General features: G+C 71.7%; 22 protein-coding genes and 1 pseudogene. 16 read left to right on the top strand and 7 right to left on the bottom strand.

Translation table 11 applies throughout. The features are described from left to right. Both AC3EUV_RS34155 and AC3EUV_RS34150 read left to right on the top strand, forming a co-directional pair. Positions 1–6,361 (top strand): type I polyketide synthase (locus AC3EUV_RS34155; RefSeq protein WP_488187990.1); only part of this gene is annotated, 6,361 nt, incomplete at its 5' end. 46 nt (positions 6,362–6,407) lie between these two features. Then, on the top strand, positions 6,408–17,381 hold the full coding sequence (locus AC3EUV_RS34150) for a type I polyketide synthase (RefSeq protein WP_435604596.1): 10,974 nt from the start codon (positions 6,408–6,410) through the stop codon (positions 17,379–17,381). Between the two features lie 144 nt (positions 17,382–17,525). On the opposite strand, the gene AC3EUV_RS34145 is transcribed toward AC3EUV_RS34150, so the two are convergent. Then, on the bottom strand, positions 17,526–18,668 hold the full coding sequence (locus AC3EUV_RS34145; protein WP_435604595.1) for a cytochrome P450: 1,143 nt from the start codon (positions 18,666–18,668) through the stop codon (positions 17,526–17,528). Between the two features lie 486 nt (positions 18,669–19,154). Between AC3EUV_RS34145 and AC3EUV_RS34140 the strand changes: the two genes are divergently transcribed. The 5 genes from AC3EUV_RS34140 to AC3EUV_RS34120 all read left to right on the top strand — a co-directional run bounded on the left by AC3EUV_RS34140 (position 19,155) and on the right by AC3EUV_RS34120 (position 24,953). Then, on the top strand, positions 19,155–20,402 hold the full coding sequence (locus tag AC3EUV_RS34140) for an activator-dependent family glycosyltransferase (RefSeq protein WP_432146303.1): 1,248 nt from the start codon (positions 19,155–19,157) through the stop codon (positions 20,400–20,402). Positions 20,403–20,469: 67 nt separating this feature from the next. After that, positions 20,470–21,537, top strand: coding sequence for a glucose-1-phosphate thymidylyltransferase (locus tag AC3EUV_RS34135; protein ID WP_435604594.1), 1,068 nt, complete (start codon positions 20,470–20,472; stop codon positions 21,535–21,537). Between the two features lie 137 nt (positions 21,538–21,674). Continuing rightward, positions 21,675–22,676, top strand: a complete 1,002-nt coding sequence (gene rfbB, locus AC3EUV_RS34130; RefSeq protein WP_432146305.1) for a dTDP-glucose 4,6-dehydratase — start codon at positions 21,675–21,677, stop codon at positions 22,674–22,676. Between the two features lie 17 nt (positions 22,677–22,693). Then, positions 22,694–23,716, top strand: a complete 1,023-nt coding sequence (locus AC3EUV_RS34125) for an NAD-dependent epimerase/dehydratase family protein (protein WP_435604593.1) — start codon at positions 22,694–22,696, stop codon at positions 23,714–23,716. Between the two features lie 10 nt (positions 23,717–23,726). Further along, entirely contained in the window at positions 23,727–24,953 is a 1,227-nt protein-coding gene (locus AC3EUV_RS34120) for a macrolide family glycosyltransferase (protein ID WP_435604592.1), read from the top strand. Positions 24,954–25,038: 85 nt separating this feature from the next. Here the strand turns inward: AC3EUV_RS34120 and rfbH are convergent, their stop codons facing one another. Further along, positions 25,039–26,340 carry a lipopolysaccharide biosynthesis protein RfbH gene (gene rfbH, locus AC3EUV_RS34115; RefSeq protein ID WP_435604591.1) on the bottom strand — a complete coding sequence of 434 codons (1,302 nt, stop codon included), beginning with the start codon at positions 26,338–26,340 and terminating at the stop codon, positions 25,039–25,041. A 486-nt stretch (positions 26,341–26,826) separates the two neighbouring features. Between rfbH and AC3EUV_RS34110 the strand changes: the two genes are divergently transcribed. The 5 genes from AC3EUV_RS34110 (at position 26,827) to AC3EUV_RS34090 (ending at position 34,587) form a co-directional block, all read left to right on the top strand. Continuing rightward, the gene (locus AC3EUV_RS34110; protein WP_435604590.1) at positions 26,827–30,132 is read left to right on the top strand and encodes an SDR family NAD(P)-dependent oxidoreductase; all 3,306 of its coding nucleotides are present in this window, start codon (positions 26,827–26,829) and stop codon (positions 30,130–30,132) included. Between the two features lie 36 nt (positions 30,133–30,168). Further along, on the top strand, positions 30,169–31,206 hold the full coding sequence (locus AC3EUV_RS34105; RefSeq protein ID WP_435604589.1) for a ketoacyl-ACP synthase III family protein: 1,038 nt from the start codon (positions 30,169–30,171) through the stop codon (positions 31,204–31,206). Positions 31,207–31,333: 127 nt separating this feature from the next. Further along, a complete protein-coding gene (locus AC3EUV_RS34100) occupies positions 31,334–31,753 on the top strand; it encodes a cold shock domain-containing protein (RefSeq protein ID WP_432146311.1) in 420 nt (139 codons plus the stop codon). Between the two features lie 155 nt (positions 31,754–31,908). Then, on the top strand, positions 31,909–33,273 hold the full coding sequence (locus AC3EUV_RS34095; protein ID WP_435604588.1) for a macrolide family glycosyltransferase: 1,365 nt from the start codon (positions 31,909–31,911) through the stop codon (positions 33,271–33,273). Between the two features lie 288 nt (positions 33,274–33,561). Further along, positions 33,562–34,587: a methyltransferase gene (locus AC3EUV_RS34090; protein WP_435604587.1), complete on the top strand. Its 1,026-nt coding sequence runs from the start codon at positions 33,562–33,564 to the stop codon at positions 34,585–34,587. A gap of 130 nt (positions 34,588–34,717) precedes the next feature. Here the strand turns inward: AC3EUV_RS34090 and AC3EUV_RS34085 are convergent, their stop codons facing one another. Genes AC3EUV_RS34085 through AC3EUV_RS34075 form a run of 3 tightly spaced genes read right to left on the bottom strand, consistent with a single transcriptional unit; the run spans position 34,718 to position 37,624 of the window. Further along, positions 34,718–35,635 carry an NAD-dependent epimerase/dehydratase family protein gene (locus tag AC3EUV_RS34085; protein ID WP_435604586.1) on the bottom strand — a complete coding sequence of 306 codons (918 nt, stop codon included), beginning with the start codon at positions 35,633–35,635 and terminating at the stop codon, positions 34,718–34,720. Positions 35,636–35,674: 39 nt separating this feature from the next. Next, positions 35,675–36,319 (bottom strand): dTDP-4-dehydrorhamnose 3,5-epimerase family protein, encoded by a 645-nt coding sequence (locus AC3EUV_RS34080; RefSeq protein WP_432146314.1) that lies wholly within the window; start codon positions 36,317–36,319, stop codon positions 35,675–35,677. Between the two features lie 6 nt (positions 36,320–36,325). Next, a complete protein-coding gene (locus AC3EUV_RS34075; protein ID WP_432146315.1) occupies positions 36,326–37,624 on the bottom strand; it encodes a class I SAM-dependent methyltransferase in 1,299 nt (432 codons plus the stop codon). A 345-nt stretch (positions 37,625–37,969) separates the two neighbouring features. Between AC3EUV_RS34075 and AC3EUV_RS34070 the strand changes: the two genes are divergently transcribed. Then, positions 37,970–38,698: a VC0807 family protein gene (locus tag AC3EUV_RS34070; RefSeq protein ID WP_432146316.1), complete on the top strand. Its 729-nt coding sequence runs from the start codon at positions 37,970–37,972 to the stop codon at positions 38,696–38,698. A gap of 68 nt (positions 38,699–38,766) precedes the next feature. On the opposite strand, the gene AC3EUV_RS34065 is transcribed toward AC3EUV_RS34070, so the two are convergent. Then, the gene (locus AC3EUV_RS34065; RefSeq protein ID WP_435604585.1) at positions 38,767–39,801 is read right to left on the bottom strand and encodes a ketoacyl-ACP synthase III family protein; all 1,035 of its coding nucleotides are present in this window, start codon (positions 39,799–39,801) and stop codon (positions 38,767–38,769) included. 39 nt (positions 39,802–39,840) lie between these two features. Further along, a complete protein-coding gene (locus tag AC3EUV_RS34060) occupies positions 39,841–47,028 on the bottom strand; it encodes a type I polyketide synthase (RefSeq protein ID WP_435604584.1) in 7,188 nt (2,395 codons plus the stop codon). A gap of 448 nt (positions 47,029–47,476) precedes the next feature. Between AC3EUV_RS34060 and AC3EUV_RS34055 the strand changes: the two genes are divergently transcribed. The 3 genes and pseudogenes from AC3EUV_RS34055 to AC3EUV_RS34045 all read left to right on the top strand — a co-directional run. After that, positions 47,477–48,247, top strand: coding sequence for a thioesterase II family protein (locus AC3EUV_RS34055; protein WP_432146319.1), 771 nt, complete (start codon positions 47,477–47,479; stop codon positions 48,245–48,247). A gap of 47 nt (positions 48,248–48,294) precedes the next feature. Then, entirely contained in the window at positions 48,295–49,200 is a 906-nt protein-coding gene (locus AC3EUV_RS34050; protein ID WP_432146320.1) for a menaquinone biosynthetic enzyme MqnA/MqnD family protein, read from the top strand. 46 nt (positions 49,201–49,246) lie between these two features. Further along, positions 49,247–49,485 (top strand): annotated as a pseudogene (locus tag AC3EUV_RS34045) (dehypoxanthine futalosine cyclase); the annotation flags it as partial.

The raw sequence follows: 49,485 nt of genomic DNA, 5'->3' as shown, positions 1-49,485 counted from the left end.
TGTGGATGTGGTGCTGGATTCCCTGGCGAGGGAGTTCGTGGATGCCTCGCTGCGGTTGCTGCCGCGGGGCGGCCGGTTCCTGGAGATGGGCAAGACCGACGTCCGCGATGCACAGGAGGTCGCGGCCACGCATGCGGATGTCCGGTATCGGGCGTTCGATCTGTGGGAGGCCGGCCCGGAGCGGATCGGGGAGATGCTGACCGCCCTCCTCGACCTCTTCGAGCAGGGTGTGCTGGAACCGCTGCCGGTGACGGCGTGGGATGTGCGCAAGGCTCCGGAGGCGTTCCGGTACCTGAGTCAGGCCCGGCATGTGGGCAAGGTGGTGCTGACGATGCCGGTTCCCCTCGACTCGGAGGGGACGGTCCTGGTCACGGGCGGTACGGGTGGTCTGGGCGCGCTGGTGGCCCGGCATCTGGTGGCCGAGCACGGAATGCGTCACCTCCTGTTGGCCAGCCGCCGCGGGCCCCAGGCCCCGGGCGCCGAGGCGCTGCGCGAGGAACTGGCGGCACTGGGCGCTGAGGTCACCGTCGCCGCCTGTGACACCGCGGATCGCGAGGCGCTGCGCGGGCTGCTCGGCTCCGTACCGCCGCGGCACCCGCTGACGGCGGTCGTGCACACGGCCGGGGTGCTCGACGACGGTGTGGTGTCCTCGCTGACGCCCGACCGGCTGGATGCCGTGCTCCTGCCGAAGGCGGACGCGGTGAGCACACTGCACGAGCTGACCCGGGGCGAGGACCTGGCCGCATTCGTCCTCTTCTCCTCCGTCGCCGGCATGTTCGGCAGCTCGGGGCAGGGGAACTACGCGGCGGCGAATGCCTTCCTGGATGCGTTCGCCCAGGCCAGGCACGGTGCGGGGCTGCCGGCCACCGCACTTGCGTGGGGCCCGTGGGCGCCCGGCGCGGGCATGACCGGCGAGCTGGCGGATGCCGATCTCCAGCGCATGGCGCGTGGTGGCATGGTGCCGTTCACGACCGAGCAGGGCATGGCGGCGTTCGACGCCGCGTTCCGTACCGCCGAAGCGGTGTATGCCCCTGTGCGGCTCGACCACACGATGCTGCGGGCACCGCACTCCGCGCCGCCGGCTCTGCTGCGTGGTCTGGTGACCGGGTCCGCCCGGCGCTCGGCTGCGTCGGCGGCCCCCGGTGATGCCTCGGAGAGCCTGCGGACCCGGCTGACTGCGCTGCCGGCCGCCGAGCGGGAGCCTGCGGTACTGGAGCTCGTCCGTGCGCAGGCGGCACTCGTGCTCGGGCACGCCGGCCCCGAAGCGGTCGAGTCCGCCCGGGACTTCCGGGGCCTGGGCATCGACTCGCTCACCGCTGTCGAGCTGCGCAACCGGCTGGGCGCGGCGACCGGTCTGCGGCTGCCGGCGACGCTCGTCTTCGACTACCCGTCGCCGGTGGCACTGGCCCGCCATGTGTGCACCGAACTGTTCGGAGACGATGCGGCGGCCGTAGCCCCGGTCGCCGCGGCCGGCCGGCCGGCGACCGGCGAGGAGCAGCTCGCCGTCGTCGCCATGAGCTGCCGGTTCCCGGGAGGGGTGCGCAGCCCCGAGGAGTTCTGGCGGCTGTTGTCCGGTGGTGTGGATGCGGTCTCCTCCATACCGGCCGACCGGGGCTGGCCGACGGACGGAGAGGCCGGCGGGTTCGAGGGCGGATTCCTCTACGACAGTGGTGACTTCGACGCCGACTTCTTCGGCATCTCGCCCCGCGAAGCAGTCACCATGGACCCGCAGCAGCGGCTTCTCCTCGAAATTTCGTGGGAGGCACTGGAGCGGGCCGGCATCGACCCGACGGCCCTGCGCGGCAGCCGGACCGGGGTGTTCGCGGGAACGAACTATCAGGGCTACGGCTCGGCCGCGCACACCCTGCCCGAGGGCTCCGAAGGGCAGTTGCTCACCGGTCACGCGACCAGCGTGACCTCCGGCCGTGTCTCCTATGCCCTGGGACTCGAAGGCCCCGCGGTGACGGTCGACACCGCCTGTTCGTCGTCCCTGGTGGCCCTGCATCTGGCCGCACAGGCACTCCGGCTCGGGGAGTGCGATCTCGCCCTGGCAGGCGGGGTGACCGTGATGCCTACTCCGGGTACCTTCGTGGAGTTCAGCCGGCAAGGGGGACTGGCGGGCGACGGTCGCTGCAAGGCGTTCTCCGACGACGCGGATGGCACCGGCTGGGGCGAAGGTGCGGGCATCGTCCTGGTCGAGCGGCTCTCCGACGCGCGGCGCAATGGCCACCCGGTGCTCGCCGTGCTCCGCGGCTCCGCGGTCAACCAGGACGGGGCGTCGAACGGCCTCACGGCCCCCAACGGGCCCTCCCAGCAGCGCGTCATCCGGTCCGCGCTCGCCAACGCCGGCCTTGAGGCCCACGAGGTGGACGCGGTCGAGGCGCACGGCACCGGGACCTCGCTGGGCGATCCCATCGAGGCACAGGCGCTCATCGCCACGTACGGACAGAACCGCGAGGCCGATCGGCCCCTGTGGCTCGGCTCGGTGAAGTCGAACATCGGTCACACTCAGTCCGCGGCCGGCATCGCCGGTGTGATCAAGATGGTGCTGTCGCTCCAGAAGGGCGTGCTGCCCCGAACGCTGCATGTCACCGAGCCCTCCTCGCACGTGGACTGGTCATCCGGTGAAGTGCGGCTGCTGACCCGGGCCGTGGAGTGGCCGCAGCGCGAACTGCCGCGCCGGGCCGCCGTGTCCTCGTTCGGGATCAGTGGCACCAATGCGCATGTGGTGCTCGAACAGGACGGGGCGACGGACAGCGGACCCACCGACGGCGACTCCACCGACAGCGGCCCCGAGCGCGCCGCGCGCGCCGAACACCACCGGCCCGACAGCCATCAAGGGCCCGTCGTGTGGCCGCTGTCCGCCCGCTCCGCCGCCGCACTCCGTGACCAGGCGAAGCGGCTGCGCGCGCACCTCGCAGACCGTCCTGGCCTGCTCGTGCACGATGTCGGATACTCGCTCGCCACCACCCGGGCCGCCTTCGACCACCGGGCGGCGCTGGTTGCCGAGGACCGGGACACGTTCCTGAACGGCCTCGCCGCGCTCGCCCGCGGTGAGGACTCGGCGGAGGTGGTGCGCGGGCAGGCGGGCACCGGTGGGAAGCTCGCCTTCCTGTTCAGCGGTCAGGGCGCCCAGCGCGCCGGCATGGGCCGGGAGCTCTACGAGCGGTTCCCCGCCTATGCGACGGCGTTCGACAAGGCCTGCGCGGAGTTCGACCGGCACCTCGAACGGCCGCTGCGTGACCTCGTCTTCGCGGATGAGGGATCGCCCGATGCCGCGCTGCTCGACCGCACCGCGTACACCCAGCCCGCGCTGTTCGCCGTGGAGACGGCACTCCATGCCCTCGTCGGATCGTGGGGCGTCAGGCCCGATGTCCTGATCGGCCACTCCATCGGAGAGCTGACTGCCGCGCACGTGGCCGGGGTGCTGACCCTTGAGGACGCCTGCGCCCTCGTCGCGGCCCGCGGCCGGTTGATGCAGGAACTGCCGGATGGCGGCGCCATGATCGCCGTACAGGCTGCCGAAGAAGAGGTGCGGCCCCTGCTGGAGGGCTTCGCGGACCGGGCGGGGATCGCCGCGGTGAACGGGCCTTCAGCCGTCGTCGTCTCCGGTGCGGAGGGCGCCGTCACCCACCTTGCCGGGCAGCTTGCCGAGCAGGGGCGAAAGACTAGGCGTTTGCGGGTCAGCCATGCGTTTCACTCACCACTGATGGAAGCGATGCTGACGGAGTTCGGTGAAGTCGCGCGGGGGGTGCGCTATGCACCACCGCGGATTCCCGTCATCTCCAACCTCACCGGGGAACCGGCCACCGAAGCCGACCTGACCTCGCCCGACTACTGGGTGCGGCAGGTGCGGGAGGCCGTGCGCTTCTGCGACGGCATCCGCCGGCTGGAGGCCGACGGAGTACGGACATACCTGGAGCTGGGTCCCGATGGCGCCCTTGCCGCCATGGCTTGGGAGAGCCTGCGGGAGCCCGATGAGGCCACCGCCGCGCTCCCCGTCCTGCGGCGCGAACGGCCCGAGGTGCGCAGCGCCCTGCTGGCCGCGGCGGGCCTCCAGGTGCGCGGCCTGGCGGAGTCGGCCGCCCTCTCCGGGGCCGGGGCACGCCGTGTCGAACTCCCCACCTATGCCTTCCAGCGCGTCCGGTACTGGCTGGATCCGGCCGTCACACCGGCCGGTGCCCACCCGGCGCCGACCGCGGACGAACAGTTCTGGGACGCGGTGGAACAGGCCGACCTGGGCGCCCTCGCCGAGCGGCTGCGGCTGACCGCGGATGCGCCGCTGAGTGAGGTGCTGCCCGCGCTGACCTCGTGGCGTCAGGCGCACCGCGAGCGCACCGCCGCCGACGGCTGGGAGTACCAGGTCACCTGGCGGCCCACCGCCGACACCGCCGTCCCCGTACTGTCCGGCACCTGGCTGCTGCCGCTGCCCGCGGGACGCGCCGACAGGGCCCGGGAGAAGGCGATTGCCGACGGACTCGTCGCCCATGGTGCGGCCCGGGTCATCCCGTTCGAGGTCGACTGCGGTGAGGTGGAACGCGCTGCACTCGAAGGCCAACTGGCCGTAGTGGAAGCAGAGTTCGGGCCCATTTCTGGTGTGTTGTCGTTGCTGGGCACCGATGAGGAACCGCACCGGGCGCAGCGCGCCACCCCCGGCGGACTCGCCGCGACCGTGGCGCTCGTCCAGGTCCTCGACGACCTGAGGGTCGGCGCGCCGCTGTGGTGCGCGACCACCGGGGCCGTCGCGGTACGGGACGGCGAGGCTGTGCCCTCTCCCGTACAGGCCGCCGTCTGGGGCTTCGGACGGGTCGCCGCGCTGGAGTATCCGCAGGGCTGGGGCGGACTGGTCGACCTGCCCGCGGAGCTGGACGAACGAGCCGTACAGCGGCTGTGCGCCGTGCTGGAGGCCGGGACCGGTGAGGACCAGCTTGCCCTGCGGGGCTCGGGTGTGTACGTACGGCGGCTGGTCCGGGCCCGGTCCCAGGACGCCGGCCCCGGCGGCGGCGAGCCCTCGACAGGTGGCGGCACCGTCCTCATCACCGGAGGCACCGGCGCGCTCGGCGCCCAGGTGGCCCGCCGGCTCGCCGACCGGGGCGCCCCGCATCTGGTGCTGGCGAGCCGGCGCGGAACACGGGCCGACGGTGCGGCCGAGCTGGCGGCCGAACTGACCGCCCGCGGCAGCCGGGTGACGGTCGTCGCCTGCGACACCGCCGACCGGGACGCGCTGGCTCAGCTGCTGGCCGAGCACCCCGTCGACGCGGTGTACCACGCCGCGGGCGTGCTCGACGACGGCCTGATCGCCGGGCTGGACGGACTGCGCCTGGACGCCGTACTGCGGCCCAAGATGGCCGCTGCGGCGCACCTGCACGAGCTGACGGACGAGCGCACCGCGCTGGTGCTGTTCTCCTCCTTCGCCGGCACGGCCGGGGCCACCGGCCAGGCCAACTACGCCGCCGCCAACGCCTATCTGGACGCCCTCGCCCGGCACCGGCAGGCTCTTGGCCGGCCGGCCACCTCGATCGCATGGGGCCCGTGGGCCGGCGGTGGCATGGCGGCCGGCAGCGCGGGTGACGAGCGGCTGACGGAGCGACTGGCCCGCAGCGGGATGCTCCCCCTCGACCCGCGCCTCGCCGCCGACGCACTGGAGCGGGCGGTGGCCCGCGGCGCCACCACGCTGACCGTGGCCGACGTGGACTGGTCGCGGTTTGCGCCCGGCTTCACCGCGGCGCGGCCCAGCGCCCTGCTGAGCGATCTGCCGGAGGCACACGCGGCGGCACAGGCGGCGGCATCGGTGCGCGATGCGGCGGGCGGCCCGCACGGCGGGCTTGACGCGCTGCGCGAGGAGCTTGCCGGGCGGAGCGCGGCGGATCAGGAACGCGTCCTCGCCAACCTGGTCCGTGACCACGTCGCCGCGGTCCTCGGGCACTCCTCCGCGGACGCGATCGACCCGCAGCGGGCCTTCAGCGAGCTGGGCTTCGACTCGCTGATGGCCGTCGAACTGCGTAACCGGCTCGGCCTCGCCACCGGAGCGCCGCTCCCCGCCACCTTGCTGTTCGACCACCCGACGGCCGCGGCCCTCGCCCGCCACCTGCGCACGCAGGTGGCCGCCGGGGACACCGCCGGGGCGCTGCCCGCGCTCGCCGAACTGGACCGGCTCGACGGTGTGCTGGGTGCGGTGCCGGCGGACGATCCGCAGCGCGCCAGGATCGCCTCCCGGTTGCAGACGCTGCTGGCGAAGTGGAACGACCCGCAGGACACCGAAGCGGAGACCGGCGACGGCACCGGGGTGAGCGACCGGATCAACTCCGCCACCGCTGACGAGATCTTCGACTTCATCGACAACGACCTCGGCATGTCATGACACTCCGACCGCGACAGTCCCGGACCCGCCACGTGGATGAGGACACATGAACGACGAGAAGCTCCTCCAGTACCTCAAGAAGGTCACCCGCGACCTTCACCAGACCCGGCAGCGCCTCCAAGAGGCCGAGGCCGGGGCCGGGAGCCGGGAGCCGGTGGCGATCGTGGCGATGAGCTGCCGCTTTCCCGGGGGTGTGGGTTCGCCTGAGGATTTCTGGCGGTTGTTGGCGGGTGAGGTGGATGCGATTGGTGAGTGGCCGGCGGACCGTGGCTGGGATGTGTCGGGGTTGTATGCCCCGGAGCCGGGGGAGGCTGGGCGGAGTTATAGCCGTGCGGGTGGGTTCCTCGCTGATGTGGCGGGGTTCGATGCGGCGTTCTTCGGGATTTCGCCGCGGGAGGCGGTGGCGATGGATCCGCAGCAGCGGTTGCTGCTGGAGACGTCGTGGGAGGCGTTGGAGCGGGCCGGGGTCGACCCGGTGTCGCTGCGCGGCAGTCGTACCGGGGTCTTTGCCGGCACCAACGGCCAGGACTACACCGGGCTGCTGTTCGGCTCCGCGGACGACCTCGACGGGCACATCGGCACCGGCAACACCGCGAGTGTCCTGTCCGGCCGTGTTTCCTATGCGCTGGGGCTCGAAGGGCCTGCGGTCACGGTGGATACGGCCTGTTCGTCGTCGCTGGTGGCGCTGCACCTCGCGGCGCAGGCGCTGCGTTCGGGGGAGTGTGATCTGGCGCTGGCGGGTGGTGTCACGGTGATGTCGACGCCGGGGGTGTTCCTGGAGTTCAGCCGGCAGCGCGGGCTTGCTGCCGATGGCCGTTGCAAGGCGTTCGCCGATGCCGCCGACGGCACCGCCTGGGGCGAGGGAGCCGGCATGCTCCTCGTCGAGCGGCTCTCCGACGCGCGGCGCAACGGCCACCCCGTCCTCGCCGTGCTCCGTGGCTCCGCGGTCAACCAGGACGGGGCCTCCAACGGCCTCACGGCCCCCAATGGCCCCTCCCAGCAGCGGGTCATCTGGCAGGCGCTGGCCGGCGCCGGTCTGGCCACGGCGGACGTCGACATGGTGGAGGCGCACGGGACCGGCACCACCCTCGGCGACCCCATCGAGGCGCAGGCGCTGCTGGCGACCTACGGCCAGGACCGGCCGGAGGACCGGCCGCTGTGGCTCGGTTCGGTGAAGTCCAACATCGGGCACACCCAGGCCGCCGCCGGCGTCGCCGGCGTCATCAAGGCCGTCCTCGCCCTCCGGAACGGGCTGATGCCACGAACCCTGCACATCGACCGGCCCTCACACCACGTCGACTGGTCGGCGGGCCGGGTGGCGCTGCTCACCGGGGCCGAAGCGTGGCCCGACCACGGGCATCCGCGGCGCGCAGGCGTCTCCTCGTTCGGCATCAGCGGCACCAACGCACATGTCATCCTCGAACAGGCCCCGGCGCCGGGCCCCGCCCCTGCCACTGACCGCACCGCCCCGGCAGCTGCCCCCTCCCGCCCCCTCGCCTTCCCCGTCTCCGCCAGGACGGCCGAAGCGCTGCGCACCCTCGGCGCCCGGCTGCGCGCACAGCTGTCCGAGCAGCCCGCACCGCCGCTGCCCGACCTCGCCCGGTCCCTCGCCACCACCCGCCCCGCCTTCGAGCACCGGGCCACCCTCCTCGCCGACGACCACGACACGCTGCTCCACGGCCTGGACCTGCTCGCCCGCGACACCCCGTCCCCCGCCGTGGTACGCGGCACCGGCCGCGCCGAAGGGCGCACCGTCTTCGTGTTCCCCGGCCATGGCCCCCAGTGGGCCGGGATGGCCACCGAACTGCTCGACACCGAACCGGAGTTCCACGCCCGCTTCACCGAGTGCGCGCACGCCGTGGAACGCTTCTCCGGCTGGTCTCTCGAGGCCGTGCTGCGCGGCGCGGACGGGGCACCGCCACTCGACCGGGTGGACGTCCTCCAGCCCGCCCTGTTCGCCGTGACGGTCGCCCTGGCGGGGCTCTGGCGTGCCAGGGGAGTGCAGCCCGACGCCGTGGTGGGACACAGCCAGGGCGAGATCGCCGCCGCCTGCGTCGCGGGGGCACTGACCCTGGAGGACGCCGCCCGGGTCGTCGTGCTGCGCGGCCAGGCACTGACCGCAATCGCCGGACGCGGCGGCATACTGTCCGTCCAGCTGCCCCCCGGCGACGTGGAGGAGCGCCTCGCACCGTGGGGCGGCCGGCTGTCGGTCGCGATCGTGAACGGACCCCGGTCCGTGGCCGTCTCCGGCGACACGGGCGCACTCGACGAGCTGGCTGCCGCGCTCTCCGCCGACGGCACCCAGGTCCGGCGGATACCGATCGCCTACGCCTCGCACTCCGCGCAGGTCGAGGAGGTACGCGAGCGGCTGCTCACCGACCTGGCAGCGGTCAGCCCCCGCAGCGCCGAGATCCCCTTCCTCTCCACGGTGACCGGCGACTGGCTCGACACCGCCGAGCTGGACGCCGCCTACTGGTACCGGAATCTGCGCGGGACCGTACGCTTCGAGCAGGCCATCCGCACCCTCGCCGAACAGGACTACCGCAGCTACGTCGAGACCTCACCGCACCCCGTGGTGACCCCAGCCATACGCGAGACGCTCGACGCACTCGACATCACGGACGCCGCCGTCGTCGGCACCCTCCGCAAGGGCGAGGGCGGCCCCCGCCGCTTCCTCACCTCACTCGCCGAACTGTCCGCCGCCGGCGGGCCCGTCGACTGGCGCACCGCCCTCCCCGCCCCCGAGGCGGACGCCGCTCGCCGGCACATCGACCTGCCCACCTACCCCTTCCAGCGGCGCCGCTACTGGCCCGAGCCCGCCGCACCGGGCAGCGGCCCCGTCGGCGCCGTCGACGCGCCCTTCTGGGACGCCGTCGAGAGCGGCGACGCCGACACCCTCAGCGCCGCACTGCGGATGGACGCCGAGGCCCTCGACGGGATGCTGCCCGCACTCTCCGACTACCGGAAGCGTCACCGCGCAGGGGCCCTGGCCGACTCCTGGCGCTACCGCATCACCTGGAAACCCGTCCCCGCCGACGTGACCCCGCCGGCCCTCGACGGCACCTGGCTGGTGCTCACCGCCGGCGACGAGCCGCCGGCCCGTGACCTGACGACGGCACTCTCCGCTGCCGGAGCACACCCGGTGACCGTGCCGACCGACCCCGAACAGGACCGGGCCGCCCTCGCCGGCACCCTGGCAACGGCCCTGCGCGGCACGGCACCCGCCGACGGGCCGCTGCCTCCGGTCGCCGGCGTCCTCTCGCTGCTGGCCCTGGACGAGGCCGACCACAGCGCACACCCCGGCCTGCCCCGGGGCTTTGCCGCCACCGTCGCCCTCGTGCAGGCGCTGGACGACCTCGGGGTCCAGGCGCCGCTGTGGTTCGCCACCCGCGGCGCGGTGGCCACCGACCCGGCGCGGGCCGTGCCCGCGCCCCGCCAGGCGCTGGTGTGGGGCTTCGGCCGGGTCGTCGCCCTGGAGGAGCCCGAACGCTGGGGCGGACTGCTGGACCTGCCCGACACTCTGGACCCGGCCGCGGCCACCGCCGTCGTCCGCACCCTCGCCGGGATGGGCGACGAGGACCAGGTCGCGGTCCGGCCGCACGGGATCCTCGCCCGCCGCCTGGTCCGCGCGGCGACCGGGGCCCTGGGCACCGTACGCCGCTGGGCACCCTCGGGCACCGTGCTGGTCACCGGCGGGACCGGCGCACTGGGAGGCCATGTCGCCCGCTGGCTCGCCCGCAACGGCGCACCGCACCTGCTCCTCGTCAGCCGCCGCGGCGGCGACGCCCCCGGCGCCGCCGAACTCGCCGCGGAACTCGCCGGGTTCGGCACCAGTACCGAGTTCGCCGCCTGCGACATCGGCGACCGGGACGCGCTGGCGGCCCTGCTCGACGCCATCCCCGCCGACCGGCCGCTCACCGCGGTCCTGCACACCGCCGCCGTGCTCGACGACGGGACGATCAACTCCCTGACACCCGCCCAACTGGCGGGTGTGCTGCGGGTGAAGGCCGGCGGCGCCCACCACCTCGACGAACTCACCCGGAAGCACGACCTGTCGGCCTTCGTCCTGTTCTCCTCGACCGCCGGCACCATCGGTGCCCCGGGACACGCCAACTACGCCCCCGGCAACGCCTACCTCGACGCCCTCGCCCAGCGGCGCCGGGCCGCCGGACACCGCGCCACCTCCGTCGCCTGGGGCCCCTGGGCCGACGGCGGTATGGCCGAGGGCACCGTCGGCGAGCGACTGCACCGGCACGGCGTACGCGTCATGGATCCGCAGACGGCCGTGGCCGCCCTGCACCAGGCCCTCGACCACGACGACACCGCACTGGCCGTCACCGACATCGACTGGGACACCTTCGCGCCCGCCTTCACCACGGCCCGCGCCCGCCCCCTGATCGCCGACCTGCCCGACGCCCAACGGGCCCTCGCCACCGCCGCACCGGCCACCGAGGACGCCCCGGCTACCGGTCCCGCCCTCGCCCGGCACCTCGCGGCCCTCGACGCCCCCCAGCAGCTGCGGGCCCTGTCGGAGCTCGTCCGGGCCCACGCCGCCGCCGTCCTCAATCACACCGACCCCGACGAGATCGCCCCCCAGCGTGCCTTCCGCGACCTGGGCTTCGACTCACTCATGGCCGTCGAGCTCCGCAACGCCCTCAGCGCCGCCACCGGCACCCGGCTCCCGACCACGCTCCTCTTCGACCATCCGACCCCGGCCGCCCTCGCCGCCCGGCTGCGCACCGAACTGCGCCCCGACGAGGTCTTGGCACCGCCCGCACCGGCGCTTCCCGCTCCGCCGCCCCACGACGGCGAGGCCCTCGCCATCGTGGCGATGAGCTGCCGCTTTCCGGGGGGTGTGGGTTCGCCTGAGGATTTCTGGCGGTTGTTGGCGGGTGAGGTGGATGCGATCGGTGAGTGGCCGGCGGACCGTGGCTGGGATGTGTCGGGGTTGTACTCCTCGGAGCCGGGGGAGGTCGGGCGGAGTTATAGCCGTGCGGGTGGGTTCCTCGCTGATGTGGCGGGGTTCGATGCGGCGTTCTTCGGGATTTCGCCGCGGGAGGCGGTGGCGATGGATCCGCAGCAGCGGTTGCTGCTGGAGACGTCGTGGGAGGCGTTGGAGCGGGCCGGGGTCGACCCGGTGTCGCTGCGCGGCAGTCGTACCGGGGTCTTCGCCGGCACCAACGGCCAGGACTACACGTCCCGTTCCCTCGCCCCGGCACCGGACGCGGAGGCCCATCTCGGCACCGGCAACACCGCGAGCGTCCTGTCCGGCCGTGTTTCCTATGCGCTGGGGCTCGAAGGGCCTGCGGTCACGGTGGATACGGCCTGTTCGTCGTCGCTGGTGGCGCTGCACCTCGCGGCGCAGGCGCTGCGTTCGGGGGAGTGTGATCTGGCGCTGGCGGGTGGTGTCACGGTGATGTCGACGCCGGGGGTGTTCCTGGAGTTCAGCCGGCAGCGCGGGCTTGCTGCCGATGGCCGTTGCAAGGCGTTCGCCGATGCCGCCGACGGCACCGCCTGGGGCGAGGGAGCCGGCATGCTCCTGGTCGAGCGGCTCTCCGACGCACAGCGGAACGGCCACCCGGTGCTCGCCGTTCTGCGTGGCTCCGCGGTCAACCAGGACGGTGCCTCCAACGGCCTCACCGCCCCCAACGGCCCCTCCCAGCAGCGGGTCATCCGCCAGGCCCTGGCCGGCGCGGGCCTGACCGGCACCGACATCGACGCCGTCGAGGCGCACGGGACCGGCACCACCCTCGGCGACCCCATCGAGGCGCAGGCGCTGCTGGCGACCTACGGCCAGGACCGGCCGGAGGACCGGCCCCTGTGGCTCGGTTCGGTGAAGTCCAACATCGGGCACACCCAGGCCGCGGCGGGTGCGGCGGGCCTGATCAAGATGGTGCTGGCGCTCCAGCACGGTGTCCTGCCGGCCACGCTGCACATCGACCGGCCCTCGACCCATGTCGACTGGTCGGCGGGGAACGTCCGGCTGCTCACCGCCGCACAGGAATGGCCGCGGACGGACCGGCCGCGACGGGCGGGTGTGTCCTCGTTCGGGATCAGCGGCACCAATGTCCACGCCATCCTCGAACAGGCCCCCGCCACCGACACCCCGCAGCCGGACGCAGCACCCGAACCACCGGCCGTAGCCGCACCCTGGGTGCTCAGCGGCACCACCCACGACGCGCTGTGCGCCCAGGCCGGGCGGCTGCTCAGCCATCTGCGGAACAGGCCCGAACTCGGCCTGCGGGATGTGGGGTTCTCGCTGGCCACCACCCGGTCGGCGTTCACACACCGTGCCGCCGTCCTGGCCGCCACCCGTGACGAACGGCTGACCGCCCTGGGCACCCTGGCCACCGGCGAGAGCACACCCCACGTCCTCACCGGGCGGGTACGGGGCGAGGGCGCAACCGCGCTGCTCTTCACGGGGCAGGGCGGCCTGCGGCCGGGGATCGGCCGGGAGCTGTATGCGGCGTTCCCGGTGTTCGCGGAGGCGTTTGATGCGGTGTGTGCGCAGTTCGACGGCGCCGGCGACGAGGGCGGCGGTGGCGGGTCAGGGCTGGAACTGCCGCTGCGGGATGCCGTGTTCGGTGACGATGCCGAGCTGTTGGGCCGGATGGCTGTTTCGTCGGCTGCGTTGTTCGCGGTGGAGGTGGCGCTGTTCCGGCTGGTGGAGTCGTTCGGTGTCCGGCCGGACTTCCTGACCGGTCATTCCCTTGGCGAGTTGGTGGTGGCACATGTGGCGGGTGTGTTGTCGCTGGAGGACGCGTGTCGTTTGGTGGCGGCGCGGGGCCGGTTGATGCAGGCGTTGCCGGCGGGTGGGGTGATGGTCTCGCTCCAGGCGGGCGAGGACGAGGTGGTGCCGCTGCTGGAGGGGCTTGAGCAGCGGGTGAGCATCGCCGCCGTGAACGGGCACCGGACAGTGGTGATTTCCGGCGAGGAGTCCGCCGTCGCCGAGATCGCGGACCGGTATGTCTCCGAGGGGCGGGAGACGAAGCGGCTGCGGATGAGCCATGCGTGCCATTCGCCGTTGATGGATCCGATGCTCGACGCGTTCCGTGCCGTCGCCGAGAGCGTGTCCTACGGCGAACCGTGCATCCCGGTGGTCTCCACCGTCACTGGTGAGCTTGCGGCAGCCGGGGAACTGACGTCTCCGGACTACTGGGTGCGGAACGTCCGTGCGGCCGTCCGCTTCGCCGACGCCGTCCGGTGGCTGGAGCGGCACGGCGTGACCCGGTTCCTGGAGATCGGTCCGGACGGGACGCTGACGGCGCTGGCGGAGGGCTGTCTCGACGATGCCGACCGTGCGCTGGTCCCCCTGCTGCGCAAGGACAGGTCCGAGACGGCCGGTGTGATGGCCGCGGTCGGCAGACTGCACACCGCGGGCGCGGGCCTCGACTGGTCCGCGCTGTTCGCCGGTGCCCGCCGGGTGGACCTGCCCACCTACGCCTTCCAGCAGCGACGCCATTGGTGGGACACCGTGACCGGGGCGGGGGACCTCGACTCCGTGGGCCTGCGCGCCGCCGACCACCCCCTGCTCGGTGCGGCCGTCACCGTCGCCGGTGCCGAGTCCACGGTCTTCACCGGCCGGCTCTCCCTGACCGGCCACCCGTGGCTCGCCGATCACGCGGTGCTGGGCGAGGTGATCCTCCCGGCGACCGCCTATCTGGACCTGGCAGTGGCCGCGGGTGACCGGACCGGGTGCGGCCATCTCGCCGAACTGACGCTGGAGACACCGCTTGTCCTGCCGGAGCAGGGCGCGGTCCATTTCCAGGTAGCGGTCAGCGCGCCGGACGACGCCGGATGGCGGCCGTTCACGGTGCACTCCCGGCCGGTGGAGGCGGACGACGCCGACCCCTGGACCCGGCACGCACACGGCACTCTGGCCACCGCGTCCCCCAACGATCCGGGCACGCTGCACAGTTGGCCGCCCGAGGGTGCCGAACCTGTCGGGCCGGGGGAGTGGTACGACGCGTTCGCCGAGGCCGGCTTCGCCTACGGGCCGGCCTTCCAGGGGCTCGGTTCCATCTGGCGGCGTGGCGATGAGCTGTTCGCCGAGGCCGAGCTGCCCGAGCCGTACCGGGCCGACTGCGCGCGGTTCACGCTGCACCCCGCACTGCTCGACGCGGCCGTCCAGGCGCTCCTCGTCGGCGGCGGGGACCCCGGTGGCCTGGGGGCCGCCGGGGCGATGCTGCCGTTCTCCTGGAGCGGAGTGACGTTCCACGCCGAGGGGGCCACCGCGCTGCGGGTCCGGCTGGCGCCGGTCGAAGGCCGAGCCGACGCCTTCTCGGTGTTGGTCACTGACACCTCCGGCCGGCCGGTCGCCAGCGCCGACGCGCTCACCCTGCGCGCGGTGAGCCCCGAGCAGGTGTCCGCCGGTGCACCGGCGGCACCCGACGTTCCGCTCCGTCTCGGCTGGCAGGCCGCTGCCTCTCCGCCGCGTCCCGAGGCGGTGCGGTGGGCGGTGATCGGCGGCCCGGCCGACCGGGGCGCGTCCGGCGGGGGACCGGCGGAGGCCGGGATCACCGAGGCGCTGGACGGTGCGGGCGTGCATGTGGAGGCGTATGCCGATCTCGACGCGCTGGCGGCCGCGGCGGCCACGGGGATGGCCATGCCCGACACCGTACTGCTGGTGTGCGTACCGGAGTCCGGTGACAGCGCGCCGAGCGGGGGCGACAGGACGCACGGGGACGGCCCGTCGCAGGTGCGGGAGCTGCTGTCCGCCACCACCGCTGCCTGCCGGCACTGGCTCGCCGAAGAGCGGTTCGCCGGCTCCCGGCTGGTGTGCCTCACCCGGGGCGCGGTGGCCGCCGGGCCTGCCGAGGACGTCAGTGATCTCGCGGGTGCGGCGCTGTGGGGGCTGATCCGCTCCGCGCAGCGGGAACACCCCGGGCGGTTCGCGCTCCTCGACCTCGACAGCGCCGAGACCTCCGGCAGCGCCCTCGCCGACGCGGTGGCCGTCGCCCCACCGCAGGCACTGCTCCGCGCCGGCCAACTGCTGCTGCCGCACCTCACCCCCGTCACCCCGCCCGCCGTCCCGGCCCGCGCCTTCGACGCAGAGGGCACGGTGCTCATCACCGGGGCCACCGGGGTGCTGGGCCGGCTCATGGCACGCCACCTCGTCGCCCGGTACGGGGTGCGCCGGCTCCTGCTGGCCAGCCGCAGCGGGCCGGCCGCCGACGGGGCCCAGGAGCTGCTGGCGGAGTTGGCCGAGGCGGGCGCCGAAGCCTCCCTCGTGGCCTGTGATCTCGCCGAACGAGCCGCCGTCGTGGCGCTGCTCGACTCGGTCCCGGCGAGCCACCCGCTGACCGCCGTCGTCCACGCCGCCGGAGTCCTCGACGACGGAGTGCTCACCGCGCTCGACGACGTACGGCTCGACCGGACGCTTCGCCCGAAGGCTGACGCCGCCCTGCTGCTGCACGAGCTGACCCAGGACCGTGACCTGACGGCGTTTGTGCTGTTCTCCTCCGCGGCCGGCACCTTCGGCTCCGCCGGGCAGGCCAACTACGCCGCCGCCAACACCTTCCTGGACGGGCTGGCCCAGCACCGGGCGGCCCAGGGGCTGCCGGCCACCTCGCTGGCGTGGGGGCTGTGGGCCGGAGGGGGCGGGATGACGGCGGGGCTCGGTGATTCCGACCGGCGGCGCCTTGCCCGCGGCGGGATGCGGGAGCTCTCCGCCGACGACGGGCTCGCTCTGTTCGACGCCGCACTGGCGACGGGCGAGCCCGCGTTGGTCACCATCGGACTCGACAGGGGCGGGCGTACGGCGCTGCTGGGCGGTGGGACCACCGGCGGCCCGGCCCGGCGTACCGTGTCCGCCCCCGGAGCGAACCGGGACGATCTGCTGGCACGGCTGTCGGCCGCCGCCCCCGACGAGCGGGCCGCGCTGCTGCTGGGCCTGGTACGGGGCAGGGTGGCGGCGGTCCTCGGCCACGAGTCACCCGAGGAGGTCGCACCGGACTGGGAGTTCACCGAGCTGGGCTTCGACTCGCTGACCGCCGTGGAACTGCGCAACCAGCTCAGCACGGCCACCGGACTGCGCCTCCCCGCCACGCTCGTCTTCGACGTCGCCACCCCGCACGACCTTGCGCTGCGGCTCGGCGAGGAGCTGACCGGAGCGGCCCTCCCGGCTCCGGGTGCCCGGCGCGCCGACGACGGGCCGGTGAGGCCGGAACCAGCGCAGGACACCCTCGGCGCCCTCTTCCGGCAGGCATGTGAGGCGGGGCGGGTGCCGGAGGGGTTTGCCCTGCTCCAGGCCGCCGCCGAGCTGCGGCCGACGTTCGAGAAACCGGAGGAGTTCGGGACCCTTCCGGCGCCGGTGCGACTGGTGCGCGGCGGCGACACCCCGGGCACCGCCGTGCCGCGGCTGATCTGCTTCAGCTCGTATGTGGCGCTCGCCGGGGTGCACCAGTACGCCCGGTTCGCGGCCGCCCACCGGGGCACGCGCGACGTCTGGGCGCTGCCCACACCGGGGTTCGGCCGGGGTGAGCCGCTGCCCGCCTCGTTCGACGCGGTGGTACGGCTCCAGGCCGAGACGGTGCGGGAGTGCGCGGGCGAGGAGCCGTTCGTGCTCCTCGGCTCGTCGTCCGGCGGCATCCTGGCGCTCGCCGTGGCGCTCTTTCTGGAGAAGGCCGGGACGCCGCCCGCGGGTGTGGCGCTGCTGGACACCTATCTGCCCCGCGAGGACTCGCCGTTCGTCCGCTTCGCCGGGGAGATGATCGGCGGGATGTTCGACCGGGAGTCGCTGTTCGCGGAGATGGACGCCGACCGGCTCACCGCAATGAGCTGGTACCTCGGGGTCGTCGGAGCCTGGTCACCGGACCGCCTCTCCTGCCCCGTGCTGCTGGCGCGCTCCAGTGAACCGCCGGTGACCGCGCAGGACGGAGCGCTCGCACCGGAGGAGTGGCAGGCGTCGTGGGACGGTGCGGACACCGTCACCGATGTGCCGGGCAATCACTTCACGATGATGGAGGACCACGCGGGCGACACCGCGAAGACGGTCACCGCCTGGCTGGACACGCTCTGAGGACCGCTCGCCCGGCCGCTGGAGGGGGCCGGGCGAGCACAGCTGGTGTGGCGGGGCCGGACGCGGGCGGGGCACATCGTCCGGCCCACCACCGCAGAAACACCACCGCTCCCCGCGCCCCCCGCGGCGGCGCCTGTCGGCCGGTTACGCGCGCTGGGTCACGAGCGGCAGCTGCCTGGCGCCGAAGACGTTGCTGCCGTGGAAGGACAGCGGCGCGTCGCGGTCCACTCGCACCGAGCGGAAGCGGTCCAGCAACAGGTCCAGCACGATGCGGCTTTCCAGCCGGGCGAGCTGCGCCCCGATGCAGTAGTGGATGCCGTGGCCGAAGGCAATCTGCCGGGAAGGCGAGCGTTCCGGTACGAACGCCGCCGGCTCGTCGAAGGCCTGCTCGTCGTGGTTGGCGGACAGCAGCCACAACTGCATGACCGTATGGCGGTCGATGACCTCGCCGGCCACCTCCACCTGTGTCGTGGGGACCCGTTCGACGCGGGTGAACGGTGGGCGGCAGCGCAGGGTCTCCTCGATCACCGCGGGAATCCCGGAGCGGTCGGCGCGCAGCGCCTGCCACCGCTCCGGCGCGTCGTCCAGGCACAACAGGGTGTTGCCGAGCAGCACCGTGGTCGTGATGTGGCCGGCCAGCAGCAACAGCGTGGCGAAGGCGATGATTTCCTGGTCCGCCAGCCGCTGGCCGTCGGTCTCGGCCCGGGCCAGGGTGCCGAGCAGATCGTCGTGCGGTGTGCTGCGGCGTGCGTCCACGAATCCCTGTAGGTACACCGCGATCTTCTCCGCGGTCTGCTCCATCCGCCGCACGCTCTCCGGGTCCGCGGGGTCCGTCACCAGGAGCTGCTCGCCCCACTGCTGGAACATGTCCCGGTCCTCGGGCGGTACGCCCAGCATCATGGAGATCACTATCAGGGGCAGCGGATTGGCCACCGTGTCGACGAGGTCGAAGCGGTCGCCGTCGACCGCGTCCAGCAGCGCGTGGGTGATGTCGGTGATCTGTGGTGTCAGATCCGCGATCAGCCGGGTGGTGAACGCGCGGCTCACCAGACGCCGCAGCTGGCCGTGCTGCGGCGGGTCGAGCAGCAGGAGGATGCCTTCCGGGGTCTTGCCACCGGTGACCCGTCCCACGGTGTCGGAGGAGTACTGCACGGGGTCGGCCAGGATGCGCACCACGTCCTCATGCCGGAAGATGTGCGTGGCCCCCGCCGCGTCCCGCCACACGGGGCGCTCCGTCCGCATCCGGCGCAGCCAGGCCAGCAAGGTGGCCCCGCCGTCCGGTTCCACTGCCGGCGGAAGGTCGATTTCCGGGCCGGGTGTCCGCAGCGGAGCCGGCAGGCCCGGGAGGACATGTGAGCTGTTCTGTTGTGACAAAGCTGCCCGCACTTTCTGCCGGCCCGGACGCACCCGAGCCGAGCGGTACGCTGCCGAGCCCCTCCCGGCAGAACGGTCGCAGTGGAGCACGGAACCGCGGGGCGGACCGAGGAAAACGGCGCTTTTCTAAGGAATTCCCGGGCTGTGGTGCCGGATCGAAGGGGCCTTTTCCCGCCGGAGAACCGGGAAAGGAATGCGCCGCAGGAAAGCGCCGCAGAAGCCCGGACCGGATGCACCGCGGTCATTGTCTGGAGGAATCCCCAGATCCGCTCGGCGCCGTGCCGCAGTGCGTCGCCGGAGGCCACAGTATGGGCATTGACGCACTCCGTGCTCTGGCCGTACGCGTGCCCGCCGGTCACATCGAGGCCACCCAACTGTTCGCGACCGAGAGGGAATTCCATGCGTGTGCTCTTCGCCGGCCTGTCCGAGAAGTCGCATCTGTACAGCCTGGTGCCGCTCGCATGGGCGCTGACCGCGGCGGGGCACGAGGTGCGGATAGCGAACGCCCCATCCCTCACCGACGCCGTCACCGGCACCGGTCTGACCGCCGCGCCTGTGGGCCGCGACCACGGACTGCACGAAGCCATGTCACTCGCCCCCGAGTCGCAGGACGCGGAGATGGCCAACTGGAGCCAACTGGGGCCGGGAACGGTGGAGTGGCCCGCCCTCCTCGAGCGCTATGAGGTCAGCGTCTCCCACGGCTTCGCGCCGTACAACGACCCGGTGATGGACGACACGATCGCTCTGGCGCAGAGCTGGCAGCCGGACCTCGTCGTCCGCGACCCGCTCGCCTACGCCGGAGCCCTCGCCGCACGCGTCAGCGGTGCCGTCCACGTACGGCTGCTGTGGTGCGCCGATGTCTACGGCAGGGCCCGGCGCACCTTCGTCGACCTGCTGCACCAGGCTCCTCCCGACGAACGGCAGGACCCGCTCGCCGACTGGCTCGACAAGCGGGGCGCACCGTTCGGCGTCTCCTGCGACGAGGATGTGATCAACGGGCAGTACACCATCGACACCCTGCCGCCGAGCCTGCGCCCGCCCAGCGCGCTGAAGACGCTGTCCATGCGCTATGTGCCGTACAACGGCAATGCGGTGTGGTGGGACTGGCTGCGTGAGGCCCCCGAGCGGCCGAGGCTCTGTCTGACGCTCGGTACGAGTAACACCGAGGCGTACGGCGGTGACTATGTCTCCCTGCCCGACCTCCTCGGGGCGCTCGCCCCCCTCGACATCGAGGTGGTCGCCGCCCTGCATCCTCAGCAGCGCGCCGGACTCGTCGATATTCCGGCCAATGTGCGCATCGTCGACGACGTGGCGCTGCACACCCTGCTGCCCAGCTGTTCGGCCGTCATCCACCACGGCGGCTGGGGATCCTTCGCCACCGCCCTCGTCAACGGAGTGCCCCAGCTTTCGCTGTCCACCGGCGTCGCCGACCTGGAGTGGCGGGGCCGGGCCCTGGAACGCGCCGGCGCGGGGATCTTTGTGCACCACAGCGAGGCCGACGCCGAGTCGGTGCTGCGAAACACCCGGCAACTCCTCGACGACCCGGGCTTCGCCTCGGCCGCGCGCAGGCTGCGCGACGAGTCAGCGGAAATGCCCAGCCCGTGCGATCTGGTCGCCGTCCTGGAGGACCTGGTCGCGGCGCGTTGACCCGGCCGCGTCGGTCCGGCGACCGGCAGGCCCTCCTACTGACACCACTCGCCCCTGGAGGGAATCCTTGAAGGCTCTCGTGCTCTCGGGAGGCGCTGGTACGCGCCTGCGGCCCATCACTCACACCTCAGCCAAACAACTCGTCCCGGTCGCCAACAAGCCCATCCTCTTCCACGTGCTGGAGACCATCGCCGCCACCGGCGTGATCGACGTCGGCATGATCGTCGGTGAGACCGGACCGGAGATCCAAGAAGCCGTGGGGGACGGGTCGCAGTTCGGCCTCCAGGTGACCTACCTGCGCCAGAGTGCCCCACTCGGCCTCGCGCACGCCGTACTCATTGCCCGCGACTACCTGGGCGACGACGACGTCCTGATGTACCTGGGGGACAACTTCATCTCCGGCGGCATCACCGACGCCGTCGAGCAGTTCCGCAAGGAGCGGCCCGACGCCCAGCTCGTGCTCAGCCGGGTTCCCGACCCCACTGCCTTCGGTGTGGCCGAACTGGACGCCGCGGGGCGGGTGGTGGGGCTGGAGGAGAAGCCCCACCACCCCAAGAGCGACCTGGCGCTGGTGGGCGTCTACCTGTTCACCCCCGCGGTGCACCAGGCGGTACGGGCCATCCGGCCGTCCGCACGCGGCGAGCTGGAGATCACCGACGCCGTCCAGTGGATGCTCGAAGCGGGCCTGGAGATCCGTTCCGGAGAGCTGTCCGGCTACTGGCGCGACACCGGAAGCGTTGCCGACATGCTGGAGGTCAACCGCATGCTGCTGGAGAGCCAGGAACGCCGCATCGACGGCTCCGTCGACGACACCAGCGAGGTCATCGGCCGGGTGTCGATCGCGTCCGGGGCGACCGTCCGCGGCTCACGGATCGTGGGTCCGGCCGTGATCGGCTCCGGCACCGTCGTCACCGACTCCTACATCGGTCCCTCTACCTCGATCGCGGAGGACTGCTGCATCAACGACAGCGAGCTGGCCTCCTCGATCGTCTTGCGCGGCGCGTCGTTCGAGAGCGTGCGCCGCGTCGAGGGCTCGCTCGTCGGACGCAACGCACAGGTGACGCTCGCGCCTCGCCGTCCCGTCGCACACCGGCTCGTGCTCGGTGACCACGCGAAGGTGCACATCCAGTCCTGAGGCCGCCCGCGCGGCGGACCGGCAGTAGTCCTCAGGCCGCCCGCGCGGCGGGCCGGTCAACTCACCCGCACCGAACAACAGAAGGGGGGAGGGCGCTGCTCACCGGCCTGTATCCCAGGCCACCGCGCCACACCTCGATGAGCCCCACGAGACTCCTGGTGACCGGCGGCGCCGGCTTCATCGGTTCGCACTACGTCCGAACGCTGCTGGGTTCCCCCGGGCGGGACGACCTGCACATCACCGTGCTCGATGCCCTCACCTACGCGGCCAGCCGGGACAACCTCGACGAGGTCCGCCACCTGGACGGCTTCCGGTTCGTCGCCGGGGACATCTGCGACGAGGCACTGGTCGCCGATCTGGTCGCCGGACATGACCAAGTGGTCCACTTCGCCGCCGAGTCGCATGTCGACCGCTCCATCCGCAACTCCGCGGAATTCGTCCGCACCAATGTCCTGGGCACCCAGGTCCTGCTCGACGCCGCCCTCCGGCACGGGCCGCAGCTCTTCCTCCACGTCTCGACCGACGAAGTCTACGGCTCGATTGCCACCGCATCGAGTTCGGAGAGCCACCCCCTCGTCCCCAACTCGCCGTACGCGGCCTCGAAGGCCGCCAGCGACCTGATCGCCCTGGCCTACCACCGCACCCACGGCCTCGACGTACGGATCACGCGCTGTTCCAACAACTACGGCCGGCGCCAGTTCCCTGAAAAGCTCATCCCGCTCTTCGTCACCAACCTCCTGGACGGCAGGAAGGTCCCGCTGTACGGGGACGGGCTCCACGTTCGTGACTGGCTGCACCTCGACGACCACGTCCAGGGCATCGAACTGGTACGTACCCGGGGCCGCGCGGGCGAGGTCTACAACATCGGCGGCGGCACCGAGCTGAGCAACCGGCAGCTGACCGAGCTGCTGCTGGAAGCCTGCGGGGCGCCGTCCGCCCTGGTCGAGTACGTCACCGACCGCAAGGGGCACGATCGCCGCTACTCGGTGGACTGGACCAAGATCCACACCGAGCTGGGCTACAAACCGCGCAAGAACTTCACCGATGGTCTGGCCGAGACGGTCGCCTGGTACCGGGACAACCGGGACTGGTGGGAACCGCTCAAGGCACGCGCCGAACGGCTCGCCGAGACATGCTGAGGGCGGAGGACGACATCGTGAGCACGGCGGAAGACCGGGACGGTAGGCACCGCCGGGTGATCGTCCTGGGCGCCACCGGATCCGTCGGCCGTCATATCTCCGAGGCGGTCCGCGCCGCCGGCCAGGAAGTGCTGAGGGTGGCGCGCCGGCCGGTCACCGCGGCGGGGGAGGGGCGGTTCCTCCCGATGGACCTGCTCGGCGAGGGGCCGGACGAACTGGCCCGCCTCATCGACACCGAGCGGCCCTACGCCGTGGTGAACGCCGCCGGTGCCGCATGGCTGTGTGCCCCGGACGTCATGCAGCAGGCCAACCACGCCCTGGTCGACAACGTGCTGGCGGCCATGGCCACCGCGTCCTGGCGTCCCCGGCTGGTCCACCTGGGCTCGATGCACGAGTACACCCCACAGCCGCCGGACACCTCGTTGGACGAGCGGGCGCCGACCCGGCCGACCACGCTGTACGGACGGACGAAGCTGCGGGGCACAGAAGCGGTGCTCACCGCCTCCGCGGCCGGACAGGTGGAGGCGGTCGTACTGCGGGTGTCGAACGTGATCGGTGCCGGCAACTCACCGGGCAGCCTGCTGGGGAAGGTCGCGGCGCAACTGCGCGCCGCGGAGGCGGACCGGGAAGCGGTGGTGCGGGTCAGCCCGCTGCGGGCGAGCCGGGACTTCGTCGACGCCCGGGACACCGCGGACGCGGTGCTGGCCGCGGCAGCCCTGCCGGTTGGCGGAGAGCTCATCAACATCGGGCGGGGGGAGGCGATCCCGGTGCGCACCCTGGTGGAGCGGCTGATCGCCGCCAGCGGAACGCAGGCCCGGATCGTCGAAAAGGCGGATCCCGCGGCAGTGCGGGCCCATACCGACCTGGACTGGATGCGGGTGGAGATCAGCAGGGCCAGGCGGCTGCTCCACTGGACGCCGCGCCGCAGCATCGACAGCTCGGCACGCAACCTGTGGGAGGGCACCGCCCCCGAGCCGGCCCGTCGCCCCCCGGACCACCCGGCAGCACACCGCGCCGGCCCTGCCCCAACCCGAGAGTGAAGGTGTCGAAGTGCCAGCATCCGCAGACGCTCCCCCGCGGCATGTCGCCGTGTTCGTGTTCGCCGACTTCGGGCACATCAGCCCGACGCTCGGCCTGACCCGTGAACTCGTCCGCCGCGGCCACCGGGTGACATACCTCGTCGACCACCGGTACACCGAGGCGGTCGAGCGGGCCGGGGCGCGGGCAGTGGGCTACACGTCGCGGCGCGGTGCGTTCGCGAAGGTGCCTGACACCGGCGCGGCCCGCCTGGCCGCCGAAGGCCATGAGCTGCTGGTGGAGTCGATGGAGACGGTCCATCCGCTGGCGGTCTCCGCCCTGGCGGCCGACCCGCCGGACGTCGTGCTCTACGACTTCGAGTCGTTCCCGGCCGCGCGGATGACCGCGCGCACCCTCGGTTGCGCCACCACCGTGCAGCTGGGCATCAGCCACGCGGCGAACGAGGCGTTCTCCATGCGGGCGCTGCTGTTCGACCCCGACGATCCGTCGCTGCGCGCGGGCGGGGCGGCACTGATGCGGTTCGCCCAGGACAACGGCCTCGCCCCGGACGCGCTGGGCCGCTTCGTCCGGGAGTGGGACGAGCGCAACCTGGCCTTCCTGCCGCGGGAGTTCCAGATCGAGGGCACCACCTTCGACGAGCGCTTCGCCTTCGTGGGGCCCACGGTTGACGGACCCGAGGGGGACGTGCCGTGGTCGCCGCCGGCTGACGGCAGGCGGCTGGCGCTGGTCTCGCTGGGGACCGAGTCCAACCAGCAGCGCGACTTCTTCCGTACCTGTGCGGACGCCTTCGACGGAGCCGAATGGCAGGTGGTGATGACGCTCGGCCGCGACGCGGACCTGGCCGGCCTCGGCGACCTCCCGCCGCATGTGGAGGCCCACCGGTGGCTGCCGCACCCGGCGGTACTGCCGCACGCCGACGTCCTGGTCTGCCACGGGGGCATGAGCTGTCTCATGGAGGCGCTGCACTTCGCCACACCCGTGATCGTGGTGCCCCAGGGCTTCGAACACGCCCTGACCGCACGGCGCGTGGACGAGCTGGGCCTGGGTCGGGCGATCGACCGCGACCGGCTGACCGCGGACACTCTCGGCGTGGCCGTGGGCGACATCATGGCCGACCCGGAGACCCCGGAGCGGATGGCGTGGATGCGCGCGAGCGTGCAGGGGGCCGGCGGCGCGGTCCGGGCCGCCGGCCTGTTGGAGCAGTGGGCCGGTCAGGTCGCCTCGACACCGGCAGCCTGACCCCGGCCGCGCGCCCCGCGCGGCCGGCCGCGGACGGTGCCCGACGTCACATGCGGTGCGTCGGGCACCGTCCGCCCGGGCCATGTCAGGTGCGGGCGGTGACGAACTCGGTGACGCTGCGGATGCTGTGGTCGATCATCTCGTCGGTCAGCCCGGGGAACACCCCGATCCAAAAGGTGCCCTCGGCGATGGTGTCGCTGTTGGTCAGCGGCCCGCTCACCCGGAACTCCCGCTCCAGGTAGGCCGGGTGACGGGTGAGGTTGCCGGCGAAGAAGCGGCGGGCGGCCACCCGCCGGGACTCCAGATGGCTGATGAGTTCGGCGGCCGAGAAGGGTGCGCCCTCCCGGACGGTGATCACAAAGCCGAACCAGCTCGGGTCACTGTCCGGCGTGGGCTCGGGAAGCAGGAGATGGGGCAGGCCGTCCAGCCCGGCGCGCAGCCGTGCCCAGTTGTGCCGCCGGGCGGCACCGAACTCGTCGATCCTCCCGAACTGGGTGAGCCCGAGCGCGGCCTGTAGGTCGGTCGACTTCAGGTTGTACCCGACGTGCGAGAAGATGTACTTGTGGTCGTAGCCGTGCGGCAGTGTGCCCATCTGCTGCTCGAAGCGCTTGAAGCAGCGATTGTCCTCACCGGGCTCACACCAGCAGTCGCGCCCCCAGTCCCGCAGTGACTCCACGATCCGGGCCAGCGCCAAATTGTCCGTCACCACGCACCCACCCTCGCCCATGGTGATGTGGTGGGCCGGATAGAAGCTCTCCGTCGCCAGGTCCCCGAAAGTCCCCGTCAGCCTGCCGCGGTACGTACTGCCCATGGCATCGCAGTTGTCCTCGATGAGGAACATCCCCCGGTCGTCGGCGATCTTCGCGACCTCCTCGACGGGGAACGGGTTGCCGAGCGCATGGGCGATCATGATGGCCCGGGTGCGCGGGCCGATGGCCTCCTCGATGCGTTCCGGGGAGGCGTTGTACGTGCCGAGCTCGACGTCGATGAAGACCGGCACCAGACCGTTCTGAATGATCGGGTTCACCGTCGTGGGGAAACCGGCTGCCACCGTGACGACCTCGTCCCCCGGCACCAGCCGCAGATCCTCCAGCTGGGGCGAGGTCAGCGCACTGAGCGCCAGCAGGTTGGCCGATGAGCCGGAGTTGGTCAGATGCGCCTTCCGCAGACCGAAGTACTTGGCGAGCGCGCGCTCGAACCTGCGGGAACTGGTCCCGGCCGCGATCCGCAGATCCAGGGCCGCTGCGACGAGGGCCACCCGGTCGTCCTCGTCGAGGACAGCGCCCGAAGCCGCCACCGGAGTCACCCCTGGCACGAATCCGGACGTGACGTTCCCCTGGTGGTACTTGCGTACCAGCTCGAGAATGTCGCTCTTTTTGTACCCCATCGGCTGCCACCTCCTGTGAGTGTCCTGCCCGATGTTCCGTCGCGCTGCCGCGGGGTGCCGATCCGCGGTGCGCGGCGCGGAGCACGAAGGGCCGACGATGCGCCACGCGGCACAGGGGGTGTTGCGTACCCGGTCGGCTGATCGGGGGAGTTCACTTCAGCACGCCGCTCCCGCAGGGGCCAGGCCGGCCTGCGAAGTCTAGGAATTGCCATAGTGCCGGGGCGATGACCACCACGCCCGCGCCCGGCATCACCGCCTGAGCACACTAGGGAAACCCCCATCACCGGTCTGCCCATACTGGTGCCGGACAGGGGCAGCGTTTCTCGCGCCGGTGTCGACGGCGTATGTCTCCGCCCGGCAGACGCGAGGACGTTCCGCCAGGCCGCGCGCTGTGCCGAGCATCGGAAGAGCGGGCGGCTATGTGCCGGCGGCCCGATGCCAGAACCCCATTCCCGAACGTGTTGGGAGCGCCTGAGAGTGAGCGCCATGATGCGCACCGAACCGATGCGGCCGCTGCACGAGTTGCTCATCCAGCACGCCGGTCGATTCGCCGACGAGATCGCTTTCTCCGACGACCGCCGCAGCGTGACCTACGGTGCGCTGGAGCAGCGCACCGCGCGGCTGGCCGGCCACCTGGCGGACCTGGGGCTGGACCGTGGGGGCCGCGTCGCCCTCTATCTGGGCAACGGCGTCGAGATGATGGAGGGCTCTCTGGCGATCCTCCGGTCCGCGGCCATCGGCGTGCCGCTGAACCCGCATGCGACGGACGAGGAACTCGCCCATCTGCTCGACGACAGCGGCGCCGACATGCTGATCACCGCACCGGCCCTCGTCGACCAGGTGCTCCGCGTACTGCCGCAGCGCCCGGGGCGCACCGTCGTGGTCACCGGGGAGGGCGCCGCGCCCGACGGCACCGAGCGGTACGAGACCCTGGCCGCCACCGACCCCGCAGCACCGGCGCGCGACGGCCTGGGCCTGGACGAGCCGGCCTGGATGCTCTACACCTCGGGGACCACCGGGCGGCCCGAGAGCCGGCCGGCGACCCAGCGCAACTGCCTGTGGCCGACTGCGGCGGGCACCGCACCGAACCCGGCCCTCCCGACCCCCGGCCGGGTGCTCTGGCCCCTGCCGCTGTTCCACAGCCTGTCGCACAGCATCTGCCTGGTGGGCGTGCAGGCCGCCGGTGCCACGGCGCACCCTGTCACGGACGGGCCGGCGGCCGACGACGTACGGGAGACCGCCGCTGCCGTGGGCGTCGCGGCCACCGACCACCCCCTGCTGGGCGCGGCGGTGGAGCTCCCCGACTCCGAGGCGGTGCTGTTCACCGGGCGCCTGTCGGCACGTACCCACGACTGGCTGGCGCACCACCGGGTGGCGGACAGCACCGTGGTACCCGGCTCGGCGCTGGTCGAGCTGGCGGTCCGCGCGGGTGACGAGGTGGGCTACGGCTTGCTGGACGCGCTCTCCCTGGAGGCGCCGCTGATCCTTCCTGAGCAGGGCGCCGTCCAGCTCCGGGTCCTGGTCGGCGCACCGGACGAGTCCGGCCGCCGGCCGGTGACCGTGCACGCGCGACGCGACGACGGGGGCACCGGACGGCCGTGGACCTGCCATGCCACCGGCACCCTCGCCGCGAGCGGTCCCGCCCCCTCGTGGCGCCTCGACGTCTGGCCCCCGGCCGAGGCCACCGCGGTGGAGACCACCGAGCTGTACCCCGCCCTGGCCGCCGCCGGCCACGCATACGGGCCCCCCTTCCAGGGGGTGCGGGCGGTGTGGCGGCGCGGCGACGACCTCTTCGCCGAGATCGCCCTGCCCGAGGAGCGGCGCGCGGAAGCCGCCGCGTTCGGCCTCCACCCCGCCCTGCTGGACGCGGCGCTGCACCCGCTGTGGGCGGACGGCGACGACGAGGCGCGACCGGCGCGGCAGCCGGGCCGGTGGCGCGGGGTGGGTCTGCACACCGTGGGTGCGTCGGTCCTCCGCGTGCGGATCACCCGGGCGGCGTCGGGGGAGTGCACCGTCAACGCCGCCGATGCGACCGGCAGGCCGGTGCTCACCGTCGAGCACCTCGAACCGCGAGAGGTGTCCTCCGATGCGCTCAGGGGTGCCGGCGCGGCTCAGCAGGACAGCCTGTTCCGGGTGGAGTGGACCGATGTGCCGAGCGCGTCGATCGCGGTGGACGTACCCCAGTCGTGGGCCATCGTGGGCGACGACCCGCTCCGGGCGCGGTCCGGGCTGATGAAGGCCGGACAGTACGCCGAGCGGTACCCGTCGATGGAAGCCCTGGCCAAGGAGATCGACGGCGGCGCGCCCGTACCGGATGTCGTGGTGGTCACCGCCGGCAGGGACACCGGCGGCGTCGACGCCGCGGACGCCGTCCACCGGCTGACCCGACAGGCGCTGTCCTGGGCCCAGGAGTGGCTGCGGACCCCCGCCTTCACCGCCTCCACCCTGCTCGTCCTCACCCGCGGCGCGGTGGCTGCCTGGGAGGAGACCACCGCACGGGACCTGGCCGCAGCCGCGGTGTGGGGTCTGATCGGCTCGGCGCAGACCGAGGCGCCCGGCCGCTTCCGCCTCCTCGACACCGACGCGAGCAAAGCCGCCTGGCGTACCCTGCTCACCGTCGCTGGGTCCGACGAGTCCCAACTCGCGCTGCGCAAGGGCGCCTTGCGGGTACCTCGGCTGGTCCGGTGCGCCGCCCCGGCCGAGCGTGCGCCGCTGCTCGACCGTCCGCACGGCACCGTCCTCCTCACCGGCGGCACCGGACTGTTGGGCACCGCCCTCGCCCGTCATCTCATCACCGAACACGGCGTACGCGACCTGCTGTTGACCAGCCGCCGGGGCCCTGACGCCCCAGGTGCCGGGGAGCTCTGCGCCGAGCTGACCGCGCTGGGCGCCCGGGTGACCCTCGCGGCGTGCGACGTGGCCGACCGCAGCGCGGTGGACGCACTGCTGGCGACGCTGCCCGCCGACCGTCCGCTCACCGCCGTGGTGCACACGGCAGGCGTCACCGACAACGGGATCGTGCTGTCCCTGACGCCCGCCCGGCTGGAGACGGTGCTGCGGCCCAAGGTGGATGCCGCGCTCGTGCTGCACGAAGCGACCAAGGACCTGGACCTGTCGGCGTTCCTGGTGTTCTCGTCCATCGCGGGGATCCTGGGCGGTGCCGGCCAGGGCAACTACGCCGCGGCGAACGTCTTCCTGGACGCCCTCGCCCGGCACCGTCGTGCGCAGGGCGCCCCGGCGCTGTCCATTGCCTGGGGCCTGTGGGCCGGCCGGGACGTACCGGCGCCCGGCAGCGCCCGGTTGCCGGTGCAACCGCTCCCCGTGGCAGAGGGCCTGGAACTCTTCGATGCGGTGTGCGGCCTGGACGAGGGCCATGTGGTCGCGGCACGGCTGGACAGCGCCGAACTCCGCGCCCGGGCCGGGTCCGCAGGCCTCCCGCCGCTGCTGCGCGGGCTGGTGCGGAAGCCGGTGCGGCCGGTGGCGCAGGATGCGCCGGGGGAGGCGTCCACGCTGAGGCACCGCCTCGCCGAGATGACCGATGCGGAGCGGGACGAGACGCTCCTGGAGCTGGTACGCCACCACGTGGCCGCCGGCCTGGGCCATGTCTCCGCCGAGTCGATCGGACCGGAGCACGCATTCAAGGATCTCGGTTTCGATTCGCTGACGGCCCTGACGGTCCGCAATGCGCTGAACGCGGCCACCCAGCTCACCCTGCCCCCTGCGGTGGTGTTCGACTTCGCCGGCCCGCAAGCGCTGGTGCAGCACCTCAAGAGAGAACTGCTCGCATGCTGACGGGATTCGGCTCCACACGGAATGAGGAGATTGTTCGTGCAGGTGGATGACGTCTACATCGACTCCCTGGGAGTGTTCCTTCCTGAATGGCTGAGCGCTGAGCAGGCGGTCACCGACGGCATCCTGGACCCGGAGATCCCCAAGACCAACGGACTGACCGGCACCTACGCCGCGGGGGACATCCCGGCGATGGACATGGCGGTCAGCGCCGCCCGGGCCGCCCTGGAGCGCTCGAAGCTGGACGTCGACGCCATCGACGGACTCATCCACAGCGCGGTCAACTACCAGGGGCCCGTGGGGTCTTACCCGCCGGGCTACATCATGCGTGAGCTCGGCATCGGGAAGGTCCCGGCGCAGTACCTCCGGCAGGGGTGCAACGGCATGCTGGGGGCCCTGGAGGTGGCCATCGGGCAGATGACGGGTGCTGCGGAAGCCGAGGCGGTCCTGCTGACCTCGGCCGAGAACTTCACCGCACCGGGAGCCGACCGCTGGAATGACGGCTTCGGCCAGTCGCACTTCTTCTCCGACGGCGGCATGGCGGTTCTGCTCAGCGCCGATGAGGGGTTCGCCCAGGTCCGTTCCCTGAGTTCCGGTGTCCTGAGCCCACTCGAAAAGTGGCACCGCGGCAGTGGGCCGCTGTTGCAGCCCGGGAGTCCCGAGGAAGAGCCGACCATGCCCGAACGGGCCCAACAGTTCAATGACACCGAGATGCCGCTGTCCGAGGCCCTGGAGAAGATCACTCTCTTCAACCTGGAGGTCATTCACCAGTCCCTGGTGGACGCGGATCTCAATGCCTCCGACCTCGCCAAGGTCGTCATGATCAATATGGACGGGCGGATGCTGGAGTACGGGACCATGATGCCGCTCGGCCTTCCCATGGAGCGGTCGAGCTTCGATTTCGGCAGGTCGGTCGGGCACGTGGGAGGGGCCGATGTCTTCATTTCGCTGGAGCATCTGGTCCGTACGGGCGAAGTGGGTGCGGGTGATAACGTCCTGTTGTTTTCCCAGGCGCCCGGATGGCTCTGCACGGCGAGCGTGGTGACCGTGCTGAATCCGCCTCCGTGGGCCGTGTGACACCTTGACGAAGGGCCGGGCGAGGGGCGGGGGTTGCCCCGGGGCCCGGGCTCCGGGGTGGTGTGTGATGGTGAAGAAATTGCAGTGGCAGAGGTGAGGGAACGCTGTGGTCGCTACAGGTACAGTGGTGCGATTTGACGAGGTGCGCGGATACGGCTTCATCGCCCCCGACGCCGGCGGCGAGGACGTCTTCGTCCATGTCAACGACTTGCGGGACGACAAGCACCTGTTCGACAGCGGGCTGAGGGTCGAGTACACCGCCGAGGTCGGGGAGCGCGGGCTCAAGGCCGGCGACGTCAGGCTGCTGGGGCCCGCGCGCCCGGCCGCGGTGCGGCGGCAGGCCCCGGTGAGCGGCGGGCCGGCACGGACGGGGAGCGCGGAGTCCGACGAGGACCTGATGTGCGATGTCCTGTCCCACGCCGAATTCCGCAACGAACTGACCGAGGCGCTGCTCGATGCGGCGCCCTCGCTCACCGCCGCGCAGCTCGTTCAGGTGCGCAAGCGCGTCATGGAACTGGTCCAGGCGCACAACTGGACCGAAGCCTGATCCACCGCCCTCGTGATGGGGGCGGAAAAGGGCAGGGCGGAGGAATCAGTGCCGTCCGGGTGCCGCGAGCCCCGGACACCCTGATTCCTCCGCCTTTTTCTTTCTCTCCCTCTTGTGTGTGACATCCGGTGCCGTGTGACCGCTTGCGAAATCCCATGAATCAACTAGTCATTGAGCACGCGTCGTTGACACCGGATTCAGGGCCCCGCACCCTCGCAAGGAAACCCGAATCCGGGGAGCGGAGCCTGCCGGGCTGCCCGTGCTCAGCTGGAGTTCCCTGCGGTCCTGCACGCAAGAGGAGAAACGTCGCCGTGTCCATGCATATTGCTGTTCTCTGCATTCCCGCTCACGGGCATATACGTCCCGCCTTGGCAGTTACCGAGGAGCTTGTGCGCCGTGGTCACCGCGTCAGCTTTCTCACGCCGGACGGATTCACCCTGGCCGTACGGCAAACCGGGGCGAGCGTGGTGCCTTACGCCTCGCCGCTGGCCGAGGCGTTTGCCGCCGGGCAGAGCGTAGATCTCCCCCCTGACCAGATGGCCTGGTCAGTGGTCATGGTCCAGTACGAGTGCGAGGCGCTGATCCGGGCGGCCGAGGAGCACTTCACCGACGGTCCGCCCGATCTCCTCTTCCATGACACGTCTCTGGCCTTCGCGGGCCGGACCCTGGGATCGCTCTGGAACCGCCCCGTCGTACAGTCCGTCCCCGCCATGGCGTCCAACGCCCACTACTCGGACCTCGACACCATGTTCGCCATGATCGGCGTCCCCGAGGACCACCCGGCGACACCCGAACTCTTCCGCCGCGCCGGAGAGGTCGCCGGGGAATACGGGCTCTCCGTTCCCACCGAGGAACTGCTGGGCTGGCACCGGCCCGTGGAGAGTGTGGTCTACGCGCCCAGGGTGTTCCAGACCGCCCAGGAGACCTTCGGGGACGAAACGGCCTTCGTCGGGCCGTGCTTCCTCACCGACGACCTCACCGCCACCTGGGACACCCCGCAGGACGACACCCCCCTGGTCGTGATCTCCATGGGAACCATGTCCCAGGCGCAGACGGAATTCTTCCGCACCTGCGTGCGTGCGCTCAGCGATCAGCCCTGGCGCGCCGTCCTCACGGTCGGCAACGGCTTCGACACCACCACACTGGGGACCGTACCGTCCAACGTCGAGGTGCATCCGTGGATCCCTCAGGTCGCAGTCCTGGAACACGCCGATGTCTTCGTCACCTCCGGCGGCCTGGGAAGTCTCATGGGCGCGGTGCACACCGGCACCCCGATGGTGATGGTCCCCCACCTGCCGGAGCACCAGGTCACCTGCGTACGCGCGGCGGAGCTGGGGCTCGGTGTGCTGCTCGACCCCCGGGAGGCCACCGAGGAGCACATCCTCACCACCCTCCAGCACCTGATCGCCGACGAGGCCACGCGGACACAGCTGCGCCGTATGCGGGAGCTGACGGAGGCCGCCGGCGGGGTGACCCGGGCGGCGGACTTCCTGGAATCGCGGATCCGGGTGGCCGGCTGATGCGTTCATCAGCGGTGGTGCGACCCGGGGCGGAAATCGGCCGTGCCGACGGCCGTTGGGGATTTCCCTACACAGAATCCTCAGCGCTTCGGCCTGCCGGTACCGATGCATAGGGTCGTGACGGGTGCGCCAAGAGAGAGCCGCCCCCAAGTGTTGATGACCGTCCGCCTGACTGCTGCTCGATGATTCCTTCCGAACGTCAGGCGGGCACGCCACATCCCGCCCACGGCTCTTCCTCCGTGCGGGTTCTCGACGGATGTGGCCCGTTACTAGCCCAGGAGACCGGGAATGGAAAATTCCAGCAAGCCGGACGACGCGACGATCGGCCCGCACCTCAAGGCGCATTACGATTTTCAGTTCCTGAGTGCCGCATTGCAGTTCGGCCTGTTTGACGTCTTGGAGAAGAACCCGGGGACAACCCGCGAAGAACTCGCCGTACGCCTGGGCCTCGCACCGCAGCCGACCCGCATCCTGCTGCTCGGCTGCACCGCCATGGGCGTGCTGCGCAAGGAGGGGGACGGCTACTACAACACCCCGTACATCCAGCCGCTCAGTGCCCTTCCCGATCAGCCGACGGCCACCTACCTGCACCGCCTCTACCGTGCCGCCGACTGGTTCTGTGAGTCGCTCAAGGAGAACTCCAACGTCGGCCTCCAACGTGAGATCCCCGGAACCGCGCCGACGCTCTACGGGCGGCTGGCGGAGAATCCGGAACTGGAGTCTCCGTTCCAGACGATGATGGGCGCCGTGAGCCACCTCGTCGGCGAGGAGATCGCCGGCGAGATCGACCTGTCGGACTACCGGTACCTCCTCGATGTCGGTGGCGGCGCCGCGATGAACGCGGTGCATCTGGCCCGGTCCTGGCCCGATCTGGAGATCACCATCGGCGACCTGCCGTCGGTCGCCCCCATGGCGAACGACAAGGTCGCGGAGCTGGGTCTGGGAGACCGGGTGCGCGCCGTCGGCCTCGACGCCTTCCACGACGACTTCCCGGGCGGCCATGACGCCGTGCTCTTTGCCCACTTCCTCGAGATCTGGTCCGCCGACCGCGTCCGCGCGCTGCTGGCCAAGGCGTCCCGCGCGCTGCCTTCCGGGGGCGGAGTCTTCGTGGTGACTCCCTACCAGAGCGACGACGAAACCGGCCCGGCGCGCTCGGCCTACCTCTCCGCGTACTTCCAGACGGTCGCTTCCGGCGAGGGCATGGTGTACACGCCGCAAGAGTACGAGCAGTGGTTCAGCGAGGCGGGGATTGACCCTGTGAAGCGGGCGCTGGTCGGGCCGGACACCGTGGTGCTCTGCGGCCGGAAGCGCTAGAAGGTCTCTCCGGACCGCCCCCTGGCGCCCACCCCGGCGCCGGGCGGGTCCGGCCGGAGTCCATGGCGCAGCCCTGCGGGGCGAGCAGCGCCGGCCGTGCCCCGGCATTGCCGGAGCACGGCTCTTCTCGTCAGTCTTCGCTGCCCGGAAGTGGCCGGTCCGCGCGGACCGTCTCCCACAGGGCGCGCATCGACTCGCCGATCGTGAACCGGGGCGCCCAGCCCAGGAGGCGCCCGGCCCGGGAGATGTCGACCTGAACCCAGTTGCCGCCCTGGCTCGTCACCTCCCTGGCGCGCTCACGCAGGGCCTCCGGAGGCAGCCCCGCGGCCGCGACCAGCTCGCCGACCAGCTCCCGTACGTCCCATGCCCGGCCGCATCCGATGTTGACCAACGGATCGGCGCGCGGGCTCCGGGCCGCGGCGACCACGGCGGCCACCGCGTCCCGGACATCGACGTAGTCCCGTCGGGCATCGGCGATCGTGACCTCGACACCGGCGGCGCCGGCATCGCGGAGCCGCACCGCCAGGGACCCGAAGAAGCTCTCCAGGGCGGGGTGCGGGCCCACCGTGTTGGCCAGACGCATGACCACGCCGTCGAGCGCAGCGGCGCGCACGGCGTCGAGGACCATCCGTGAGGCGGTGAGCTTCGCCATGCCGTACGGAGTGGCAGGAGCAGGCTCGGTCCCCTCGTCGATCCACGTCCCGGCGGGCACCGGACCGTACTCGTGGACGGTGCCGAGATGGACCAGCCGGGGCGGGGACGGCAGCGCCGTCAGCGCCCCGACGAGCCGCTCCACCAACTGCACGTTGGCGTAGTGCAGTTCCTCCCCCCACCCCAAGGTGGCATTGACCACCACCTCGACACCCTCACGGGCCAGGAGCCGGGCGGCCTCGTCGCTGGTGCTGCCCGCGACGTCGAACGGCAGGAACCGGTACCCGGCGACCTGCGGCGCGTACCGGCGGGCGACGGCCACGACGTGGTTTCCTTCGGCCGCGAAGGCCGCACAGAGGTGCCGGCCCATACAGCCGGTCGCACCAAGTACCGCCACCCGGGCTGCATCAGGTGGGGGTGTCAGATCCGCCACGGCTCACCCCTCACCGGTGGCCGGGCCGGCCGGGAGGTCGGGCACCACCGCCAGGCCGTCGGGCGGCCCCGTGCGCAGACAGTCGGCGTACCTCGGCAGCATGCCCCGGGCCTCGGCCTCGGCCAGACTCGGCGCGACGGTGTCCCGCTGGGAGAGGTGGTACTCCATCTCGTGCGGCCAGGGCAGGCCGATGGCGGGGTCCAGCGGATCGATCGCATGCTCCAGCTCGGCCCGGTAGGGACTGCTCACCAGGTACGACATCACCGTGTCGTCCTCCAGCGCGAGGAATGCGTGCGCGAGCCCGGCAGGGAGGTACACCGCCCGGAAGGACTCCGTATCCATCTGCACCACGTCCCAGCTGCCGAACGTGGGCGAGCCCAGCCGGATGTCCACGACGGCGTCCAGCACCCGTCCACGGGCGCAGTAGACGTACTTCTCCTGGCCGGGGGGAGTGGCGGTGAAGTGGAGCCCCCGCAGCACACCCCTGGCCGACCGGCTGTGGTTGGTCTGCGCCACCGGGAACCGGTGACCGACCGCCGCGACAAAGGCCTCCTCCTGTAGCGGGGAGACGAACACGCCCCGGTGATCCGAGTGGATCTCGGGGGTGAACTCCAGGCTGCCGGCGACCGCGAGCTTCCGGGTACGCATCAGCACTCACCTGCCCGTGGCCTGGTGCACGGCGCCCCGGCCGGGTCCGGGCGTACCGAGCCCGCTTCGCCCGCCGACGACGGAGAGCTCGGGCAGCGGGAACACCAGCGCGCCGCCGCCGGCCAGGAAGTCGCCTTCCCGTTCGATGAAGCCGTCCCGGTAGATCCACGGCAGCACCAGCAACTGGTCGGGACGCCGGGACTTGGCGTCGGACTCGGACACGATCGGGATACCCGTGCCGGGTGTGAAGCAGCCGGACTTGCCGGGGTTGGGATCGCCGATGCACGGCAGATCGTCCTCGCTGATCCCGCAGTACTGGAGGATGACATTGCCCTTGGTCGAGGCGCCGTAGCCCAGGGTCACCTTCCCGGTCCGGCGCGAGTCGTCGAGGAACTCCCGCAGACCGTCGCGGAATTCGTGCACGCGCTTGGCGAAGGCCTCGAACGGAGCCATGGTGTCCAGCCCGAGCGCGGCTTCTCGGGCGCGGATGGCCGCCAGCCCCGCCTCGTCCACGGGATAGCGGCCGGGCCGCTTGGCGAGCGTCACGCAGAGGCTGCCGCCGTAGACCGCCGTGAGTTCGGCCTTGATGACGGTGAACCCGACCCGCTCGGCCATCCACTCGATCTGCCGCAGCGCGTAGTACTCCAGATGCTCGTGGCACACCACGTCGTAGGCGGTGTTCTCGATCATCGCCGGCAGATAGCTCTGCTCCATCACCCAGATGCCGTCCTCATCCAGGACGTCGTGGACATCCTGCATAAAGGCCATGGGGCGCGGCAGATCGTAGAACATCGCGATGGACGTGACGACCTTCGCCCGGCGCGTGCCGAACCGCTCGCGGAAGACCTCGCCGGAGAAGAAGTCCGGGAGCAACTCGATATGCGGCGGGTAGTACGTGCGGAACTGCGAGCCGGTCGGGTCGACACCGACCAGCGTCGGTCCGTCTGCGGGGTACCCCTGGAGCAGCGTGGAGTCGTTGCTGCCGATGTCCACCACCAGGTCGCCGCGGCCCAGATCGACCAGGTCGGTGATCGCCGCCACCTTGCCGTGCAGATGCTGCACCATGAACGGGCGTATTCCCGAGCGGTAGCCGTAGTTGTCGCCGTACATGAGCCCGAAGTCGGCGGTGTGGCGGAGCTGCACGAGACCGCAGCCGTCCGGCGAGCACTTGAGTAGTTCCAGGGGGACCGTGGGCACGACCTCCTCACGCGTACGGGGAAAGATACCGCTGAGCGCCTGCGGGCCCAGGTCGAGAACCGGCACCAGCGTGCGGTTGCCGCAAATACGGCAGTCATCGATGATCATGAATTCTCCAGGTCGCGTTCCATCATCGGCTGGACCGATCAGAACCGGCGTCGTGTTCCCACGACAGCGCGGCGAGCCCACCACGGAATTGCCGGTGACCCTAGTACCGGAGTCTCACTCCCAGGTGATTCCGGACCGGACTCTGGAAATTGATCCAGAACCCGCCGCCCGGAGGCACCGATTCTCCGGTCCGGCGCGCATGGTGGGAAGGTGCGCCGGCCGCCCGCCGCTCCACAGCGGCGACGGATGGCGCTCGGTCCGCAACGGGCTTCGCGCGACGCTGCCTGTCGGGAGGGAGGCAGACCCGGCGCGGACGGGCAGCAGGCGGCGACCCAGGGAGCAAGGATGACTGTGCAAGGCGACGAGGCCGAGCGGGCACAGGACGGCGCACAGCGCGAACAGTCAGCCGCCCCACGGCGGTTGGTCCTCACCCTGCTCTGTGACGTCCTCCTGCCGGTGGGTCTCTATTACGCACTGCGCGGTGCGGGCCTCGGTGAGCTGATGGCGCTGCTCATCAGCGCCGTTGCGCCGGCGCTCAACGCCGGCTACTCCATCGTCCGGCAGCGCAAGGTCGACAGCATCGGCCTGTTCGTCATCGCCATCCTCGTGGTGGTCGGGCTCGGTTCTCTCCTCTCCGACAGCCCGCGCGTGGCCCTCGCCCGGGGCGGCTGGTTCACCGGACTCATCGCGCTGTGGATCCTCGGGACGCTGTGCACCTCCCGCCCGTTCACCTTCCGGGTACTCAAGGCCCTGCTCCCGGCCAAGTCGGAGGCCCTGGAGCACTTCTGGGACACCGACCCGCGCTTCCGCCGCGTCTGGCGCGGCCTGGCCGTGCTGTGGGGAGGCGGTCTCCTGGGCGACGCGGTCCTTCGCGTGATCATGGCCTACACCCTGCCGGTCGACTCGGTGCCGGCGCTCGACGGGGCGCTGTACGTGGTGACGTACCTCCTGCTTCAGGTCATCACGCAGGTCGTCCTGCACCGGACCGGCGTCTTCCGGAAGATCTTCCCCAGGGGCGGGCGGCTCGGCCGGACTGCCCGGGGCGCGAAGACGACGGACGACGGCACGGCGTGACCGGAGCCCGGCGGCGTGCCGCGGGGTGCGATCCCCTGACGTCCCGCCGCGGACCGCACCCCGCCGCGTCACACCGCCCAGACCGGGAGTTCCCTGATGGTGATCACGCACGCGGTGCACATCCAGCCGGGGCCCTGGGAGATCAGCAGGACGTGGTCGCCCGGGCCGACCTCTTGCGTGCGGACCAGATGCTCCAGCGTGAGGAACACATCCGCACCGCCGACATGACCGGCGCCCTTGCCGAAGTCGAAGGACGACTTCGACATGGGCAACCCGAGCGGCTTCATGACCGAGTGCTCGATCATCCGGCCGTCCATGTGGATCGGCACGACCTTGGCGAGGTCGGACGCGTTCAGGTCGGCGTCGACCAGGGCCCGGTGGATGATGCCCAGGTCGAAGGCGCTCAGCCGCTCCAGCGTCTCCGACAGCGACAGCTCCGTCTCGTTGAACCGTTCGGCCCGCGCCGCCATGTCTGCCATCGAACCGGGCTCCCCGCTCGGCAGCAGCGGGCCTTCGCCGCGGTGCCACTTCTCCAGGGCGGGCAGCAGCCCGGCATGCAGTGACCGCACCTCGGCGAAACCCTCCTCCGCGCTGAGCAGAGCGGCGGCGCCCCCATCTCCGAGGAAGTACGACTGGCCGAAGCCCGTCCACCGGTCGATCTCCGGGGAGGAGAAGTTCTCCCCCGTGGTCAGGAGCACGGCCGCTGTCTCCGCGGCGCCGGTGATCTGGCCGATGGCCACCTCCAAGGTGCCCAGCATGCCGTTGCAGCCCTGCTGGAGGTAGAGCGCGGAGGCATCTTCCAGGCCCAGTTCCCGCTGGATGTACCCCGGCGGATAGGAGCCCACGGGCCCTTGGTAAGAGACCCCGCTGTGGAGATGCGACGCTATCTCGTCGGGCTCGAGCTTCGAGCGCTCCAGGGTAGTCCGGGCAGCTGACACCGCGAGGTCGACGGCCGGCACGTCACCGGACACATGGGTTCCGGTGAGTCCGTTCGCCGCCGTCACCTCCGGGCCGAGGAGGCCGTCGGCCACGGCCTGTTCCGCGCTCACCCACTCGTGCAGAGCGACTCCCAGTGAATTGATGTGGACGTTCTCTACCCTCATGCGGGATCTCTCCGTTTCCGTCCGGCACCGGGGCCGGGCTCAGGCGAGCAGTTGTTCCTTGATGTGCTGGGCCAGTTCGCCGGGTGTCGTGAACTCGAAGGCCACGCCGGGCGCCAGGGTGAGCTCGGCGACGCTGTTCAGGGCATTGCGGAGCGCGAGCGAGGCCAGGGAGTCGAAGCCGAGCCCTTTCAGCTCCGTCGTCGCGGTCACGGGGTCCGCGGATGCGTGCCCCAAGACGGCCGCGATCTGCTCACGCACAAGATCGGTCAGTGTCGCGTCGCGCTCCGCGTCGGTCATCGCAGCCAGCAGGTGCCGCAATTCCGATGCCTCCGCCGGGGTGTCCCGCGCCGGCCGGCGGGCCGGGGCCGGCAGCAGCGAACGGAGCAGCGCGGGCGCCTCCCCGGCCCTGGCCCGCTCGTGCAGTACGCCGAAGTCCAACCGGGCCGCCACGGTGAGCCCGTGCCCCAGTCCGCGCGCCGCGTCGAACAGCTGGAGACCGTGCACCGGAGGGAGTTCCCCCACCCCCGGCAGCGCCAGCCGTGCCTTGCCCGGGGTGCGCAGGTCACGACCACCCCACCTGCCCCAGGCGATCGACGTCGCGGGGACTCCCCGGGAGCGTGCCTCGTACGCGAACGTGTCCAGGAAGGCATTGGCCGCCGCGTAGCTGCCCTGTCCCGCGCCGCCGAAGACGCCCGCTACCGACGAGAACATGATGAACGCCCACAGGTCCGCGCCCCGGGTCGCCTCTTGCAGCGCGAGCACCGCGTCCACCTTGGGCCGAAGTACCGCGCTCAGCCGGTCGGGCGTCAGGGACGGAAGGACACCCTCGTCGAGCGCGCCGGCGGCGTGCACCACGGCCCGCAGCGGACGGTCGGCCGGGAGCCCTGCCAGCAGTTCCGCCAATGCCTGACGATCCGTCATATCGCAGACGGCCACGGTGACCCGGGCACCCAACGCCGTCAGCTCCGCCTGGAGTTCGGCCGCGCCCGGCGCGCCGAGCCCCTGCCGGCTCGTCAGCAGCAAGTTCCGTACGCCGTGTTCCACGACCAGGTGACGGGCGACCGCGGTTCCCAGCATGCCGGTACCGCCGGTGATCAGTACCGTGCCCTCGGCGCGATCGGGCAGCGCCGCCGCACCGTCATCGCTTCCGAGGGAGAGGCGGGCCAGTCGCGGCACCCGTGCCGCCCGCTTGCGCAGGGCCCATTGCGGCTCGCCGGAATCCACGACCTTCAGCAGCGCACGCCAGGCCGGCTTGCCGCCGTCGGTATCCACCAGCAGGAAGCGGCCCGGGAATTCGGTCTGCGCCGAGCGCACCAGTCCCCACACGGCGGCGGCTGTGAGGTCGAGCCGACCGCTCACCCCGCCGCCGTCCCAGGCCGGCACCGCACCCCGGGTGAGGAACACCAGCCGGGACCGGTCGAACACAGGTGTCGTCACCCAGGACCGTGCCCACTCCAGCGCCCGGCGCGTGCTGTCGTGGACGGCGCTCGCGAGTTCCTCACCGGTCCGCTCCACGGCCCCGGACGCGTCGGACGCACAGTTCACCACGACCACATCGGGCGCGCCGGAGGAGTCGCCGACGGCCGCGGCCAGCGCCTCCGGATCGGGGTACGCCTCGGCGTACTGGCCGGCCGACATCAGTCCCGACCGCACCCCTAGCGTGTCCTCGCCGACGACCGCCCACGTGGCGGGCACCGTGCCGGCCACCGACGCAAGGTCCCCATCGGTCCACTCCACGCTGAACAGCCCGTCCTGCTGGGCGGCGCCCGCCGACCGGACCCCGCTCCGGTGAACCGGCCGCAGCGTCAGGGACTCCACCGTCAGCACCGGAGCTCCGGTGGCATCGGCCGCCCGTACCGAGAACGAGCCGTCGGGGAGCGGGCTGATGCGCACCCGCAGTACACGGGCACCGGAGGCGTGCAGGGAAACCCCCTGCCAGTCCCCGGTCCGCCACGGCCCGGCGGGCTCCGGGAGCACACCGTCGATCCGCAGCGGAGTCAGCGCCGCGTCGGCCAGCACCGGGTGCAGTCCGAACTCCCCTGCCTCCGACCGCAGCCGCTCGGGCAGGGCGATCTCCGCGAAGAGCTCGTCACCGCGCCGCCACACGGCGTGCACGACCGGCGCAAAGTCACCTCGGCCGGCCGCCTCTTCCCGGCCGCACGGTACGTCTTCGGCCTCGGCCGGGGGCCAGACCTCCAGGTTCCACGAGGGTGCCCTGCCCTCCTCGGCCAGCGATCCCGTCGCATGGCACGTCCACGGCCGTCCGACACCACCTTCGTCGCCCCGCCGCGAGTGCACGGACACGGGACGCCTCCCCGTCTCCCCGGGCTCACCGACCGTGACCCGGAGCTGGACCGCCCCGGACTCCGGCAGCACCAAGGGGGTCCGCACCGTCAGCTCCGCCAGCTTCCCGAAGCCCACCTGGTCACCGGCCCTGCCGGCCAGTTCGATCAGCACTGGATCGGGCGCGAGCGGGGCGCCGCCGACGTCGTGCCGGGCGAGCCAGCCGTATGTACCCGTCGAGAGCCGTCCGGTGAACAACACCGTTTCGGAGTCGGGGAGTTCGACGGCTGCCCGCAGAAGCGGGTGCTTCGCGCGCACCGCACCGATGCCGGAGTCACCGCGGGACGTCCCGGGGGCCGCATGGAGCCAGTGGTGCTGGCCTTGGAAGGGGTAGGTGGGGAGGTGGGGGTGGGGTGGGGTGGTGGGGGTGTGGAGGGGGATGCCGTGGGTGTAGGCGGTGGCGGTGGCGGCGAGCAGGTCGTGGTGGGTGCCTTGGTTGCGGTGGAGGGTGGGGAGGACGGTGTGGGGGGTGGTGTGGGGGAGGGTTTCTTGCAGGGTTTCTTCGAGGGGGACGGTGAGGACGGGGTGGGGGCTGATTTCGAGGTAGGTGTGGTGGCCGTCGGCCAGGAGGGTTTTGGTGGCGGTGTGGAAGTCGACGGTGTGGCGGAGGTTTTGGTACCAGTAGTCGGCGTTGAGCTCGGTGCCGTGCAGGCGGGTGCCGGTGAGGGAGGAGTAGTAGGGGATGGTGGTGGGGTGTGGGGTGACGGGGGCGAGCTGGTTGAGGAGTTGGCGGTGGAGCTGTTCCATTTGGGGTGAGTGGGAGGCGTAGTTGACGGGGATGCGGCGGCTGCGGATGTGGTGGTGGTTGCAGTGTTCTTGGAGTTGGTTGAGGGCTTGGGGTGTGCCGGAGATGACGGTGTGGGCCGGGCTGTTGATGGCTGCGATGTGGGCGTCGATGTGGAGGGTGTTGATGAGGTTTTGGGCGGTGGCGGGGTCGGTGGCGAGGGAGGTCATGGTGCCGTGTCCGGCGAGGGTGGTGAGGAGCCGGGAGCGGAGGGCGGTGATGCGGGCGGCGTCGTGGAGGGTGAGTGCGCCGGCAACGGTGGCGGCGGCGATTTCGCCTTGGGAGTGGCCGAGGACGGCGGAGGGTTTGATGCCGAGGGTTTGCCAGGTGGTGGCGAGGGAGACCATGACGGCCCAGAGGGCGGGTTGGACGACGTCGACACGGTCGAGGGTGGGTTGGCCGGGTGCGTTGTGGAGTACGCCGGCCAGTGACCAGTCGACGTAGGGGGTGAGGGCTTGTTCGCAGGCGTGGAGGCGTTGGGCGAAGGCGTCGTTGGTGGTGAGGAGGTCGACGGCCATGCCTTGCCATTGGGAGCCTTGTCCGGGGAAGACGAAGACGGGGTCGGTGAGGGCGGGGCCGGTGTGGGTGTGTGTGTTGTGGGGGGTTGGATGGGTGAGGGTGCGTAGGGCAGTGGCGAGTTCGGTGTGGGTGGTGCCGATGACTGCTGCGCGGTGGTCGAAGGTGGTTCGGGAGGCGAGGGTGCGGGTGAGGTGTTGCAGGGGGGCGTCCGGGTGTTGTTCGAGGAAGGTGGCCAGCCGTTCGGCTTGTGTGTGGAGTGCTTGCTGATCCCGCGCTGACAGCACCAGCGGCAGGACACCGGCATCACCACCGCCCCCGTCCAGCGGATCGTCCTCCGCCTGCTCCAGCACCAGATGGGCATTGGTCCCGCTCGCTCCGAAGGACGACACCCCCGCCCGGCGCGGACGCCCGGTCTCCGGCCACGCCCGTGCCTCGGTCAGCAGCCGTATCTCACCGGTGGTCCAGTCGACGTGGGGGGACGGCTCGTCGATGTGGAGGGTGCGGGGGAGGACGCCGTGGTGCATGGCCTGCACCATCTTGATCACTCCGGCCACCCCGGCCGCGGCCTGGGTGTGGCCGATGTTCGACTTCACCGACCCCAGCCACAGCGGCCGGTCCTCCGGCCGGTCCTGGCCATACGTCGCCAGCAACGCCCGTGCCTCGATGGGGTCGCCCAGGGTGGTGCCGGTGCCGTGGCCCTCGACCACGTCGACGTCGGCGGCCGACAAACCGGCGTGGGCAAGGGCTGCGCGGATGACGCGCTGCTGGGCAAGGCCGTTCGGGGCGGTAAGGCCGTTGGAGGCGCCGTCCTGATTGACCGCGGAACCGCGGATGACCGCCAGCACCGGGTGACCGTTGCGCCGTGCGTCGGACAACCGCTCCAGCAGCACCAACCCCACACCCTCCGAGAACCCGGTCCCGTTGGCGGCCGCCGCGTAGGCCTTGCACCGGCCGTCGGCGGACAGTGCGCCCTGGCGGCTGAATTCGACGAGCGCCGCGGGCGTCGCCAGGACGGTCACACCGCCGGCCAGCGCCATGGTGCACTCACCCTGCCGCAGGGACTGCGCCGCCAGATGCAGGGCGACCAGGGACGACGAGCACGCCGTGTCCACCGTGATCGCAGGACCCTCCAGACCGAAGGTGTAGGCGATGCGCCCGGAGGCGATACTGATGGCCGCGCCGTTGCCGAGGTACCCTTCCAGGTTCTCCGGTGCGCGGTCGTAGAGCCCGAGCCCGTAGCCGCTGTGCATGACCCCAGCGAAGACACCGGTGTGGCTGCCTTTCAGGGACGCCGGGTCGATGCCCGCACGTTCCAGGGTTTCCCAGGACGTCTCCAGCAGCAGCCGCTGCTGCGGGTCCATCGCCAGCGCCTCCCGCGGCGAGATCCCGAAGAACGCTGCGTCGAACCGGCCCGTCTCTTCCAGGAATGCGCCCTGCCGGGCCGACGACTTGCCTCCGCCGCCGAACTCCTCGTCCAGCAGCCGGTCCAGATCCCAGCCCCGATCCGCGGGGAGCGGGCCGACCGTGTCGGTCTCGGCCGTCAGCAGGTCCCACAGCCCCTGTGGTGAGTGGGCTCCGCCGGGGAAACGGCAGCCCATCGCGACGATGGCAACGGGCTCATCCGGGGTGGCGGGCCCGGCGTGCGCGGTGTCGTCGGCAGGCGGCGCGGTGTTCGGCAGTTCGCCCTCAAGATGGGAGGCCAGCGCCGTCACCGTCGGATAGTCGTAGGCGAGGGCGGCGGACAGCTGCCGCCCGGTGGCGGTGGACAGCCGGTCGCGCAGGGCCACCGCGGCCAGCGAGGTGAAACCGAGTTCATGCAGAGCCCGGTCCGCCGGCACCTCCTGGGGGGAGCCGAGTCCGAGGACCTCGGCGACGGCGGAGCGCACGAGGCCGAGCAGACCCCGGCCTCCGACCGGCGCTCCGTCCTCCGCGGGGGTGAGCGCCGTGGCGGAGACCGCCGGTGCGCCGGTGCCGTCCGCGCGGGAGGGCAGGTCCGGACGGAGACCGACAGCGGGATTGACGGTGAGCACGGCGCCGGGTATCTCCGCCAGGCGCCGACGGGCGATCTTCCCCGTCGCGTTGCGGGGGATCCCGGCGACGCTGCGGAACTCGTCGGGCACCTTGAAATAGGACAGCTCCCGTCGGCAAGCCTCCAGGAGCAGCCCCGCGTCAATGCCTTCGGGGCCCGGGACGACATAGGCGACGGGCACTTCGCCGAGTACATCGTGCGGCCGGCCGGCCACCGCGGCGTCGTGCACTCCGGGCACCCGCGTCAGGACCTCCTCGATCTCCCGCGGATGGATGTTCTCGCCGCCTCGGATGATGAGTTCCCTGACCCGGCCGGTGAGGGTGAGGAAGCCCGACGCGTCCTGGCGGGCGAGGTCGCCGGTGCGGTACCAGTCGCCGGAGAGCACTGCACGGGTTTCCTCCGACTGGTTGTGGTAGCCGAGCATGAGCGCCGGACTGCTGACCCACACCTCGCCCTCTTCGCCCGCGGCGACCTCCGCGCCGGTCCGGGGATCCGCCAGCCGCACGGTGAGCCCGGGCAGCGGCTGCCCGCAGGAGCCAGGCACCTTGGGGCCGCCCGGGACGTGCGTGGTGATCGCACCACCGGTCTCGGTACTCCCGTAGCTGTCGAGCAGACGAAGGCCGAAGGTGTCCTCGAACGCCTCGTTCAGGACGGCCGGGCAGGCCGCACCGGCTGCCAGGCAGACTCGCAGAAAGGGGAGTTCGGCACCCCTCTCCCGCCCGACCTCCACCATGCGGTGGAACAGGGTCGGTGCGGCCACCAGGAACGTGGACCGGTCCTCCCGTGCTGTCTGTAGGATCTCGTCGGCCGCCGCGCCCACCATGAGGTGTGCCGTGGCGCCGACGGCCAGCACGCCCAGTACGGTGATGTTGTGGGATACGGCGTGGAACAGCGGCATCGGCCACAGCACCCGGTCCTCCGGGCCCAGGCCGAGCAGGGGCGCGGTGCAGGACGCCGTGGCCCACAGCGAGCCACGCTGGGTCGACACCACACCCTTGGGGCGCCCCGTGGTGCCTGAGGTGTAGAGCATCCAGGCCGGCTCGTCCAGCCCGAGGTCGTCGCGCGCCGCGCTCTCCGGCTCGGTGGTCGCGAGCGTCTCGAACCGCAAGAGTCCGTCCGGAACTTCGGGGGCTGCTCCGGCCACCACGACGGTGCCGGCCGATGTCGTCCGCCCGGAGACTCTGAGCACCTGCTCCGCCTGGGCGGCACCGCTGATGACCAGGACGGCCCCGCTGTCGTCCAGATGATGGGCGAACTCGGCATCCGTCGACTGTGGATTGAGAGGTACGCCGATGGCACCGGCCCGGGCCACGGCGGCGTAGGCCTCCACCATCTCCACGCGGTTGCCCATGCGCAGCAGCACCCGGTCGCCGCGCGTCACTCCCAGGTCCGCGAGATGTCCGGCGAGTTTGCGGGTGCGCTCTGCCAGATCCCCGTAGGTCACTGACCGCCGTGCGTCCCGGTACGCGGTCTTCTCCGGAAAGCGACGGGCGTTGCGCGCAAGCAGCTCATGCAGCGGCCGGATCAGCTGATTCCGCAACTTGTCACTCACGCTTCTCGGATTCCAATCACATCGGGAACAGAGACGCGGAACCGCCGACAACCGGGCGGAGCCGCTCCAGGCTCTGCAATCGCCGCTCGGGCCGGTGCACCCGGAAGTGCTGAAACCTGCTGGCGCAGGGCCAGTATGGCCAGCTCCCCGCTAGGGGATTCCCTCGCGATACGCACGGGAGGGGTTCGACATCGTCCACGCGCCGCCCTGGCCAACCTGTCGTCCCTGCACCGCCCGCGCGCCGGGCCACCCTCGCCCGGTTCCCGCCCCGCCGAGAACCGGGGAAAAGACCAGACTTCCGCGGCAACAGGCCAACAGCCCTTGTGCGGTACGTCCAAGGCGGCTGGATAGTGGCGGCAGTACGTACTTCCCGATCCGCTCGGGACGGCGGCCCGGGGCCCGCGGTGGTCCGGCCGGGCCGGCCCACTGGAAAGGACGGATCAGCACAATGAGTTCCCCCCCTGTGGACAGCGGCCTGTGGTGCCGACGGTTCCACCCGGCTCCCCAGGCCGGCCGGCGCCTGGTGTGCTTCCCGCACGCCGGCGGTTCCGCGAGCTTCTACCACCCTGTCTCGGCCGCCCTCAGCCCCGGCGTCGATGTCCTCGCCGTGCAGTATCCGGGCCGGCAGGACCGACGCCAGGAACCCACGGTCGACGACATCGGCCACCTGGCGGACCGGATAGCCGAGGCACTGGAAGGCTGGACCGACCGGCCCCTCACCTTCTTCGGCCACAGCATGGGCTCCCTGGTGGCCTTCGAGGTGGCGCGGCGGCTGGAGCACGGCCCGAACGGGCCCGTGCGGCTGTTCGCCTCCGGCCGCCGGGCGCCGTCCGCCCACCGCGACGAACAGGTCCACCGGCGGGACGACGACGGCATCATCGCCGAACTGCGGGCGCTGAGCGGCACCGACGCACGGGTCCTTCAGGACGAGGAGCTGCTGCGCATGGTGCTGCCCGCGGTGCGCAGCGACTACACGGCGGTCGAGACCTACCGGGCCGACCCCGGTGCCGCCGTGCGCTGCCCCGTCACCGTGCTCGTCGGGGACAGCGACCCCAAGACCTCCCTCGACGAGGCATGGGCCTGGGAAGGGCATACCACCGGCGGCTTCGACCTGCGGACCTTCCCCGGCGGGCACTTCTACCTCGCCGACCGGCAGGCAGAGGTGCTGGACGTCCTCCGAGACCACTTCACCTCCGCCGCCTCGCAGTGCCAGGCGTAGGTGCCGATCAGCCGAGCTGACGAGCCACCCCGGGAGCCCTGACAGACATGTCCGATACGCACCTCACCGCTCCGGCCGCCCCGGCATCCCTTACCGGGCGACGGCCCAGGGTCGGCCATATCGATTTCCTCAACTGTCTGCCGCTGTTCTGGGGCCTGGCCAGAAGCGGCAGTCTGCTCGACATGGACCTGAGGAAGGACAGCCCCGACGGCCTCAACGACGCACTCGTTGCCGGCAAGCTCGACATCGGTCCGATCAGCCTCCTCGAATTCCTCAAGCACGCCGACGAACTGGTGGCGCTGCCGGGTATCGCCATCGGGAGCGACGGCCCCGTGGAGTCCTGCCTGATCGTCAGTCAGGTTCCGCTGGACCAACTGGACGGTGAGCCCGTCGCGCTCGGATCCACCAGCCGGACATCGGTCAGGCTCGCTGAGTTGCTGCTCGCGGAGTCGGTCGGTGTCCGGCCACGGTACTTCGTGCGCCCACCGGACCTCGGCGGGATGATGAAAGAGGCGCGGGCGGCCGTGGTGATCGGCGATGTCGCGCTGCGGGCGTCACTGCACGAGGCGCCCCGGCTCGGCCTTCAGGTGTACGACCTGGGCCAGATGTGGCGGGACTGGACCGGGCTGCCGTTCGTCTTCGCTGTCTTCGCCGCGCGCAAGGACTTCCTTGCCAGGGAGCCGGAGACCGTCCGCCAGGTGCACGCCGCCCTGCTGGCGTCCCGCGATCTGTCCCTCGCCCAGGTCGCAGAGGTCTGCCGGCAGGCCGCTCGGTGGGAGGCGTTCGACGCGCAGACGCTGGTCCGCTACTACACCACCGCCCTCGACTTCAGCCTCGGCGAGCGGCAGCTCGCCGGGATCGCGGAGTTCGCCCGCAGGGTCGGCGGCAGGCAAGTCGGCTTCCCGCCGGATGTCCGCGTCCAGCTGTTGGGCACGGAAGCGATCACCACGTGACATGACCAGTAACGAGCCCGAAAACATACCTGGAAAGGCTGTCGACATGCCCCGACCGTCCGAAGCCACCGATCGTGGCCTCCAGTCCGTACTGGACCGTGCCGCCGAGGGCGGCAGGGTGACCCCCGAAGAGGCACTGGACCTCTACCGTTTCGCTCCGCTGCACGCGCTGGGCAGTGTGGCTGACACGATCCGTCGCCGTCGCTACGCCGGCACCGAGCACATCGCGACGTACATCATCGAACGCAACATCAACTACACCAATGTGTGCGTGACGGCCTGTAG

Source organism: Streptomyces sp. bgisy130, assembly GCF_057708345.1.
The sequence above is the reverse complement of the archived record's forward strand: the minus strand, read 5'-3'. Positions and strand labels throughout refer to the sequence as shown.

Bases quoted from the DNA above. Each gene is read 5' to 3' on its own strand.
- AC3EUV_RS34150 (WP_435604596.1), top strand. From the start codon at position 6,408: ATGAACGACGAGAAGCTCCTCCAGTACCTCAAGAAGGTCACCCGCGAC.
- AC3EUV_RS34140 (WP_432146303.1), top strand. From the start codon at position 19,155: ATGCGTGTGCTCTTCGCCGGCCTGTCCGAGAAGTCGCATCTGTACAGC.
- rfbB (WP_432146305.1), top strand. From the start codon at position 21,675: ATGAGCCCCACGAGACTCCTGGTGACCGGCGGCGCCGGCTTCATCGGT.
- rfbH (WP_435604591.1), bottom strand. From the start codon at position 26,340: ATGGGGTACAAAAAGAGCGACATTCTCGAGCTGGTACGCAAGTACCAC.
- AC3EUV_RS34110 (WP_435604590.1), top strand. From the start codon at position 26,827: ATGATGCGCACCGAACCGATGCGGCCGCTGCACGAGTTGCTCATCCAG.
- AC3EUV_RS34095 (WP_435604588.1), top strand. From the start codon at position 31,909: ATGAATCAACTAGTCATTGAGCACGCGTCGTTGACACCGGATTCAGGG.
- AC3EUV_RS34090 (WP_435604587.1), top strand. From the start codon at position 33,562: ATGGAAAATTCCAGCAAGCCGGACGACGCGACGATCGGCCCGCACCTC.
- AC3EUV_RS34080 (WP_432146314.1), bottom strand. From the start codon at position 36,319: ATGCGTACCCGGAAGCTCGCGGTCGCCGGCAGCCTGGAGTTCACCCCC.
- AC3EUV_RS34075 (WP_432146315.1), bottom strand. From the start codon at position 37,624: ATGATCATCGATGACTGCCGTATTTGCGGCAACCGCACGCTGGTGCCG.
- AC3EUV_RS34070 (WP_432146316.1), top strand. From the start codon at position 37,970: ATGACTGTGCAAGGCGACGAGGCCGAGCGGGCACAGGACGGCGCACAG.
- AC3EUV_RS34065 (WP_435604585.1), bottom strand. From the start codon at position 39,801: ATGAGGGTAGAGAACGTCCACATCAATTCACTGGGAGTCGCTCTGCAC.
- AC3EUV_RS34055 (WP_432146319.1), top strand. From the start codon at position 47,477: ATGAGTTCCCCCCCTGTGGACAGCGGCCTGTGGTGCCGACGGTTCCAC.
- AC3EUV_RS34050 (WP_432146320.1), top strand. From the start codon at position 48,295: ATGTCCGATACGCACCTCACCGCTCCGGCCGCCCCGGCATCCCTTACC.